We start from the raw sequence: 54,927 nt of genomic DNA on the forward strand, positions 1-54,927 counted from the left end.
CCTGATCGTGGTCTCGGCGCTGGTCTTCCTCTTCACCGTCGTACGGGAACGCAACGAACGGCGGCTCTCCCGGAGCCGCTCGGTGGCCGGCGTGGCGCAACAGGTCCTGCTCCGGCCGCTGCCGGCGCGCAGCGGCGACCTGGAGATCGCCTCGCTCTACCTCCCGGCCGAGGAGGAGGCGGAGATGGGCGGCGACCTGTTCGCCGCGGCCCGCACCTCCGCGAGCACCCGGTTGATCATCGGCGACGTCCGCGGCAAGGGCCTCCCGGCGTACAGTCACGCGGCCCTGATCCTCGGTGCGTTCCGCGCGGCCGCACACCGTCAGGCCACCCTGCCCCGCCTCGCCCGCCACCTCGACGGCGCGGTGCGCTGGGACAGCAGCCAGTGGCGAACTGCCGCTACCGCGTTGGGCGATGCCGATGTTGACTCTGGTGCTGGTGCTGGTGCTGGTGCTGGTGCTGGTGCTGGTGCTGGTGCCGGAGTTGGTGTCGATGTCAGTGAGGCGGGTCGGGATGGGGGTGTCGGGGGTGTCTCTGACGGGTCTCCCGTCACGCCCTACCCGGACGCTGGGCCCGACGTGGACCCCGCCTCCGATGTCAGCTTCGTCGACGAGACCTTCGCCACCGTCGCACTCATCGACATTCCCGACCGGCGCCCCGAACTGAACCTCGTCAGCTGTGGCCACCCGCCGGCCCTCCTGCTGCGCGACGGTCGGGCCCACGTCCTTGATCCCCGGTGCTCCGCGCTCCCCATCGGCCTCGGGCCCCTCGCCGGGCCGCCGGACTACGAGGTCGAGACCTTTCCCCTCCACCCCGGTGACCTGCTGCTCCTCTACACGGACGGGGTCACCGAGGCGCGGAACGCCGACGGCGACTTCTATCCGTTGGCCGAGCGCGCCGGCGCCTGGTGCCGGAGTAGCCCCCAACATGTCCTCCGACGACTGCGCGAGGAGTTGTTCGCGCACACCGGCGGTCGGTTGGCCGACGATGCGGCGGCGGTCGCGGTTCGTCGCCTGCCGAGCGGTTCGGGGCGTGCTCTCCGTCGGCGTCATCGTTCGGGCGCGGGGGGCGGGGGCGCTTAGCCGGGGGAGTGGGGAAGGGGGAAGAGGGGAGGGCCGGGGGTGAGGAGCTTCCGGGGGAGTGGGGGTGTGTTCTGCTGCTCGTCGGTGCGGTCGGTGCGGTCGGTGCGGTCGGTGCGGTCGGTGCGGTCGGCTCGGCCTGGCGGGCGGGGCCGGGGTCGGGTGGCTGGGGCGACCGGGGTGGCGATCGCCGCGCGGCCACTCCGGGCGCAGCGCGCGGACCTGTCTCTGAGCATGAAGTCCGTCACGCCCGAGGGTGCTGGTGTGCCGCTCCGCCCCGATATACCGGGCCTCCGGCGCCTCCTCGGAGCGATAAGCGGAGGCATCATCCGGCTGACGCTTCCTCAAGCCCGTCCCCCTTGCTAAATACGTCCGATCGGGGTTACTCGCCCGAATCGTCCGCAAGTGATACAGGAAGCGCAGCAATGACCGACTCCATCAGCCCCACCGGCTCCGGAGCCGACATATCCCGCGTCACCGGGATCTCGGCCGACGGCACCAGCGGAACCTTCGAGTTCGACCTCGCCGGCCACGAGGCCCGGCGACGGGCCGAGGTCTTGGCCGCCCTCGGGGACACCTGGGATCCCGCCGCGGCGCTGGCCGACGAGACGGCGGCCCAGCGGCTCCTCTACTCCGGCCTCGACGCCGACCAACAGGCCACCTACGACATGCTCGTCGCCGCCGGAGTGCTGCCGGCCGCCGGCCGGGACTGAGCATGCTTCCGCTCGACCCCACCGCCGACATCGGCCGCCGCGCCTGGGTCCCCTGTCCCCGCTGCCAGGACCACCAGGGCTGCCGGACCTGTGACGACAGGCGCACCTGCGGCGATCACTGGCGCTACCTGCTGTCCAACAAGGGCGGCCTGCTGCACCTCCAGTGCCCCAACTGCGCCCACCTCTGGGCCTGGGACTCCGGCTTCGGCGCCGGTACCCGCACCTGACGCGTATTCCTGACCAGGGGATCGCCGCTGATCAGGACGCCGGACCTCCCCTGAACTGGTCGGCGCCCCGCCGTGCCGCCTCGTGCGCCGCCTCCAATGCCCGCTCCGCCGGAACGGCGCGATCCGGTCGTACTCCCACCCCCTCCCAGTTGGTCCCCGTCACCGCGCTCACCGTCCGCGCGGTCGGCACCGTGACCGTGATGTGCTCGGTCACCGGATGCCGATCGGTCGGGTGCGCGCCGCCCCGGGTGGTCTCCCCGACGACCACCGCCCGCCCGTGCACCTGAAGGGTGTACGCCACGTCCTCGCCACCGGAGAACGTCCTCGCACTGGTCAGCGCGTACACCGGGCGGTCGAGGTAGCGGGGCGCCGGCAGATGTGACGCCGTCCAGTACTGCCGGGTGGAGTCGGTGGCCCGCGAGTAGATGTCGTTCAGGCGCACCTGGTCGTCGGGGAAGAAGTAGCTGCACCACAGGGCCGCGCCCTCGGGTGAGCCCCCGCGGCACTCCCGCAGGTCGAGCAGGAGCGCGCGGGTGTGGGCGACCAGCTCCATCGCCGCGCCGATCGCCCGGCCACCCTCGCCGGCATCCGCGATCCGCCGGATGTCTATCCGCCCTACGTTCCCGTCGAGTTGCTCCACGGCACGGATGCCCTGGTTCTCGGCCCGCAGCAACGCGAGGAAGGCGGCCCGCCCCGCGTCGTCGTCCTCCGGCGCCACGGACTGCGGTTCGTCCCGGCACAGCAGTCTGAGGTGCCGGTCCGGGCAGACCTCCTGGAGGTGCGCCGTCACCGCCGCACACAACCCCGGCCCGTGCAACGTGTCGTACGCGCCCGCCGCCAGCCGATCCCGTATGGCCACCTCGATCGTCGCCGCCCGCTTCGGGAACACATACTTGGCCACTATCCGGTCGAGCGCCGCCCCGACGATCTGCGCATTCCGCCGAGCGCCCAGGGCCCTGGGGCCCTGCGCCCCCATCGGCCCCTTCTTCCTCCGTCCTTCCACCTGCCCCTCCTCCTTTTTCCTCCTCCCCTTCTCCTCCGTCACCTTCGCATCCGCCCCCGCGTCTCGTCGCACGGTCGTCGACCCGTTCCCCTCTCCGCTCGCCCCGCGGCGAGCCGGACCCGGCCGGTGAGCCGAGGCGCCGGCCGCGCCGCGCACTGCTCTACGTCCCACGCCTTGCCCGTTGCCCACCTTTCCCTGCGGCCCTGCCCGTACGGCGCTAGCGTGCACACCGGATACGCGGCAGGCGCGAAACGCACGACACACGCGACGCTCGCATGAGGAACGAACAGCCCCGACGACGCTCAATCGCTGTCTGTGTTCCGCCTTTTGACTACGGGTCAGGGCCGCTCGCGTCCCTGACCCCGCCCGCACCGCACTCGCCCACCCCTCCCTCGTCTCTCACCTCGTTCCCGCCTCCCCTCCCGAGGAGTTGAGCCGTCCATGGAACCGTGCACCGCACAGCACGCACGATCGCTCTGGCTGGCGACCGAACCGCTGCACGCGGTCTGCTACTTCGACGACGACTGCCGTGCGCTGGGCAGGGACCTCGGCCTCAGGGGCTTCTGGATGGGCTACTTCGCCACCCGTACCGCCCCCCTCGGGACCATCGGCCCCGAGGTCGCCACTTCCGTGCTCGGCGTGTTCGCCCCCGGCATGGTGGCCCGTGCGCTGCCTGCCGCCTGGAGCATCGTCAGCCCCGACCGCGTCCTCGGTGAACGCGGCACCCGCGCCGCCCGCGCGCTCCGCGTCATCAACCCGGGGCCTGGACCGGTCCGCCACCGCGCTCCTGCCCCGTCTCCAGGCGCTCGTTGACGACGCCCCCGACACCGCCCGCCCGCTCTTCGCCGCCAACCGCGCGCTACGCGACCAGGCCGACCCCGTGGAAGGGCTGTGGCAACTGGCCACCACACTGCGGGAGTTCCGGGGCGATGCCCACCTGGCCGTGCTCGCCGACCGGGAACTGGACGCCTGTGAGGCGCTGGTGCTCGCCGCCGCCACCGGGCGCGTGCCACGGGACACGATGCGGGTGGACCGCGGCTGGACCGAAGAGGACTGGGCCGCCGCCACGGACCGCCTGCGCGCCCGGAACCTCGTCGACGCCCACGGTGATGCCACCGCCCTCGGCCACAGCGCACGCACCCGCATCGAGGAGGACACCGACCGCCTGGCCGCCCGCTTGCTCCGACCCCTCCCGCCGGCGGAGAGCGATCACCTCCTGGAGCTGCTGACCCCCCTCGCCCGCCGCGTCCTCGCCGCGGACCTGCTGCCGTTCCCCAACCCCATCGGCCTGCCGCGCCCGGACGCGCCGTAGCGCCGCCCCGCCCCGCGTCACCGCCGCGCACTGCTGCTCGACACCGGAACATCCGGTACCCCCTTCCGCCCGTCGGTACGACCGCTTCGAGCCGCCGACCTCGCACGATCCGACTGGTTCCGAAGGTAACTCCCCGCACTGACAATCGACTTCCGGCGCCGCCGCGCCCCCTGCCGGACGACGAGGTGATTGTCGGCTCGGCTACGACGTGATTGTCATCTATTGGTTCGATGGGTGCTTTGGGGTGCTTTGCAGCGACAGATCGGATCACCTCCGACGGAAGCGGCGTTGTCTGAGTATGGATCCGAGAGAATTGTGGGACCGCAACGCCGTACTGGCAGAAGCGTTCTGTCTTGGAGACGAACGTGTCCGGGAAGCGCAGGCCAGACTTGACGAGGCGCAGGCCGACCGCTCTCGCGTACTGGCGGCATTCGCGGTCACGGTGGGCAGCACGGGCGCGGTCGCCGGGCTGTTCGGGCTCAACGAACGGGAAGTCCGGGTCGCCCGGCGGACGGTGAGCAAGGACGACGCCCGGGCCGTCGCCGAGGAACTGCTGTCCACCGCCCGTACGCCGCCCAAGGAACCGGACGAGCCCGCCCCGGCGCCCGACTACACCGCCGACTACGCGGCCGCGGCCTCCGCCCAGCAGTCGTACGCCGCAACGGCACATCCGGCCGGCACCCGCCAGGCCACTGCGCCCCCCGGTTTCGCGACGGACCAGAACTGGTCACCCGCCATGGACGCGGTCCTGATCGGTAGTTGGCAGACCGGAGTGGACCTGCGTGAACTGGCCGCCGAATTCGGCCTGGACCTGTCCCGCCTGATGGCGCGCGCCCAGCAACTCTCCGCCCAGGGCCGGTTCTACCCCGGGCCCACCGAGACCCACGCGGGGCGTCACCGCCGTGGCCCCGGCGAGGCGCAGGACGGCGAATACACCATCCCCGCCCAGCAGACGACGTCCTGGAACACGGCGTCCGCCGCCCACCACATGACGTCCGCCGCCTGGCAGACGGGTGCGATGCCCTACGCCGACCCCGTCACCGATGTCACCGCCCTCGCCTCCGAATGGGACAGCGCCCTCGCCCCCTGGGGGACACTTGCGCCCGCCGCCCACGAGGAGCCCGCGCCCGCGTACCAGCCCTGGGCCCAATACCACCTCAGCTCCTAGTGCGCGAACGCGGAATCAGTTGCTGAATGACCTGCCGATGACGAATTTCGTTAGATATCTAGCCTGAATATTGTGAAGTCGTTACTCTGACGGGCAGTCCCGCTGGGCTGCCCGGTCGTGCGCGCAGCCCCGAGCAGACCGGCAGAGAGCGCAGACCGCCATGACCTCGTCCGTACCCGCCCCGGGCCGCACCCTGACCCAAACCGAGCGCACCCGGCACCGCCGGCTCCGCGAGCAGGGCAGCCTCGACCGCGCCGAACTCGACGCCATCCTGGCCGCCGGCTTCGTCTGCCACCTCGGGGTGAGCATCGACGGCAGCGTGCGGGTGGTCCCCACCGTCTACGGCTCGGACGGCACCACCCTCTACTTCCACGGTTCGGTCGCCAGCCGCAGCCTGGTGGCCTCCCCAGGGGCAGAGGTCTGTGTGACCGTCACCCACGTCGACGGCCTGGTGCTGGCCCGTTCGGTCTTCGAGCACAGCGTCAACTACCGCAGCGCGATGATCTACGGACCGCCCCGGCTGGTCACCGACGACGAGGAGAAGCTGGCCGGCCTGCGCTGCCTCACCGAGCAGTCGGCGCCCGGCCAGTGGCAGTACGCCCGCCGTCCCCACCGCAAGGAACTCGCCGCCACGGCCCTGCTCGCCCTCCCGCTCGACGAGGCATCGGTCAAGATCCGGACCGGCGCCCCCGACGACGGCGACGGCCCCGACGCCCAACTGGGCCTGTGGGCAGGCGTCCTCCCGCTCCGCACCACCTGGGAAGCACCCCAACCGGATCCCGCCCTGGGGCCGGGGATTGCCGTGCCCCCGCACATCGCCGTACGGGCGGGGACGGCTGCGCCGTAGGGGCGGTGGTGCGGCGTGACGGCTGCCTACGGGGCCGCCTCCCGGCGGTCGGCCGCTACCGGTGAGGGCGGCACGGCGTGCGAGGGTGCAACCGCCCGCGCCCGCCGGTCAGTTCTGCCGCAGCGCCTTGCGCTTGTACCAGGCGACGATGAGCGCGGCCAGGCCGCTGACCGCGAGGAAGCCCATGGCCAGGAGGAACGCCGGCGACGTCGGCGTCGACGCCCGGGCACCCGCGACCGCGTAGGCCGCCGTATTGGGGACGCTGCCCACCGCCGTGGCCAGGAGGTACGGACCCCAGCGCATCCGGGAGACGGCCGCCGAGTAGTTCATGGCCGCGAACGGCAGCCCGGGCATGAGCCGGATCGCCAGGATCGATCGGAAGGCGTGCTCGCTCAACTGCCGGTCGGCGGCGGTCAGCCAGCGGTGTCGTAGCAGCGGCCGCAGCGCCTCCTGCCCGAGCAGCCGCCCGAGCCCGAACGCCAGCCCGGCGCCCAGCACCGTACCGGCCAACGCGGTCACCAGCCCCGCTTGGCTACCGAAGAGCGCCCCCGCGGCCAGGTTGAGGACCGGCCGTGGGACGAACGCGGTGGTGCACACCCCATAGGCCAGCGTGAAGACCACCAGGGCCGCCGGGCCCGACAGTTGCGCCGACCAACCGCCGGCCAAGAGGCGCTGCGGATGCAACAGCAGCATCGTGGACGCGGCGGTGGCCAGCAGGGCCAGCAGCAGGGCCAGGCGTGACCAGGGGGAGAGCAGCACGCGCGTGCAGCGCGCGGCGAGCCCGTCGGGCGGTGCGGCGGGGGCAGGCATCCCGGGAGCGTAACCGACGAGAGTGACGCGGGGCCGGATTCCGGGCCGCAGGACCGTGAACTGGGCGATCCGGCCCCGGGGTGGGGAAGAGGGAATCAGGGACAGGGCCCGGCGCCCCGTGTCTCGTTCCCCTGGGCGCGGGACGTGTCCGGTACCGGGGGCTCAGATCCGCGCGCACCGTAAATCGTTCGACGCCGCTCCCGAGCCCCGGCACCATGGACGCATGCTCCGGCACGCCTTCCTCCCGATGTCGTCCGCGGTGGCCGTCGCCGCCACGGACGCGCCGAAGGCTGCCCACGGACTCCTCGCCGCGGTCCCGGCGATCGACGGCACCGCACCCACCGCCGTCGTCACCGGCACGGCAGCCGTCGCGCTCGCCGCCGCAACCGTCCCCGCACCCGCGCCCGTTCCCGCCGCCGCAGCCCTGCCCGCTGCCGCCGCGGCACACGGCACGCGAAGCTGACCCTCTCCGGATCGTCCGGCGGACCCCGCAAGGGGAGGGTCGGAGCGGGCCAGGGGTTCCCACGGCGCCAAGTCGCCGTCAACACCGCACCCTTGCGAGGACATCCCATGCCCAAGACGGCATACATCCGGACCAAGCCGCACCTCAACATCGGCACCATGGGCCACGTCGACCACGGCAAGACCACGCTCACCGCCGCCATCACCAAGGTCCTCAGCGACCGGGGCACCGGCACGTTCGTACCGTTCGACCGCATCGACCGGGCCCCGGAGGAGGCCGCCCGCGGCATCACCATCAACATCTCGCACGTCGAGTACGAGACCGACACCCGGCACTACGCCCACGTCGACATGCCCGGCCACGCCGACTTCATCAAGAACATGGTCACCGGCGCGACCCAACTGGACGGCGCCATTCTCGTCGTCTCCGCGCTCGACGGGATCATGCCGCAGACCGCCGAACACGTCCTGCTCGCCAAGCAAGTCGGCGTACGGCACCTCGTCGTCGCGCTCAACAAGGCAGACGCCGGCGACCCCGAACTCACCGACCTGGTGGAGTTGGAGGCGCGCGAACTCCTCACCGCGCACGGCTACGACGGCGAACACCTCCCCGTCGTCCGGGTCTCCGGCCTCCGCGCCCTGGTGGGCGACCCGCGCTGGACGGACGCCATCGGCGCCCTACTGGACGCCGTAGACACCTACGTCCCGGTGCCCGACCGCTACGTGGACGCCCCGTTCCTCCTCTCCGTGGAGAACGTGCTCACCATCACCGGGCGCGGCACCGTCGTCACCGGGGCCGTCGAGCGCGGCACGGTGCGCTGCGGCGACCAGGTCGCCGTCCTGGGCGGCGAGACGGTGCACACCGTCGTCACCGGGGTGGAGACCTTCGGCAAGTTCATGGAGTCCGCCCAGGCCGGGGACAACGTCGCGCTGCTGCTGCGCGGGCTGCACCGTGCGCAGGTGCGCCGCGGGAACGTGGTCGCCGCCCCGGGCAGCGTCACCCCTCGACGCCGTTTCACGGCCGAGGTGTACATCCTCTCCACCGAGGAGGGCGGCCGCCGCACCCCGCTGTCCACCGGCTACCGGCCGCAGTTCTACCTCCGCACCGCGGACCTGCCCGGCGTCGTCGACCTCGGCGAACGGGCCGTCGCCCGCCCCGGCGAGACGGTGACCGCAACGATCGAACTCGGCCGCGCCGTCCCCCTGGAGCCCGGTCTCGGCTTCGCCATCCGGGAGGGCGGCCACACCATCGGGGCGGGCACGGTGCGCACGGTCGAGGAGTAAGCGCGCGGCTCCACCAGGGTCTGCCCGGAACGGGCCTGCTCGGCCAACCGGGCCGGGCAGGCCCTCTGTTCACGTCGAGGGCGCGCGTCTACGATCCCGCCGGTGTGCACGTCCACGGTGCGCGCCTCTGCGCTCCAGCCGGGCGCTGCCCGCGAGTGGCACACCGCAAGTGGCACCAAGTGGCACAAAGAAGCTGCACATCAGCGGACGTTGCACACAGACCCTGCACGACGGCGAAAGCCGCACAAAGACCCCGCACTACGGCGGAAGGGCAACGTATGTCGCGGCGAACGGCGCTGGTCCTCGGCGGCGGAGGGCTCACCGGCATCGGTTGGGAGGTCGGCATGTTGGCCGGGCTCGCCGAAGCGGGGGCCGACCTGTCCGACGCCGACGTCGTCATCGGCACCTCCGCCGGGTCGATCGTCGGGGCGCAACTCACCTCCGGCCGCTACCCGTTGGAGGAGCTGTACCGGCGCCAACTGACCCCTCCCAACGGGCGGTCGGTCGCCGCCCGTATGGGCCCGACGATGTTCGCGCGCTTCGCGGCCATCGCGCTGCGGTCCCGCGACGCGGTCTCGTTCGGCGCCCGGATGGGGCGGCTCGCGCTGGCGGCGCGCACCGTCCCCGAGGCGGACCACCGCGCGGCCATCGCCCGCACCCTCGGCGTGGACGGCTGGCCCGACGGACGGCTGCGGGTCACGGCGGTGGACTCGTCGACGGGGGAGCGGGCCGCGTTCGACGGTACGGGCGGGGTCCCGCTCCTCGACGCGGTGAGCGCAAGCTGCGCGGTGCCGGGCGTCTACCCGCCGGTCACGATCGACGGGAGGCGGTGGGTGGACGGCGGCGTGCACTCCAGCGCCAACGCGGACCTGGCCGCGGGCTACGACCGGGTCGTGGTCATCGCCCCGGTCGCCGTCGGCGGCGGACCGGTCGCCGCGCCGCGCACCCAGGGCTCCCGGTTGGCCGGACGTGGCGCCCGGGTCTGCGTGATCACCCCGGACCGCACCTCCAGAACGGCCTTCGGACGCAACGTCCTGGACCCGGCCAAACGCCCCGACGCCGCCCGCGCGGGCCGCCGCCAGTCGACCCTCCACATCGAGCAGGTCCGCGCCCTCTGGACCACCACGTGATGCGTTGTCGTCCCGCGCCCCTCTTCTGACCCCTGGTTCCCTTTGATCCCCGGTTCCACCTGATCCACGGCTCCCTCTGGCGCCACCCGCGCTCTACTGCGCCTCCCTTCCCCACCGTTGCCTCCCACCTCACTGCCCTCACCTGCCTCACCCACCCTGATCCACTCCACCGATGGACATCGGGCGCGTCAGCGGCCGTCCCCTCCCGCCCCTCCTGCTGCGACCGTGCTCAGGTGCCCCGGCCGTCCGGCCCCACCCGCCCGTCACAATGGCAGGGTGCACAACGAACCAACGGCCACTGACGCGCCCGATGTCCAGGAGTCCGGCATCCCGGAAGCGCACCAGGCCGCCCCGGGATCGGAAGTCGCCTCGACGCTCTCGGCATCCTCGACCGCTCCATCCCCCGCGATCGCATCGGCCGAGGACCCGATCCCCGTCACCCGCGCCGTCGACCACGGCACCGCCAAACTCCTCCCCGACGTCGACCGCCCCCGCGCTTGGCTGCTCACGGTGGACGGCGCACCGCAGTCGTACGTGGACCTCGACGCACCCACCCACCTGGAGTTCGAGTACGTCCGTAGGCTCGCGCACGTCCTGGACGAGGCCGCGCCTCCGGGCGAGCCGCTGGACGTGCTGCACCTGGGCGGCGGCGCGTTGACGCTGCCCCGCTACCTCGCCGTGGCCCGCCCGCACTCCCGGCAGGACGTGGTCGACGCGGACCGCGGCCTGCTCGCCCTGGTGGCGGAGCACCTTCCGCTGCCGGACGACTCCGGGATCCAACTGCACGCGCAGGACGCCCGAGAGGCACTGGAGGCGGCGCCGGAGGGTGGCGTCGACGTGATCGTCGGGGACGTCTTCAGCGGTTCCCGCGTGCCCGCCCAGTTGACCTCCGTCGAGTACGCGGAGGCCGCCGCCCGCGCCCTGCGCCCCCACGGTTGCTACGCCGCGAACCTCGCCGACAGTGCGCCGTTCGACTTCCTGCGTCGCCAACTCGCCAACTTCGCGGCGGTGTTCGCGCACCTCGCGCTCATCGCCGAGCCGTCGGTGCTGCGCGGTCGTCGCTTCGGCAACGCCGTACTGCTCGCCTCCCAGGCCGAGTTGCCTGTCGCGGGGTTGGCTCGACGGGCGGCGGCCGACGCCTTTCCCGCCCGGGTTGAGCACGGGGCGGCGCTGCGGCGCTTGATCGCCGGTGCCCGCACGGTGCCTGATACCGAAGCGCTGCCGTCCCCTGTACCGCCGGAGGGCACGTTCAGTGTCGGCTGAGTGGTGGGCAGTTGGCGGCGGCTGCCCGGTGCCGCCCTGCGGAGATCCCGTCCCGCGGAGCTTCCGTCGCGCACCGACCTGGTCGGTCGCCCCGCCGCTGTCGTTCCTGATCGTCCGTTCTCGGCTGTCGTTCTCGCCTACCGACCTCGTTCCCGCCTACCGATTCACCTCCGTGGTCTTGCCTTGCCGCCGTGGTGCCTCCCTTGCCTCCCTTCCTCTTTCTCGGCAACGATTACGGAGAGTGATTAGTTCCCCGCTTTGCGTTGAGGTGTTCCCGGGCCTTGCGCGGGGGTGTTGCTCGTGCGGTGGTGGGGGTTTTCGGGCTGGGGTGGGGTGTTGGGAGGGGTGGGGGCTTTGGGGGTGAGGGTTGGGCGGAGGGTGAGGTGGCGGACGTCGGGGAGGAAGAGGACGGCGGCCGTGAGGAGGGCGATCAGGGTGGCGCAGGACCACAGGGCGGCGGGGCGGCCGATCAGGTCCTGGGTCGGGCCGGCCAGCGCGGTGGCGACCGGGACCATCGCCAGGGAGCCGAGCCAGTCGTACGAGGAGACGCGGGAGAACTTCTCCTCGGGGATCTCCTGGTGGAGGGCCATCATCCAGGTCACCGCGAAGACCTCGATCGAGATCCCGGTGCAGAACAGGATCGGGGGGAGCCAGCCGGCCGGCACCGGGACGGCGAGCGCGGCGGCCGGCAGGGCGGACGGGAAGACGCCGAGCGTGCCGGCCAGGAGGATGCGGCGCGGTCTGAGGCGCGTCATCAGGAGGGCGCCGGCGGCGGTGCCGGCGCCGAAGGCGGCCAGTGCCAGGCCCCAGGGGCCGGCGCCGCCCAGGTGTTCCTCGGCGACCAGCGGCCCGTAGACCGACTGCACCGTGATCATCATGGCGTTGACGACGGAGAACTGCACCACGATCGCCCAGAGCCATGGCCGGGACACGACCTCCCGCCAGCCGTCCCGCAGGTCGTCGAGCATTCCGCCGCTCGCGGTCCGCTGCGGGACGCCGCTGACGTCGAGGAACGCGCGCAGCGCCCCGGCGACGGCGAAGGCGGCGGAGTCCACCGCCAGCACCCACCCCGGGCCGACGGTGGCCGCCAGGGCGCCGCCGAGTGCGGAACCGCCGATGGCCGCGCCGTTCACGCCGATCCGGAACACCGCGAAGGCGCGGCCGGCCTGTTCGCCGGAGACGCTGGCGAGCACCATGCCCTCGGAGGCCGGCGCGAAGAACGCCTGCCCGGTGCCGCCGAGCGCCGCCAGCAGCACCATCTCCCACAGGCGTGCCGTCCCGGAGAGGACGACCAGCGCGAACGCGCCCTGGGAGACGCAGTTGACGCTGTTCGCCGCGACCATCACGCGGTGTCGGGGGAGCCGGTCGGCGACCGCACCCCCGATCAGCAGGAACAGGATGAGCGGGACCGTGCGGGCGGCGGCGACCAGTCCGACGTCGGCCGCGGAGCCGCCCGCGTCGAGGACGGCGAACGAGGTGGCGATCGTCGCGCCGTTGTTGCCGAGGCCGGCGATCACGGTGGCGGCGCTCAGCAGGACGAAGTTGCGCCCTGCCCACGGGGGTCGGGCCGCCGCCATCAGGGGCGGACCTTTCGGGTCGGCGCCCGGTGGGAGGGGTTCGTCCTCGGGGGCGGGAGAGCGGGGACATGTGGGGTGGGTCGGGTGTGGCGCGCCGCTCGGTGTGGTCGGTGGGTGTGGTCGGCGGGCCCCCGTTGTGTCATGGACGTTGAGGATATGGGGAGTTGGGGAGGGGGGACACGCGGTTTTCGGCAGGAGAGTGGGGGTGGGGAGGGGACTGGTGGGCGTGGTGATGTGGGGCTTCCCAGCTAAGCTACCGCTAGGTAACATGGCGCCATGTCCTCAGACTCCCTGCCGTCGATCGGCGACATGATGGCGGCATCCGTGCCGATGGTCCGCACCCTGAACCTGGAGTTCACGGAGACCACCGCCGAGCGCGCCGTGGTCCGCATGCCCGACCAGCCCGACTTCCACAACCATGTCCAGGGGCCGCACGCCGGCGCGATGTTCACCCTCGCCGAGTCGGCGAGCGGCGCGATCGTCATGACGGCCTTCGGCGATCAGCTCGGCCGTGCCGTCCCGTTGGCCGTCGGCGCGGAGATCGGCTACAAGAAGCTGGCCATGGGGGCGATCACCGCCACCGCTCGGCTGGGGCGCCCGATCGCCGAGGTGATCGCCGAGCTGGACGCCGGCGAGCGCCCGGAGTTCCCGGTGCGGGTCGAGATCACCCGTGACAAGGACGGTGCGGTCACAGGCGAGATGACGATCGTGTGGACGCTGCGTCCCAACGACCCCGGCAAGTGAGCGGGAGCGGTTCGCACGCCTCCGCCGAGTGAAGCGCATCGGCCCCTGCCAAGTGCGCGGTGAGCGGCCTCGGTTCCGCTGGTGACCTGCGGTTTCGTGGGGAGCCCGGGGCCCGCACCGGCCCGTTCTCACCGCGTGCCTCCGGAATGCACCCGCGTGCGATCGGAATCGTGGTCCGGGTGGTTCGATCGAGTACGCTTCCCGGACGCGCTGGTACGGCGCGTCAGGGGAAACGACCGATCGGTGCCCGCGGCACCGACACCGGCCCACGGGGGCCCTCGATCAGCGGAGGAATCGGCCTTGCACATCCAGGAGTGGCTGGCGACGGTACCCGCCGTGAGCGTCTACCTCCTCGTGGGGTTGGTGATCGGGCTGGAGAGCCTGGGCATTCCGCTCCCGGGCGAGATCGTCCTCGTCAGCGCGTCGATCCTGGCTGCGACCCAGGACCACATCAACCCGTACGTGCTGGGCGCCTGCGCCACGGTGGGCGCGATCGTCGGTGACTCCATCGGTTACCTGATCGGGCGCAAGGGCGGCCAGCCGCTGCTGGACTGGGCCGGCCGGAAGTTCCCCAAGCACTTCGGGCCGGACCATGTCGCCATGGCCGAGGAGAAGTTCGACCGGTGGGGCATGTGGGCGGTCTTCTTCGGCCGCTTCATCGCGCTGCTGCGGATCTTCGCCGGGCCGCTGGCGGGCGTGCTGAAGATGCCGTACTGGAAGTTCCTGATCGCCAACGTCCTCGGCGGCATCATCTGGGCCGGTGGTACCACCGCGCTGATCTACACCGTCGGCCTCGTCGCCGAGCCCTGGCTCAAGCGATTCTCGGTGTGGGGCCTGGTCGCCGCGGTGCTCTTCGGCATCGGGTCGTTCCTGCTGATGAAGTACCGGGCGAAGAAGGCCGCGGCGAAGCGTGAGGCGGCGCAGGCGACGAAGTCGCCGGTGGCCGCGTCCCCGGTCGACTGAGTCCACGGCCACGGCCGACGACGAACGCAACGGTCCGGACGTCCTGTGTGAACGGGAGGTCCGGACCGTTGCGTTGTGCGGTCGTGCAGTCGTGCCGTGAGGGCGTCAGGGCATCAGCCAGGTGTCCGGTCCGCCGGCGCGCCACTCGATGAGGCCGGTGTCGTCCCAGCCGAAGCGGGTGGTGGGGAAGCCGGCCCGGCGCAGGATCGCGGCCACGTCGCCGGGGCGCAGGGCGCGGCCGAGGTCCTGTCCGTGCAGCGTGACGCGGCGGCCGCCGGTGGACGGCGGATGCACGATCACGGGGGCGCGCTTCATTACTCCAGGATGCGACGGGCCCGGGGGCCGTGCATCCCGACCGGAGTCGTCGCGTCACGTACGGTGCGAGGGGGCCCGAGCCCGTGCGCCCCGCAGGTCTTCACGGGCCCGTGCGCAGGCGGGAGAAGAACGGTTGGCGGTGAGGGCCGGCGGTGCCGCGGCGCCACCAGCGGGGCTCGGTGGTGCCGGGCGGGCGGTGCGGGGCGCCGGTGCGGAGCCCTTGGCGCAGGCCGGCGAGCAGGGTACGGGCGCCCGTGATGAACAGCGGGTCGCCGATCAACTTCTTGGCCACCAGGGCCCTGCGGCAGGCCCGGAGGGCGGTGGCCGGGTCGCCGTGGGCGCGTTCGATCAGCGCGTGGGCGTAGAGGATCGTGGAGTGGAGCCAGAAGTCGCTGTCGGCGTGGCGGGTCTCCCAGGCGTGGCGGGTCGCGGCTCTGGCCCGGGTGGCGTCGAGCGGGGCGAGCGCGATGGCGAGCAGGGCCCAGCTGTGGGCGGGGCCGGGGCCGAACCACGGGTCGTGGGAGGCGTGTTGGGCGGCCTCCTCCAGGCAGGCCACGGCGGTGGCGCTGTCCTCGCGGTAGAGGGCCAGCACCCCGTGGGCGTGCGCGATCCGGGCCAGGCCGTCGGCGTCGGCGTGCAGCACGGCCGCCGTCCAGGCCCGGGCGAGCAGGGGTTCGGCGGCGTCGGGGGCGTTCTCCTGGGCAGCGAGGTAGCCGGCGAGCCAGAGGGCGCGGGCCCGTAGTGCGGTGTCCTCCGGGGTGAGCAGGAGGAGGCGGTCCAGGTGGGCGCGGCCCTCGTGGCGGTAGCCGCAGGCGGCCCAGTGGAACCACAGGGAAACCGCGATCTCCAGGGCGCCGAGGGCGTCTTCGGCGTCCAACGGGGGGCGGGTCAGCGCCGCGTCGAAGTGGTGCCGTTCGTCCTCGACGAGGCGGACCGCGAGGCGCTGGCCGGTGCCCTGCCAGGTGATCTGGGCCTCGGCCGCGAGGGCCGCGCACGCCTGGCGGAACCGGCGCAGCGCGCCGGCCTCGTCGCCCGCCTCGCGCAGTCGGGCCCGGCCGAACTCCCGGGCGCCGCGCGGCAGTCGGTAGCGGGGCGGCCGGGCGGCCCCGGTGTCGAGGGCGGTTCTGGCGTCCCGTACGCGTTCGAGGACGGAGGCGGTGCACAGGCGCTCCAGGGCGCCGTCGACGGCAGCCGAAGGAACGTCACTGCTGGTGCAGACGCACCCCGCCAACCAGGGGTCGAAGTCCCCGGGGAGCACCGAGAGTCGGGCCCAGACGCGGCGGTCCAGAGGGGAGCACAGGGCGTAGCCGGCGGCGTGCGCGGCGTGGAGGGAGGTGTGGCGGAGGATGCGGGAGGGGCCCGAGTAGTGCAGGGGGCCCTCCGTCTTGAGACGGGCGGCCAGTTGGGGCAGCGTCATGCGGTTCAGTTGGTGGGCGGCCAGTCCGATCGCGAGCGGACAGCCCTCCAGGGCCCGGCAGACCGCGACCAGCAGCGCCGGGGCGGCCGGGCCGGTGTGGGAAGCCAGGAGTTCGACGGCCGGTCCGGCGCTGCCCTCGCCCAGCGTCACCGGGAGCGGGGCGAGCGCGATGACGCGTTCCGAGGACAGCCCTAGGGGGCGGCGGGCCGTCGCCACGATGCGCGGCGCCGGCGCGGCCCGCAGCAGCCGCCGGACCAGGGCCGCGCAGGCGTCCACCAGCGGGTCGCAGTCGTCGAGGAGGACGATCGCCCGATGGGTGTGGCAGTGGGCGGCGAGCCGTTCGGGGGTGGACCGGGGCGGGAGGCCGGCCGCGTCGAGCAGGGCGCCGAGGAGGCCGTCCGCCGCCAACCCCTCCCAGCAGGCGATCCGGACGACGGCGTCCGGGCGGTCGGCGGTGCGTTCTTCGAGGACGGCCCGGGCCAGCAGGCTCTTGCCGACGCCGGCCGGTCCGGTGAGCGTGATCGGCGCGGCCCCGTCGAGCAGCCCGGCCAACTGCTCGTGCTCGGCCGCCCGGCCCACGACGTCGGGCAGCGGCCCGTGTTCGGCCCACGCGGTCATCGGTCATCCCCAACCACGGCACAGCGCCGCGCACTTCCCTAGGAGCGACCCACGATGCCAGAACCGACCGCCGGGCAGACAGCGGATGTGCTTCACCGTTAGGGGGAAACGCGGGCGGTGCGTTTGACGGGGCGGGTTCGTCTTCACGGTGACACGGAACGGTAAACCCCAGGTCACGAAGGACGGGGTCGGCGTCCGGCGGCGGACCCGGCGCTCTTACAGTGGTGCCTTTCGACCGGATGCGCGGTGCCGCCGCGGTGCTCGGCCGGCCCCAAGTGCCTTGAGGAGAACGACCCGATGAAGTCCCTGCGCGTCAGAGCTGCGGTGAGTGTGGTGGCCCTGGGGCTGCTGGCCGGATGCGGCGGGCCGAGCCAGGACGTCGTCGACGCGTCGAACGTCCCGAAGCTGCGGGCGCGCACCGCGGACACCCGCAACGGCAAGCCGCGGACGATGTTCCCGCAGGGCCCCCGCTCGGTGTTCACCACCTACCGCACGACCGGTGACGACGGGACCCGGGTGACGCACACCAAGTGGCACGGCCGCGCCTCCGGTTACACCGGCGACATCTGGACCTGGGTGCCGCCGCAGTACAACCAGCCCAAGTACGCCCGGAGCGGCTTCCCGGTGCTGATCGCGCTGCCCGGGGCCTGGGGGTTCCCGTCCAACTACTGGGCGGACGCGCCGTTCGCACTGGAGGAGCGGCTCGCGCAGTGGGCGGACCAGGGCAAGACGCTGCCGTTCATCCTGGTGATGCCGGTGCTCAACCCGCGCAAGACGTACTACGACGGCAGTGACATCCCCGGCCAGCCGAGGATGGGGAGCTGGCTGACCCGGGACGTGCCGGACTTCGCCCGGGCCAACTTCCGTACGTACGCGTCGCGGGACGGCTGGGCCTTCATGGGGTCCTCGTCGGGCGGGTTCGCGGCGCTGAAGGCGGTGCTCAAGGAGCCGCAGCGGTTCAAGGCGGCGATCGTCAACGGCCCCGACACCGCGCCGGATTCGCCGCTGTGGAAGGGGTACCCGGCCGAGAAGCTGGCCAACGACCCGCGGCACCTGGCACGCCAACTGGCCGCGCGCGGCGGGCCGCAGGTCTACCTCGCCTTCGAACTCGGCAGCAAGGAGGACGCGGTGCCCGACGTGAAGCGCTTCGTCCGCGGCTTCACCGACGGGGCCCGCGGGCCGATCCACTCCACGCTCTTCGAGATACCGGACGGCGTGCACAGCGGTCACACCTACATCCAGCGAATGCCCGAATCGCTGCACTGGATCAGCGAGCAGCTGCAGGGGCCGGTGGCGGCGCCTTCGGTGTGACGGGCGACGTGACGACGGGGCGAGGGGTGCTACCGGTCGCCCCCTGACGGCGGACGCCGACGCCGACTCCCCGCGGATCGCGGTCAGTTGGGCCGTCGCCGACCCCGGCGAGCGGCCCGTTGACCGTTCCCGGATACCGGCACCGGTCGCCCGCCCCAAGCTCGGGTACCCGACGCCCGCGCGTCATCGAGGGCGCGCGGGCGCGCTGCATCGCGGGTACGTCGCACCGGCGCGACAGGCCGCCTCCTCGCCTCCCCTCCCCCGACTCCTGCTCCCCCCGATCCCGCCCGCGGATTCGCGGGTGCATTGTGTCCGTTACTTTCTGGTCCCTATGCGCTAACGGACCGTCAGGAAGAGATACGAACGGTTGCGTACGAGGCGGACGTCAAGAGCCAATAGCCCCAAAGGTGCGACGTGTTGAATCTCCGTCAGGTTGCAGAAGGTTGCAGTTCACTGTTGGACCGTGGCCTATGCCGTGATGCTAAGATCATCGCACTTGCCAACCGGGTAGTCACCTGCTATGGCAAATGGGAATTCCGCGCATCGGCCTGAGATAAACGCCACCCCGGGGAGAGCTATGTCATCAGCCGGGCCCTCAGAGGCATTCTGGCAGGCGACCGTGCGCGGCCGATCGTCTATTGTCTGGTGGCCGCGCGTGAACATCCGTACGGCAGCCGGACATTCGGCACCTGGTGGCTTCGTCGTCCGAAGAGAGACTTATGACGCAATACTTCCAGGACCCAGCGCTGTGGGCTTTGGTCGCTGGTACACCTGTCGCCGCAACCGCGATCATTCGTGGTCGGAAGAAGATTTCGGAGCTGAGGAAAGAAAAACTTGAGCTGAAGCAGCACTACGCGCAGCTGGAGGAGCACTACTCGGAGGCCGTGGAGGAGGCCAAGGAGCGTGCCGAGGAAGCCACCAAGAACACCCTGAAGACCGCCATGCGGACCCTCCAGGGCCTGGCGAGCGAACAGCAGTTGACGATCTCCAAAATCCAGGAGACGTACGGCGAGCATAAGATCCTGCAGGACCTGCTGGATATCGACCACATGAACTCGCAGTTCGCGCGTCGGGCCCAGTCCATCGCCGTGCTCTGCGACGGTTGGCTCGGCCGTAGGCGAAACGATGCTTCACTCTACGACGTGGTCCGCAGCGCCAAGGGTCGTATTCGTCATTTCACCCGGGTCGAGATCCGGTCGCAGAGCAATTTCGCCATCGTCAGCCGCGCCGTGGAACCGGTCGCGCTGGTCCTCGCCGAACTGCTGGACAACGCCACCAGTTATTCGGCGCCGGAGACGGCGATCGAGATCAATATCCGCCCGGTACCCAAGGGCGTCTGCATCATCGTCGACGACGCCGGTGTCGGCATGAACGAGGAGGAAAAGGCCCGGGCCGGCCAGCTCCTTTCCGGCGGCACTTCGGCCAGCGTTTCCAGTCTCGGTAATCCGCCGCAGTTCGGATTCACCGTCATCGGTGTGCTCGCCGCGCGCTACGGCTTCACGGTGTCGGTCGACTCCACCTCGCCGTACGGCGGTGTGCGCGCGGTCGTCCTGCTCCCCGACGAGCTGCTCACGTCCCTGCACGAACCTGAGGAGGGTCCCGCCGTGGCCGCGTCCATCCCGTTGCCGCCCGAGAATCCCCCTGGTCAACAGGGCGCCGCGGCCCCGGGACGGCACCGGGCGGTGGCCGAGAGCGGCCTCCCGGACGAGGACGCCGGCCGCCCGGCCGTAGCCGAGACGACCGCCGGCGGTCTGCCCAAGCGCCGTCGCCGCGGCGCGATATCGATCGTGCCGTCGGAGGACGAGAGCACTCCTACCCCGGCTCGCGACAGTGCCCGAACGGCGTCCGCGATGGGCGCATTCCAGCGCGGTACGCAGTCGGGCCGTCGTTCCACCCAAGCAAGCAATGAAGGGCATGAGGTTCCGTGAACTACGATCTGTCGTGGATGCTTGACAGTGCTCTGGAGTTGCCCGAAGCGCAGCATGCCATTCTCGTTTCCGCCGACGGGCTGTTGATGGCCCGTTCGAAGGGGGTCGGCCGGGACCACGCGGATACCGTGGCCGCCGCCATGAGCGGAATGCAGTCGCTGAGCCGCACGGTCGCCGACTTCTGCAACGGTGGCGGGTCCAACGGGCGGCCGCAATGGCGGCAGACGCTGGTGGAGTTCGACCACGGCTGGGTCTTCCTCATCTCGGCCGGTGAGGGTGCCTATCTTGCGGTCTCGGCGTCGCCCGACGTCGACATGGCGGAAATCTCCTTCCGGATGCAGCAGTTGGTCGGTCAGCTCGGCAAGGCGCTGACCAGCCCGCCGCGGGAGAGGGCCGATATCCAACCATGAGCACCGATGACGAGCCGGAACTGGTACACGAAGCAGCGGAATTGGTACGGCCGTACGTCATCACCAACGGCCGGGACCTCGTCGACGACAACGCCTTCTCGTTGCTGACGCTGGTCACCATCGCTCAGGAGCCGCCCCGGACCACGCCGCTCGACCCGGAGAAGCAGCGGCTGTTGGAGCTGTGTGCCGGGGGTTTCCTGTCGATCGCCGAGATAGCCGGGCACACCGGTCTGCCGGTGGGCGTCGTCAAAATTCTGGTGTTCGATCTCACGGAGGAGGGCCATCTCTATGTGCGCGCGCCCATCCCCAGCGCTCAGCTTGTCGAACGGCAAATCCTTGAGGAGGTGCTGAATGGGCTCCAGGCTCGCTTCGGCTGACGGCGTGTATCTGCGGAATTCCGTGCAGACCGCCGCGAAGATCCTGGTCGTCGGGCACTTCGCGGTGGGCAAGACCACGTTCATCGGCACCATGTCGGAGATTCCGCCGCTGCGCACCGAAGAGGTCATGACGCAGGCCAGCGCGGGAATTGACGATCTTCGCGCGGTGCCGGAGAAGACCACCACGACGGTCGCGATGGATTTCGGCCGCTTGACGCTGAGCGAGCGGCTGGTCCTGTACCTGTTCGGAACCCCCGGCCAGCAGCGCTTCGTTCAGGTGTGGGAGGACATGACGCGCGGGGCGCTCGGGGCGCTGATCCTGGTCGACCCGCAGCGTCTTCAGGAGTCCTTCCCTGTCATGGACCTGGTGGAGCAGTACGGCATCCCGTACGCCATCGCCGTGAACCGCTTCGACGGCACTCCGGACCATGCGCTCGACGAGATCCGTGAGGCGCTCGACCTGCTCCCGGAGACGCCGGTGGTCAATTGCGATGCGCGTGACCAGAAATCGTCGGCGGATTGCCTGATCACGCTGGTCCGCTATCTCCAGTCCCGTCTCAACTAGGAGCTGATCCATGCAATCACGTTCGGAATTCGAGACTCCGCCGCCGGGTTGCCCGGCACATGCCGACGGCAAGGGAACGTCCCTGCACGGTCCGGAATTCGCCGCTGCTCCGCACACGGTCTACGAAAAGCTGCGGCAACACGGCCCGACCGCCCCGGTCGAACTGGCCCCCGGCGTCGAGGCGGAGCTCGTCACCGACTACGGGACGGCGCTGCAGATCCTCCAGAACCCGGACGCCTTCGCCCGCGACCCGCGTCGCTGGCGGGCGCTCAACGAGGGCCGGGTGCCCCTGGACAGCCCCGTGCTTCCGATGATGATGTACCGGCCGAACAGCATGTTCTCCGACGGGGCCGACCACTTGAGGCTGCGGCAGGCGGTGACCGACAGCCTCGGTCGGCTGGACATGCACCGTGTGGGGCGGCACGTCGACCGGGTCGCCAAGTACCTGATCGAGCAGTTCAGCGGACACGGCAAGGCCGACTTGGTCGCCGACTATGCCCGATGGCTGCCGCTGTTGGTCTTCAACGACCTCTTCGGCTGCCCGCCCGAGATCGGTGACCGGCTGGTGTTCGGCTTCTCCGGCATCTTCGACGGCATCGACGCGGAGAAGGCCAACGAGACTCTGACCGAGTCGCTGTTGGAGCTGGTCGCCCTCAAGCGCGCCAACCCGGCCGATGACGTCACCTCGTGGCTGATGCAGCACTCCTCGCAGCTCTCCGACGAGGAGATGATCCACCAGTTGGTGATGCTGATCGGCGCCGGCGCGGAGCCGATGCAGAACCTCATATCCAGCGCGCTGCGGCTGATGCTGTGCGACGAGCGGTACGCGGGCGGTCAGCACTCGGCCGGCCTGCCGGTCGACGATGCCGTCCACGACGTGCTGTGGAACAGCCCGCCGATCGCCAACTACGCCACGCACTACCCCGTTCAGGACATCGAGGTGGCCGGCAGCAAGCTGCCCGCCGGCAGCCCCGTGCTCATCAGCTTCGCCTCTGCCAACACCGACCCGGGCCTCTCGGTCGGCCGGCAGACGCTGAGCAAACGGGCGCATCTGGCCTGGGGTGCCGGCCCGCACGCCTGTCCGGCGAAGGATCCGGCGCTGCTGATCTCGGTGCTGGCCATCGAGAAGCTGCTCAACACGCTGCCCGATATCGAACTCGGGGTGCCTGACGAGAGTCTGATCTGGCGGCCGGGCCCCTTTCACCGGGCGCTGAACGCGCTGCCGGCGCGCTTCACGCCCGTACGGGTTGAGGGGCGTCAAGCCGGGCCGATGCCGGCTCCGGCGGGGGCCGGTGCCATTGCCAAGCAGGAGCAGACTTCCGGCAAATCTCGAAAGAGTAGCTGGTGGAGCGGGTTTCTGTCGTGGTGGAAGATGTGACGTTCACAACGAAGTCGATCATGCGTGCATCGTATGAATGTTCAATGGTAGGGGTAGATAGGGGTGTTGCGTCCTACATGATCTTCTGAAAGGGAGTTGCCGTGGAGCCCGCCCTGGCCTCTCGGACCGTTGACCGGCGTGCGGTGGTTTCGCTCTTCTCGCGTTTGCGGAAGGCGAGCGGACAGTCAAATCCATTGCCCATCTACTCCGAACTCAGGGCAATGGGTGATGTCGTGCCAGCCCCCTGGGGCGGGTACCTGATCAACTCCTACGACCTCTGTGACCGCATCCTCCGGGACCGGGCGTGGCGGGTTCCGGACAGTGCCTGGCGGGCACGTCAGGGGGGTGGCACCCGCTGGGATTCGCCCTCGTCCAGCGAGATGGGGCGTACTCTGCCGGCGCTCAACCCGCCCCATCACACCCGGATGCGGCGGTCCTTGGGGAATATGTTCGACCGGAAATGTGTGGCTAGCATTACGCATTCCATCGAGGCACATGCCGAGCGCCTTCTCGATCGGCTCACCGACGAACTGCGGGACGGCCCGGTGGATTTCAGCTCGCTGGTGAGTGAGGAGCTCCCGATGCGCTCCATCGGGGAATGGCTGCAATTGCCGCCGAGCGACTACCCGTTGCTCCTGGCACTGGCCCACGACCAGGTATTCACACAGGAATTGCTGCCCTCTGCGAGTCAACTCGCACTTTCGGATACCGCCACAGTGCAATTGGAGTTCTACTTCCGGGCATTGGTGCAGGAGCGTCGGAAGTTCCCCGGTGACGACCCGGTCTCGAAGTGGTTGCGCACCTGGGACGAGCTCGAAGCGGACCGGGAGGCGGTCGACGAGACCGTGTACCTGCTGGCGCTCCTGGTGTTCCTGGCCGCCCCGGAGACCACGGCGACCCTGTTGTCCAGCATGGTGTGGCTGCTGTCGGAGCACCCCCGCCAACTCGGTTGGTTGCGCGTCCATGAGGAGTGCATACCCGACGCGGTGGAGGAGGTCCTGCGGTACGACTCCCCGAACCACATCATCAGCCGGATCGCCCCCGACGACCTCACCATCGGTGGTACGCGCATCGAGAAGGACCGGATGGTCCACCTTATGGTCGGCGTCGCCAACCACGACCCGGCGCACTTCGTCGACCCGGAGGTCTTCGACGTCCGGCGCAAGGCGAGCCACCTCAGCTTCAGCGGCGGCATCCACTACTGCCTCGGCGCGCCCCTGGCCCGGCTGGAGGCCAGCACGTTGCTGTCCGCACTGCTGCGTCGGTTGCCCGGCCTACAGGTCGCTGCCCCACCGGTGTACGCGCCGCGGGTGGGGTTCCGACGGATCGTGGAGCTGCGCGTCGTCGGAACGTGATGAAAAAATGTCGGGCCGCCGCAGGCGGGTGGGAAACGAGGAAGACAGCACACCGTGATGGAAGACTTCAAGGCCCTCAGAGTGCTCACCGAGGGGTCGGTGGTGAGAGTGGAGTTGAACGATCCGGGGGCAGGGAACGCGGTTTCCGGACTGCTCCTGGACGAACTCTTGGCCGTACTGGGCACGTTGCACGACGACCCCCACATACGCGTGATGGTGCTCTCCGGCGCCGGGAACGACTTCTGTCTGGGGGGCGACCGGCGGGAGTTCGGTGAACTGCTGACCGCCGACCCGGGCGGCGCGGAGCTGCGTACGCTCGCGGGCAAGGCGCGCCGGGTCTGTGACGCCCTCGCCACCGTCCCCACGGTCACCATCGCCCGGCTGCACGGCGGGGTCATCGGGGCGGGGCTGGCGCTGGCACTCTTCTGCGACCTGCGGGCCGGGGCGGACACCTGCCGCTTCCGGATGCCGGAGCTGGCGCTCGGCATGCCGCCGGCCTGGGGCGGTTCCCTGCCCCGACTGCTGCACGAGGCCGGCGCAGCCAAAGTGCGTGAACTGATGCTCACCGGGGCCGATTTCGACGCTGAGAGGGCCGCGGAGCTGTCGATCCTGCACACCGTCGTCCCCGAGGACGCGTTGGACGCCGCTGTGACCCGCTGGACCAAGCCGCTGGTCCGCCGGTCGCCCACGGCGCTGCGCACCGCCAAGCTGATGATGAACGCCTACGGGAACGCCAACCGCCTGGCGGACGCCACGCTCTTCGACGCGGAGCTGCTCTCGTCCGCGCTGAGCGCCGCCCAGCAGGCCCGGCGGGGCTGAACCCCCGCCCGTAGCAGGGGGACAGCGGACTCCGTCGGTGCGGCCCTGACCAGGCCGCACCGCCGCACGACCGGGACCGTCAGTCCCCGGCCCCGCCGCCCCGACCGGCATCCTCGCCGCCCTCGGTGACCGGGACCGCCGCACGGTGCCGGGCGACCAGTTCCAGGTACATCGCGGAGTTGAGCTTGATGGACTCCCGCTCCTCCGCGGTCAGTTCGCGCTTGACCTTGGCCGGCACGCCGGCGACCAGCGAGCCCGGCGGCACCCGCATCCCCTGCGGCACCAGCGCCTGGGCCGCGATCAGCGAACCCGCCCCGATGTGCGCGCCGTTCAGCACCGTGGCGCCCATGCCGACCAGTACGTCGTCCTCCACGGTGCAGCCGTGCAGCACCGCGTTGTGGCCGACCGAGACCCGCTCGCCGACCGTCACCGGGAAGCCCGGGTCCACGTGCACCGTGCAGTTGTCCTGGATGTTGCTGTCGGCGCCGAGCACGATGGGGCCGCAGTCGGCGCGCAGCACGGCGTGGTACCAGACGCTCGCACCGGCGGCCAACGTCACGTCGCCGACGACGACGGAGGTGGGCGCGGTGTACGCCCCGGGGTCGATGCTCGGCGCCTCGCCGCCCACCGCCGCGATCACTGCCCGCTCTGCCATCTGCGCTTCTCCTCGCCTCTCGGGTGCCGCGCCACCAGCACCGTAGACGACCAGGTGGCCCGGTGGCGGGGGCGGTTGCCGGTGGGGCGAAGATCACAGCCCGGTGCGCGGTCGGCGGCCGGGCGCGCTGAGTACCGTGAGCGGGTGCCGATAGACAAGAACGTGTTCTCGTCCCTGACGGCCTGGCGGCGCCGCGCGGTGTCGCGGGCCGTCCACCGCGGGGCGCACTGGGTGCGCCGGGCCGCGGCCGTCACGGTCGAGCGCCCCGGCCCGTACCGCTTCCGCCGGATCGGCACCGGCACCCGGCTGGCGTTCCCGCAGGGCACGATCTTCGGCGACCCCTGGATCGAGATGGGCGAGCACTGCGTCATCGGCCAGGACGTCACCCTCACCGCCGGCATGATGCCGGACCTGGACCTCGGCCCGGACCCGATCCTGACGCTCGGCAACGGCGTGGTGCTGGGCCGCGGCAGCCATGTGATCGCGGACGTCCGGCTGACCATCGGCGACGACTGCTTCTTCGGCCCCGGCGTCTACGTCACCACCACCAACCACAGTTACGACGACCCCGAGACGCCGGTCGGGAAGCAGTGGCCGCGCAGCGCGCCGGTCGCCATCGGGCCGGGCGGTTGGATCGGGACCGGCGCGGTGATCCTCCCCGGCGCCCGGTTGGGGCGGAACGTGGTGGTGGCGGCCGGGTCGGTGGTCCGCGGGGAGGTCCCGGACCACGCGGTGGTGGCGGGGGCGCCCGCCCGGATCGTCCGCCGCTGGGAGCCCGGCGAGGGCTGGCGGCCGCCGCTGCGGACGCCGGCGCCGGTGCCCATCCCGGAAGGCGTCACCCCCGAGCAACTGCTGGCCCTGGGGGAGTGGGAGAAGGCGCAGGGGTAGCGCCGCGGCCGCTCGCTCCGGCGGCCCACCGGCCGGGCGGCGACTGCTAACTTGGCGGCATGCCCGTGCCGATGGATGCCTTCGACGTGGTCCGGCCCGCCACCGAGTGCCTGGACCTGCTGCCCGAACCGGTCGCCGCCGCGCTGCGCGCCTGGCGCGGTTCCGTCCCCGTCGAGGAGTTCCGCTTCGTCGACACCGACCCGGCCATCGCGGACACCGAACGCCTCGTCGCCCACTACGGCCAGTGGCTGCTTCAACAGTCCGCGAACTGCGTCGTGGTGGCCGGCAAGCGCGGCGGCGAGGTCACGCTCGCCGGCTGCGTGGTGCTCTCCACCACCCGCGTCGACGTCAACGGCGTGGTCCGTCGCCATCTGGGCGCCCGCAAGGCGTCGTTCGCGCCGATGGACACCGCGGTCGGCGGGAGCGGCATGGAGTACGGCGGCATCACCCCGGTCGGCCTGCCCGCGGACTGGCCGCTGTTGGTGGACGCCGCGGTCGCCGACGCCCCCTACGTCCTGATCGGCAGCGGCAGCCGCCGCGGCAAGCTCATCGTGCCCGGCAAGGCGCTGACCGAACTGCCCGGCGCCACGGTCCTGGAGGGACTGGGCGCCGGCTGACCTCCCCGCCGGCCGGTCAGCCGGCCCGCGCCTCGCGCCACCGCCGCAGGTCCAACGAGAGCGGCGTGGCGTGCTCGGTGAACCCCAGGCTGCGGTAGAGCCCCTCGGCGTCGTCCGTGGCGTGCAGATCGACCCGGCCGATGCCCTGCTCCGCGAACCACCCCAGCAGCGCCTCGGTGGTCGCCCGGGCGTAACCCCGGCCGCGGTAGCGGGGATCGGTGCAGACGTTGAAGACGAAGCCGCGCCGGCCCGTGGGGTGCACCGGCGACGGCAGCCGCTCGTCGATCGAGCCGAGCGCGCACGCCGCCAGCCGCGGCCCGGCCGCCCCGGTGGTGTCCCCGACCCCGTCCGCCTCCACCACGAAGCCGACCATCCGGCCGTCCGGCCCGGCCAGTTGCCGGCGGGCCACCGCCTCCGCGGCCCGCTCCCAACTCCCGGGCTCGTCCCGCCCGTTCATCGCCAGGTACATCAGCCGGCGCAGCCGGACCAGCTCGACGGCGTCCCCAGGGCCCGCGGCACGTGGTGTGATCATGACCGGCACGCTAGCGCACCCGGCGCTCACCCCAAACGGGGAATCTCGATGGCCGGACAGCGGTCCATCACCATGTCGAGACCGGCGGCCCGGGTGCGCCGGTACGCCTCGTCGTCGGTGACGCCGAGCTGGAACCAGACGGCCCGGGCACCGATCGTCACCGCCCGGGCGGCGACGTCCCCGGCCAGCTCGCTGCGGACGAACACGTCGACGACGTCGACCGGGAACGGCACGTCGGCCAGGGACGGGTAGCCCTCCGCGCCGTGCACCGTCTCGGCCTTGGGGTGCACCGGCACGATCCGCTTGCCGTAGCCCTGGAGCACCTCCGCGACGTGGTACGCGTCGCGCTGCCGGTTCGCGGACAGTCCCACGATCGCCCAGGTGTCCCCGAGTTCGGTGAGGATCCTGCGGATGGTTGCCTGGTCGCCGTGCATGGGCCTCCTGCCGTCGGTGGTGGGGGCAGCGTACGCCCGGCGGGCGGCGGCTACCGCCCGGCCTCCTCGGCGGGCGCGCTCTCGGCGGGACTGGCCATGTCCAGCAGCACCATCGCGTCGTGGTCCGGGGTGCCCGGCGATGCCTGGTACGTGACCAGGCGCTGGCCGTCGGTGCGGAAGATCTCCATCACCTCGAAGCTCAGGCACATCGATCCGACCTCCGGGTGGTGGAAGTGCTTCTGCCCGCCGCCGCGCAACCGCACCTCGTACCGCTCCCACAGGCGGGCGAACTCCGGGCTCCCGACGACGAGTTCGCCGACGAGCTGGGCCAGTTCCGGCCTGTCCGGGTCGGCGCCGGCCATCGCCCGCAGATGGGCCACGCTGTGCCCGGCCATCTCCTCCCAGTCACGGTAGAGCCGGCGGCCCATGGGGTGCAGGAACATGTAGCGGGTGAGGTTGCGGCGCTCCGGCGGCCAGTCCGTGATGCCGGGGAAGAGCCGCAGGCCGGGGCGGTTGGCGGCCAGCAGGTCGTTGGCGCGGCCCACGACGCACGCCGGGTGCGGGCGCAGCGACTCCAACAGGGCGCGCACCGACGCGCGGACCGCGCGCGACCCACCCGGGTCCGACGGTGGCGGGGGTGCCTGGCCCGCGGCGAGCGCGGCCAGCTCGTGCAGGCGGTGGAGCGCCTCGGGCGAGAGGCGGAGTGCCCGGCCGAGCGCGGCGATCACGGCGGGCGAGGGGCGGGTCTCCCGGCCGCGCTCCAACCGCGTGTAGTAGTCGACGCTGACGCCGGCCAGCGTCGCCAACTCCTCGCGGCGCAGCCCCGGCGTGCGGCGGATGCCCGTACCGGCGGGCAGCCCCACGTCCCGCGGGCGGATCAGCCCGCGGCGGGCCCGCAGGAAGCGGCCCAACTCCGTGCCTTGGCTCATCCGGCCATTGTCGCAAGGCGGGGCGCGCGGTGGGGGGCCGTATCAGGGCCAGGCACGGCGCTCCCCCGCACCGCCCGGTCTGCCGGACACCGGACCGGGCGCGCAGGCTGCTGTCCGGATCCGGCGTGTGAAGGCGCCGTGCGCGGGCAGGGCCACCGCACGGCGGGACGAGGGGCCGGCGGAACGGTGAGGAGCGGCGCACGATGAGTGGGATACGAGCCTTTGCGGGCACCGGAGTTGAGGGGGAGGCGGGGACCCCGGGAGGGCCGGGCTCGGTCGTCGCGGCCCTGGTCGCCGGCGTGCTCGGCTTCTTCGTCATCACCGTCGACGTCTCCGGCGTCAACGTCGCGCTGCCCGCCGTGGGGCGGGAGTTGGGCGGTTCGCTGGCCGGACTGCAATGGGTCGCCGACGCCTACACGTTGATGTTCGCCGCGCTGATGCTCTCCGCCGGCGCGCTCTCGGACGCGGTGGGCGCGCGGCGCGCGTACGGCTGGGGGCTGGCCGGCTTCACCCTCGCCTCGCTGGCCTGCGGGGTGGCGCCGACGCTCGGGGCGCTGACCGCGGCGCGCGTCGTGCAGGGCAGCGCGGCGGCGGTGATGGTGCCCGCCTCGCTGGCGCTGATCCGGCAGGCGTTCCCCGACCCGGGCGCGCGGGCGCGCGGGGTCGCGCTGTGGACGCTCGGTGGCGCGGTGGCCATCGCCGCCGGGCCCGTCCTGGGCGGGCTGCTCACCACGACCTGGACCTGGCGGGCGGTGTTCGCCCTCAACGCGCCGGTAGGGGTGGCCACGTGGCTGATCCTGCTGCGGACGGCGCCCTCCCCGCGGTACCGCGCGGCGTTCGACCTGCCCGGGCAGGCGACGGCGGTGCTTGCGCTGGCCGGGCTGACCTTCGCGGTGATCGAGGGCGGGCACCGCGGGCCCACCGGCACCGTGCTGGTCGCGGCCGGCGTCGCGGTGGTCTCCGCGGCCGGTTTCGCGGCCGTCGAGGCGCGGCGGCGCGCGCCGATGCTGCCGCTGGGGCTGTTCCGGCTGCGCGGCGTCGCCGTGCCGGTCGTCGCGGGCTTCGCCACCAACGCCGCCTTCTACGGCGGGGTGTTCGTGCTCAGTCTCTTCTTCCAACAGCAGCGGGGCCAGTCGGCGCTGTCGGCCGGGCTGATGTTCGTGCCGATGGCGGCGGCCACCGCCATGCTCAACTACCTCTCGCCGCGGACGGTTTCCCGCTTCGGCCCGCGCGCGGTCATCATGGTGGGGCTGCTGATCGTCGCGGCGGGCTCCGGCGCGCTGTGCGCCGTCGGCGTCTTGGCGGCGGTGGCGCTGGCCGCGGGGGCGCTGCTGCCGCGCCGGTGAGTTTCCGGGGCGGGACCGGGACACCGCGCCCCACCCGGTAGGTTTCGGGCGGGGAGACGGTAACCCGCCGCCCGGCAGACCACACCGACGCACGGCAGGGAAGGCGCAGCGGAGCATAGACGCACGGTCGTTGCCCGGCCTCGCCGCCCTGCGCTCCCTGGAGGCCGCGGCGCGGCTGCGCAGCTACACCCTGGCCGCCCGCGAACTGCACCTCACCCACAGCGCCGTCAGCCACCAGCTCCGCCAGCTCGAAGCGCAGCTCGGGGTGCCCCTCTTCACGCGGTCCGGTACGCAGATGCTGCCGACCCCGGCCTGCGCGCGCCTCGCGGACCGGTTGCGGCGGAGCCTCGGCGACCTCGTCGACGCCCTGACCGAGGCCGCCGGGACGGGCGTTGCGGCGCCGGCACCCCTGGAGCTGAGCGTGATGGCCGACTTCGCCACCGTGTGGCTCATCCCGCGCCTCGACGACCTGGCCCGCGCGCACCCGGAGATCGAGCTGTCGCTGCGGCTGCACACCGGCCTGGCCCCACCCGATCCGCGCTCGGTCGACCTGGGCATCTGGCACCGCCGGATCGAGGCCCACGACCACCGCTCGGTGCGCCTGCTGGAGGACCGCGTCATCGCCGTGTGCAGCCCCGAACTGTACGCCCGCCACCCGGGGTTGAGCATCGAGACGCTGCCGCGGGCGCCGCTGCTGCGCTTCGCGCCGCGCTCCTGGCAGGAGTTCTTCGCCGCGGCCGGTCTCGACGCGGACGAACCCGCCCGCGGGGTGCGCTACGCCGACGCGGAGGCCCTGCTGCGCGCGGCGCTGGCCGGGCAGGGCGTGGCCATGGTGCGCCGTCAGATGGCCGACGCCTACCTGGGCCGCGGCGAGCTGGTGCGGATCGGCGACGTCGAGATCCCCGCCGACCTCGACTACTTCCTCAGTTGGCGCGAGGACCATCCCCGGGCGGCCGCGATCGAGGCGTTCCACCACTGGCTCCGGACGCAGCTCGCCGCGGCATCCTGAGCCGCTCAGCGTGGCCGACGGTGGTCGTAGAAGGTGACGTCCTCGCCGTCCCGCAGATCGAGCACCTCGCAGCCGGAGTCGGTGACGGCCACCACGTGCTCCCAGTAGACGGCCAGCGACGAGTCCGCGGTGACCGCCGAGCGCGTCGCGTTGGACAGCCGCATCCCCGCACCGCTGCCCGCGCAGAGGAACGGCTCGACGGTGAGGACCATGCCCTTCTCCAGGACGCGGCCCTCGTTGCGCGGGTCCTCGTAGTACGGGATCAGCCAGCCGTCGGCGTGGACCCGACCGATCGAGTGCCCGGTGGCGCTGTCCACCCGCAGCATCGAGAAGCCGAACGACTCGACGTACGCCTGGACCTGACGGGCGATGTCCTGGAGCCGGGCGCCCGGGCGGACCAGGCTGATGCCCAGGCACATCGCCTGGTAGCCGACGGCGGTCAGCAGCCGGGCCTCGGCGGTGCTCTCCTCGCCCACGATCCACATCCGCTGCGTATCGCCGCACCAGCCGTTCTTCCTGAGGCTCACATCGACCCCGAAGAGATCCCCCTTCTTCAACGGAATTCCGCTCGGCTCGCCGCTGAACGCGACCTCGTTATGAGCGATCGAAATGGCCGCGTAGGCACTGGAGTCATATCCGGACAGGTCCTCGCGGTCGATCTCCGCGCCGTACTTCTCGACGATGAGGTCATGGGCGATGTCATTGATCCGCTGGGAGCTGACACCGGGCTTGACGTAGGGCGTGAGGTCCTGCAACACCTGGGCCGCGAGGGCGCCGGCGGTCCGCAACAGGGCTATCTCGGCGGGCGTCTTGACGGAAATGGCGTCGTAGTCGACGGGGTGGTTCACGGGTGCTCCAGACTCATCGATCCCGCATTGCGGGGAGGAACGTGACCTCGTGGAACCGAGTATTCCGAGCACCCAGGAGAAAGGCGAACGAGGAGTTTTCGACGGGGAGTTGAGAAAAATTCGACGGGCGGTCCGGCTACTGGTTCCGCAGGAACTCCCGGGCGCCGCGCAGCCTGGTCCGCAACCGCCGCCGGGTGGCGCGGCTGTCCAGCCGGACGTCGAGGGCACCGGGCAGGGCGGAGTCGGCGCGCCGACCGGCGGCCAGCTGGTCCGGGTCGAGGCCGTCGCGCCGGGCGATCAGCACGCCGAGCTCGTGCCGGCTGAGGGCGTCCGCCCCGCCCAGGTGGCAGACCCCGGCCCGCTCGGACGCGGCCAGTTCCCACAGGGCCGCGGCCAGGTCCCGGACGTGCACCGGGCAGCGGACCTCGTCGGTGAACAGCACGCCGCCGCGCTCCCCGGCGGCCACCGTGTGCACCAGCCGCTCGTGGACGGACCCGCCGTCCCCGATGATCAACGAGGTGCGGGCCACCACGGCGTCCGGCACCAGCAGCCGAACGGCGCTCTCCGCGGCCGCCTTCGCCGCGCCGTAGGGCGTGACCGGATCCGGCCGGCACCCCTCGTCGTAGTGGACCCGGGCGCCGGAGAACACGGCGTCGCTGGAGACGTGGACCAACCGGCAACCGCGCCGCGCCGCCGCCAGCGCCACGCGGATCGCACCGTCGGCGGTGACCGCCCAATCGCCCTGCCCGCTCGTCGCGTTGACGACGACCCGCGGGGCGACCGCGGCCAGCGCCTCGTCGATGTCCCCGGGGGCGCGCAGGTCCAGCCGGCGCCAGGAGACCCCGGGCAGGCGGCCGGGTCGGGAACAGAACGTCGCGACCGTCTCCCGGCCCGCCGCCGTTGCCTGGCGCACCAGTTCCGTCCCCAGGAACCCGCTGCCGCCGATCACCAAGACCGTCATGCCGGCACGGTAGGGCAGCCCGGCCCCGGGGCGAACGGGCAGAACCGGACGTCGTTCCGCGTTCCGCCCCGGCCCACGGCAGCAAGGCGCCCCGCCCGAAGGGGAAGACGGGCGGGGCGGGTTCAGGGGGGCGGCGGTCAGCCGGAGCGGCTGGCGCCCACGACGCGGGTGCTCGCCGAGCGGGCCGGCTTGCCGATCGCCCGACCGCTGCCCACCGGCTCGGGCGCCCCGGCGCCGGTCCCCGGGCGCAGCGCCGTGACGCCCGCCTTACGGGAGCGCCGCCCCACACCGGCGCCCTCGGCGATAGCCAGCGCCGCGCGCAACGGCTCCGGCTCCACGATCATGCTCACCGCGCCGGCCGGATTGAGGTACAGGGCGTGGCCCGGCGGCAGTTCGTCGAGCAGTTCGGCGGCCGGCCGCTGGTCGTAGAGCAGCCGGCCCGCCGACTCCAGTTGGGCCTCGCAGGTGTAGACGGGGAGCACCGGGGCGCCCTCGGGGGAGGCGGCGGCGAGCGGCGTGCCGGCGGCGGTGACCAGGACGGAGACCTCCGCCCGCGCCAGCTCCGCGCAGACCGCCTGGTCCGGGCCGTAGCCGGTGGCGGCCAACTGCACCGCGCGGTCCACCGGGTCGGTGGGGTCCGCCCAGTCCAGCATCTGCGGCGACGGCCGGTACTCCGGGTTGTCCCGCCACTCCACGATGTCGCCGTCCGCCCCGGACCGCCACTGGCCGATCACCGCCCACAGCGGCGGGTCGCCGTCGCCCGCCCAGGTCAGATCCACCATGGCCAGCCAGTGGTCCGGTGCCTCGCGGGCCGCCTCGACGACCTCCGGCGGCGGCGTGGGCATCTCCTCGCCGGTCACCGGAGGGCCGGCCGTCATCGCCGCCTGTGTGCTGTCGTCCATCGAGCCCTCCGCCGAGCCGCCGTTCCGTCCCGCGGGCCCCCGACCGCCGTGTTGGCGCGGGGCCCACCCGCGGCCAACAGTGCCCACGGGCCCCGCGGACGTCTCCCCGACGCACCGTGCGGACGGCCCGGGTACGCCCCCCGGAGTGCCCCCTGCGCCCGTACGGCGGACAGCGCCGGGCGGTACGGAAGACCGGGGGCCCGGACCGCCCGGCCCGGTGGCCGCATAGGCTGGGCGGATGCAGGAGCAGTACCGGACGCTGGCCCGCGAGGGCGTCCACGAGATCGAGATCAACAAGTCCCGCTTCATCTGTGCGCTCGCGCCGGTCGCGACGGAACAGGAGGCCCAGGACTTCATCGCGCGCATCCGCAAGGAGCACCCGACGGCCCGGCACAACTGCTTCGCGTACGTCCTCGGGGCCGACGGCGGCGTCCAGAAGGCCAGCGACGACGGCGAACCGGGCGGCACGGCCGGGGTGCCGATGCTCCAGATGCTGGTGCGGCGCGAGATGCGTTACGTGGTCGCCGTGGTCACGCGGTACTTCGGCGGGATCAAGCTGGGCGCCGGCGGGCTGATCCGGGCCTACGGGGGCGTGGTCGGCGAGGCGCTGGACGCGCTGGGGACGGTCACCCGGCAGCGGTTCCGGCTGGCCACCGTCACCGTGGACCACCAGCGCGCGGGCCGGCTGGAGAACGACCTGCGGACCACCGGGCGGGCGGTGCGCGAGGTGACCTACGGGGCCGAAGTGCGCATCGAGGTGGGGCTGCCGGAGGCGGACCTGGAGGGCTTCCGGGTCTGGCTGGCGGACGTCACGGCGGGCGCGGCCCACCTGGAGCTCGGCGGCGAGGCGTACGGGGAGGCGTAGTCGGTAGGCGCCTACGGGGGTCGGGGCGGGGCGAGTTCGGTCCGCACCGGTGCGCGGGGGCGCGCGGCGTGTCAGCCTGACCGGCGGAACGGGCCGCGACCGGCGCGCCCGCCGGCACGGGAAGGGACTCCGCGCATGCCGGACCTCCAGGGGGAACGGGTGGGATTCGCCCGCCGGATCGGACTGTTCCAGGCCACCGCCATCAACATGAGCCAGATGTGCGGCATCGGCCCGTTCGTGACCATCCCGTTGATGGTGACGACGTTCGGCGGCCCACAGGCCGTCATCGGCTTCGTCGCCGGCGCGGTGCTGGCGCTCGCGGACGGCCTGGTGTGGGCGGAGTTGGGTGCCTCACTGCCCGGCGCCGGCGGCAGCTACGTGTATCTGCGGGAGGCGTTCCAGTACCGCACCGGGAAACTGATGCCGTTTCTCTTCGTCTGGACGGCCATGTTGTTCATCCCGTTGGGGATGTCCACCGGCGTCATCGGCTTCGTGCAGTACCTGGGGTATCTGTGGCCCGGGATGAGCCCGGGGCAGGGGGACGTGGTCGGGTTGGTCGTCACGGTGGGGATCGTGGCGCTGCTGTGGGGCCGGGTGGAGCGGATCGCGCGGCTCGCCGTCGTGCTGTGGACGGTGATGATCGCCGCCGTCGGCCTGGTCATCGTCGCGGCGTTCACCCACTTCAGCCCGGAGCGGGCCTTCACCTACCCCGCCCACGCGGTGGACTTGACGGCCAGTCACTTCTGGATCGGGTTCGCCGGCGGCCTCACCATCGGCCTCTACGACTACCTCGGCTACAACACCACCGCCTACATGGGCGCCGAGATCAAACAGCCCGGCCGCACCCTGCCGCGCGCCATCCTCTTCTCCATCGCCGGCATCATGGTGATCTACCTGCTGCTCCAGATCGGCACCCTCGGCGTCGTCGACTGGCGCGAGATGCTCGACCCGCACAGCACCGCCGGCTCCTCGGTCGCCTCCGCCGTCCTGGAACGCACCTGGGGGCGGACCGCCGCCGACGCCGTCACCGTGCTCATCCTGATCACCGCCGTCACCTCCGTGATGACCGGACTGCTCGGCGGCTCCCGGGTCCCGCACGACGCCGCCCGCGACCGGGTCTTCTTCCGCCCCTACGGGACGCTGCACCCGCGCCACCGCTTCCCCGTCCTGGGCCTGTTGACCATGGGCGGCATCATGGCCGCCGGCTTCCTCCTCGGCCGGCACACCGATCTGGCCACCGTGATCCAGTTGTTGACGACGGTGATGGTGCTGGTGCAGTCGCTGGCCCAGGTCGCCGCGGTCACCGTGCTGCGCCGCCGCCAACCGACCCTGCACCGCCCCTACCGGATGTGGCTCTACCCGCTGCCCAGCCTCGTCGCCCTGGTCGGCTGGCTGCTGATCTACGGCTACGCGGACCGCAACGCGCCCGGCCGGCACCCCATCGAATGGTCGCTGGCCTGGGTCGCCGCGGGCGCCGTGGCGTTCCTGGCGTGGGCCCGCTACGAGCGGGAGTGGCCGTTCGGTCCGAAGCGGATCAGCGAGGAGTATCTGCGGGGCGGGGAGCCGGACGGGGTGGCGGAGGGGGCGGGCGCGCCCGTGCCGTGAGTCCTGAGTTGTGTGCTGGCGTGGCGTCAATGACCGCCACGCGCAAGGCAGTTCAGTCATCCGGAAGGTCGAAGTGGCGCGTCGTGCCCGGGGCCACGGTGTAGGGGCGGCCGCGCAGGCGGACGCGGATCGCCGCCTGTTCCGATTCCGGGACGGTGATCCCGACCCGGTGGGTGCGGATCCGCAGGTCGATGTCCCGGTGCCGGCGGTAGCGGATCCGCACGCCGAACTTGGACAGTTGGGGGAGCGGCGCCGGGTCCAACCACAGGGCGCGGGCCCGGGTCTCCAGTCCGGTCATCCCGCGCTGCACGAAGTCCAGGGTGCCGGCCATCGCCCCCAGGTGGATGCCCTCCGCCGTGGTGCCGCCCTGGACGTCCGCGATGTCTCCGGTCAGCGCCTCCGCGCAGTAGTCCCAGGCATCGTCCCGACGGACCCGCGCCAGCACCCAGGCATGGACCACGGCGCTGAGCGTCGAGCCGTGACTGGTGCGCTCCAGGTAGTGGTCGACGGTCGCCCGCCAGACCTCGTCGTCCAGGCGGTAGCCCAACTGCTCGAAGAGGGCGGCCAGTTCGGCGGGGGAGAAGAGGTAGCCGAGCATCAGCACGTCGGCCTGTTTGGACGCCTGGTAGCGGTTGACGGTGTCGCCCTCCGCCTCCAGGATGCGGTCCAGCCGCCGGATGTCGCCGTAACGGGCGCGGTAGCCCGCCCAGTCGAGCTCGGCGAGCCGCTCGTAGCCGGCGAACTGGCTGATCACGCCCCGGTGGTGCGGGACGTACAGCCGGTGCGCGAGGTCGTCCCAGTGCTGCCGCTCGTCGTGCGAGAGCTCCAGCCGTTCGAACAGCGGTCGCCGGCGCGCCTCCGGCAGCGTCCGGCACAGCTCCGACGCCCGGGACAGCACCCAGGCGGCGGTGACGTTGGTGTAGGCGTTGTCGTCCAGGCCCGGCCGGTCCGCCCCCGGATAGCCGTCGTGGTACTCGTCGGGGCCCACCACCCCGCGGATCCGGTAGCGGCCCAGCCCCGGGTCCCAGTCCGCGCTCGACGCCCAGAAGCGGGCGATCTCCAGCAGCATCTCCGCGCCCTTGGTGTGCAGGAACCCGGTGTCGCCGGTCGCCTGCCAGAACTGCCACACGTTGTAGGCGATCGCCGAGCCGACGTGGTGCTGGAGGTGCGAGTGGTCCGGCAGCCAGCGGCCCGAGCGCGGATTGAGGTGCAGGCGCTGGGTCTCCTCGCGGCCGTCGCTGCCGCTCTGCCACGGGTACATCGCGCCCGCCCGGCCCGCCTCCAGCGCCGCCCGACGGGCCGCCGGCAGCCGCCGGTGGCGGTAGGACAGCAGCGCCCGAGACACCTCGGGGAAGTGCAGGTTCAAGAACGGCAGCACGAACAGCTCGTCCCAGAAGACGTGCCCCCGGTACGCCTCGCCGTGCAGCCCGCGCGCCGGCACCCCCACGTCCAGCCGCGCGGTGTGCGGGGAGAGGGTCTGCAACACGTGGAAGACGTGCAGCCGCAGGATCCGGCCCGCCTCGCCGGGGACGTCCCACCGCACCCGGTGCCACAGGTGTTGCCACGCGCGGTGGTGCGAGGCCAGCAGTCGGGGCACCGCCGGTGCCCGACGGATCGCCGCCAGCGCGCCGGGCACCGGCGCGGTGCGGGCCAGGTCCTGGGAGGTGTGCAGCGCCACCGTCTTGTCGACGGTGGCCGGGGCGCCCGGCCGCACCGGGACGGTGTGCAGCCGCCAGACCCGGCGGTCCGCGACCCGGGTGCGGGCGGTGCCGCCGCGCGGCGCGACGTGGGTGCGGGCGGCCAGCGCGACGCTGATGCCGGAGGTGAGGGTGCGGCAGCGCAGCCAGAACACCCCGTCGCCCTCGCCGCCGGTCTCCCAGTCGGTCAGATGGGCGTCGGCCAATTCGCGGTAGCGCGCCACCCCGCGGTTGTGGACGTCACCGTCCAGCCCGGCCGCGACCTCCACCTCCCCGGTCCAGCCCTCGGCGGTGAACACCGCGCGCTGCACGGCGAGATCGGGCTCCGACATGTGCACCAGCCGGCGCTCGGTCACGGTCAGCCGCCGCCCCTGTGCGTCCTCGTAGGAAGACCAGCGGGTCAGGGTGGCGCGGCGCAGGTCCAGGGTCCGGCGGTGGTCGGTCAGGTGCGGGTGGTCGGGGGAGAGCCACGGGCCGGGCGCCGGGGCGTCGTCGGGGCGGATGCGGTAGCGCAGCGGCAGCCAGTCGGGCAGGTTGACCAGGTCCTCGTTCTCCACCGCGCGGCCGGCGATGGTGGAGGTCAGCCGGTCGTAGACGCCGGCCGCGTAGGTGCCCGGGTAGTGGGCGGGGCCGCGCGGGGTCTCCGAGGCGGCGCCGCGGGTGGCGAACCTGCCGTTGCCGAGCGTGCACAGTGCCTCCCGCAACCGCTCGTCCTCGGAGTCGTACCCCTCGTACGTCCACGTCCAGGCCCGCGCCGTCATCGGGGCGCCCCGGGCACCAGCAGCTCGGCGAGGTCGGCGACCACCACGTCGGCGCCGCGGCGGTGCAGCTCCGCCGCGTGCCCGCCGGTGCCGCTCCGGTCGACGCCGACGACCAGGCCGAAGCCGCCGCGCCGGCCCGCCGCCACGCCGGCCAGCGCGTCCTCCACCACCGCCGCGTCCCCGGGCGGCACGCCCAGCCGCCGGGCCGCCTCGACGAACAGCGCCGGGTCCGGCTTGCCCGGCAGCCCCAGCCGCGCCGCCTCGTTGCCGTCCACCACCGCGCCCAACAGGCCACGCAGGCCCGCCCGTTGGAGCAGCTCGGCGGCGTGCCGGGACGCCGACACCGCGGCGCACGCCACACCCTCGTCGCGCAGCGCGTGCAACAGCCGGGCGCTGCCCGGCCAGACCTCCGCCCCTCGCTCCCGCAGCAGCGCGGTGAAGACCTCCTCCTTACGGGCCGCGACCGCCGCCACGCTGCCGGTGCCCGGTGCGTCGTCCGGGGAACCGGGCGGCAGCTGCACCCCTCGGGAGGCGAGGAACGCGGCCGCGCCGTCCAGTCGGGACCGGCCGTCGACGTGCCGGAGGTAGTCGTCCACCGGGTCGAAGGGCCGCTGCCCGCCCACCGCCGCCAGACAGGCGTCGAACGCCTCCCGCCAGGCCGCGGCGTGCAGCCGCGCGGAGTCGAGGAGCACGCCGTCGGTGTCGAGGACCACGGCCCGCACCGGGCGGAGACACGCGGCCAGCGGCGACGCCTCGGCCATCACGGATCCCTTCGGCATTCCCCGATCCGACTCGTCCCTCCATGGCACCACGACATCCCGGGCGGGGCCGCTCGTGACCGCCCCGGCCCTGGCGTGCCCCGGGGGACCGGGCACACGATGGAAGGGAGCCGAGGCGCATCCGGTCGCCGCGGCCGACGCCCCGCCCCGCCGGCCGCGCCCGCCGCGGCGCCCGCCCCGCCCCGGCCCGGCCAGGAACCGAGCGGCGGAAGGCGGTGGGGACGATGGAACTCCCCCTGGTCGTAGGCGTGGATGGATCGGACGCCGGGCTGCGCGCCCTGGACTGGGCGGTGGACGAGGCGGCGCGCCACGGACTGCCGCTGCGCCTGGTCCACGCCTCCCAATGGGAGCGCTACGAAGGCGTCGCCCCACCCGAACATCCCCCCGCCGAGCAGGCCATCGCCGACCGCGTCGTCGGCAACGCCGCGGACCGGGCCGCCCGCCGCAACCCCGAGGTCGAGATCTCCGTCCAGGTGCTGGCCGACGACCCGGTCACCGCGCTGCTGCGCGAGGCGCCCTATGCCACCGCCGTGGTCCTCGGCTCCAAGGGCCGCGGGGAGTTCGCCGATCTGCTGCTGGGCTCGGTCAGCCTGTCGGTGGCCGCCCGCGCCGCGCACCCCGTGGTCGTCGTCCGCGGCGACAAGGCCGGCCTGGAGAGCGGCCACGACCGGGTGCTGCTCGGCGTCGGGGACACCGCGCAGGGCTCCCCGGCCGTCCGCTTCGCCTTCCGGGAGGCCGAGGCCCGCGGCTGCGTCCTGGAGGCCATCCGCGCCTGGCGCTGCCCCGCCTACGAGACCGCCGACCGTGCCGAGCGCGCCGCCGGGCCCGAGCACCACTACGAGCAGCAGGCGTCGGCGCTGGTCGACGCGGCGGTGGCGGAGGAGGCCGAGGAACACCCGACGGTGCACGTCCGCCGCACCACCGTCGAGGGGCCCGCGCACAAGGTGTTGATCCGCCGGTCCGCCGCCGCGGACCTGCTGGTCCTCGGCGCCCGCCACCGGCACGGCCACTTCGGGCTGCAACTCGGCCGGGTCGGGCACGCCGCGCTGCACCACGCCGCCTGCCCGGTCGTGGTGGTCCCGCGCCGCTGAGCCGGGCCGGCCCTCACGCAGGGTGCCCGTACGGCGCCAGCACCGCCCGCTCGATCCGCCGCCGCACGTCCGCCGCCAGCGCGGCCAGCGGCGCGGAGACCGAGGCCGTCACCGGCACCGGTGAGCGGATCGCGCGGGCCGCCGCCGGCAGCTCCGCGAGGTCCGCCGTCAGCCGCGCCCGGGCCTCCGCCAGCGGCGTCCGCGGCGCGCACCGCACCCCCTCGCGCAGCAACGTCTCCAGCAACGGCACGCTGCCCGCCGGCACCGGCTCCTCGGCCAGCCCGATCACGTCTTGGCACCCCCGGTGCCGGAACACCTGCTTCCGGCCCGGCGCGGTGACCTTCGCCGACGACAGCTTCATCACCGGCCGCCCGTCGTAGGCGACCAGCTTGTACGCCGAGTCCAGGTACGGTGCATCGGCGCTCACCCCGACCCGGGTGCCCACCGCGAACACGTCGATCGGCGCCCCGGACCGCACCAGGTCGTCCACCGCGAACTCGTCCAGCCCGCCGCTGACCACGATCCGCACCCCCGGCAGCTCGGCCCGGTCCAACATGGCCCGCGCCCGGACCGCCAGCGCCCCCAGGTCGCCGCTGTCCAGCCGGATCGCGGAGCCCTCGGCGCGGTCCAGGGCGTGCAGCACCCGGGCCGCGGCCGCCACCCCGGAATCGACGTCGTAGGTGTCCACCAGGAACGTCACCGGCCCCGGATGGGCCCGCGCGAAGGCGGTGAACGCGGTCTCCTCGTCCTCGAACGCCTCGACGTAGGAGTGCGCCATCGTGCCGACCGCCGGCAGGCGTTCGGCGTGCGCCGCCGCCACGTTGCTGGTCCCCGCGAAGCCCGCCATCGCCGCCAGCCGTGCCGTCCGCAGCCCCGCCTCCGTCCCGTGCGTCCGCCGCAGCGAGAAGTCCACCACCGGCCGGCCGCGGGCCGCCAGCACGCACCGGGCGCACTTGGACGCCACCGCCGTCTGGTGACTGAGCTGGTTCAGCACGAAGGTCTCCACCAACTGCGCCTGCGGCAGCGGCGCGGTGACCTCCAACAACGGCTCACCGGCCAGCACCACCCGCCCCTCCGGCACCGCCCGCACCTCCCCGGCGAACCGCATCCCCAACAGCGGCGCCAGCTCGGCGGTGGGCCGGCGGAGGGCCTGCGCGAACACCTCGACGTCCTGCGGCCCGATCCGGAAACGGCACAGGAAGTCGAGGACCGACTCCACCCCGGCGGCGACCAGGAACCCGCGCTCGGCGGGGAGTTCCCGGACGAAGCAACTGAAGGTGGCCGGCCCGGTCATCCCCTCGCGCAGATACGACAGGGCCATGGTCACTTCGTACAGGTCGGTCGTGGTCGGACCGGCCGTCGTCGGCTCCGGCATCGCCGGCTCCTTCCCGGGCCCCTCGCGCCGGCGGATGCCTCCGCACGGCCCGCGGCCGGCCCGTGGGCGGACGTCAGGCCAGCTCGTCCGTCCAGCCGTAGAGGGTGTGCCGCTCGTGCCCAGGGGGCGCGGCGCCGACGCCCGCCAGGTCGCGGTCGGCCAGCTTGATCAACTGCCCGGCGAGGTCCTTCATCGCCCGGCCGGCCGCCAACTCGTCGCCGATCACCGGGACGTCCGGGTCGGCGGGGTTGCAGCGGGCCCGGCCGTGCCCGGTCAGCGTCCGGGTCCCGGTGTCCAGCTCCGCGCGCGCCCGGGTCGTCCCGTCCTCCTCGGTGAGGACCAGCCGGACCGGCCACTCGGTGGTCTTCGCCATGGCTCACCTCCACGGTGTCCGCCGGGGCGCCCCGTCTCCTCGCCCCTGCACCCATTGTTGGGAGAAACGGGGCGGGGCGCCTGTCCGTGGGGCCGGACCGCAGAGCGGGGGACCGGCGCCGCGGAACGGGACGGCCCACTCACTCGTGCGGCACGATCACCACCGGGCACGGCGCGTGATGCACCGCCGCGTGCACGACATGCCCGATCCGCGGCGCAGGGAAGTGCAGCTTGTGCCGGCGCCCGACGACCAGCAGCGCGGCGTCCGTGGCGTCCCGCAGCAGCGCCCGCGCCGGGCCCTCCAGCTCCACCCGGGGGTTCACGGACACCTCCGGGAACGTCTCCCGCCAGGGCCGCAGCGCCGCCACCAGCTCCTCCCGGGCGTCCGCTGCCGTCTGCTTCGCCACGATCGGCTCGACGCCGCCGCCCCGGTTGTACGCGAACGACGGCAGGTGCCGGCCGTGCACGACGCGCAGCGGGGCGCCCCGCCGGGCCGCGCTCTCGAACGCGAACTCCAGCAGCGCCGCACAGGGCTCGTGCAGGCTCAGCCCGACCGTCACCGGGGCGTGCGGCTCCGGCGCCGCCGCGCCCGGCCGGGACCGCACCAGCACCGTGGGGGTGCGGGTGTGCGCCACCACCTTGAGGCCGATCTCGCCCAGCACGTACCGCGCCATCGCGCCCAGGTCCCGCGAGCCCAGCACCAGCAGGCTCGACTGGTCCGCCGCCTCCTCCAGGGCGAGCTGCGGGTCCTTGCTCACCAGGGACTCGTCCACCGGCAGGTCCGGGTGGCGGTCCCGGACGGCATCGTGGACGTCGCCGAGGATCCGGTGCGGCCAGTAGTTCTGCTCGTCCTCCCCACCCGCCCCGTCCTCCGGTTCCGGTGCCAGCAGCACCCAGGCGTGCAGCAGTCGCAGCCGGGCCCGCCGCAGCCGCGCCTCGTCCGCCGCCCAGAGCGCGGCCGCCGTCGCCTCGGGCGTTCCGTCGACGCCCACGGTGATCACGTCCTGCATGACCTCACCTCGTTCCCGGTCCGCCCACCGCCGACGGACGCCGTGGCGCTCCCCACCACGGCCCGCGGTGCGCCGCACCTCCAGTCTCCGCCGAACCGGGCCCGCCCGCCGCGCCTGCCCCGACCGCGGTGCGTGCGCCCCGGGTGACAGGCGGTGGCGCCCGCCGGGCGGAAACCCCTGCCGGGTGCGGCCCCCGTGGCCCGAGAATGGCCCGCAGGCCGCGCCAACCCGCCACGGCCCGCCGGCCGTTGAGGCCCGCACCCACCACGCCCCCAGGGGGCCACCACCGATGAACCCCGCATACGCCACCACCGACCACGTCTTCACCGTCCCCCTGGACCACGCCGCCCCCGACGGCGCCACCCTCCGGGTCTTCGCCCGCGAGTGCGTCGACCCCGCCCGCGCCGGCGAGGAGCTGCCCTGGCTGCTGTTCCTCCAGGGCGGCCCGGGCGGCAAGTCGCCCCGCCCGACCGGCACTTCGCCCGGCTGGCTGGCGCACGCCCTGAAGACGCACCGGGTCCTCCTCCTCGACCAGCGCGGCACCGGCCGCTCCACGCCGCTCACCGCCCGCGCCGCCGCCCGCTTCCGCGATCCGGCCCAACTGGCCGCCCACCTCGGCCACTTCCGGGCGGACTCGATCGTCGCGGACGCCGAGCTGATCCGCCGCGCGCTGAGCCCCGACCGCCCCTGGGAGACCCTCGGCCAGAGCTACGGCGGCTTCCTCACCCTCACCTACCTCTCCCGCGCCCCCGAAGGGCTCCGGGCGTGCTACGTCGCCGGCGGCCTGCCGGGCCTGGCCGCGACCGCCGACGAGGTCTACGCCCGCACCTTCCCCCGGGTCCACGACCGGGTCCACGCCTTCTACGCCCGCTACCCCGACGACGCTGGGCGCCTGCGCCGCATCGCCGACCTCCTCGCCGCCCGGGACGTCCCTCTCCCCGACGGCGACCGGCTCACCGTCCGCCGCCTGCGCACCCTCGGCCTCGTCCTCGGCATGGGCGACGGCTTCGAGCGCCTGCACTGGCTCCTCGACGAAGCGCTGGACGACGACGGCGAGTTGACCGACACCTTCCGCTACCAGGCGATGGCCCTGACCGGCTTCACCGACAACCCCCTCTACGGCGTCCTCCAGGAGGCCGCCTACGGCCAGGGCGCCGGCCCCACCGCCTGGGCCGCCGACCGCGCCCACGCCGCCCTGCCCGCCTTCGCCGAGGACGCCGACCCGCTGCTGCTCACCGGCGAGATGATCTACCCCTGGATGTTCCGGGACGTCCGCGGCCTGCGGCCGTTCGCCGAGGCCGCGGAGCTCCTCGCCCGGCGCGCCGACTGGCCGCCGCTGTACGACCCGGCGCGCCTGGCCGCCAACACCGTCCCGGTCGCCGCGGTCGTCTACCACGACGACATGTACGTGGACGCCGGCCTGTCCCTGGACACCGCCCGTACCCTCGGCGCCGCCCGGGTCTGGGTCACCAACGAGTGGGAACACGACGGCCTCGCCGCCTCCGGCGACCGCGTCCTCGCCCGCCTGATGGACCTGGCCGCGGGGCGCGCCTGAACCCGTCGGGCGGGGAGGGGAACCGGACCGTCCCGCGTCAGCGAAGGCGCCGGAGCGCGTCGGGCGTGAGGTCGGCCAGGTTCGGGTAGCCGTCGACGGCCATGAGGAGATCGGCCTCGGCGAGCAGTGAGCGCAGGACGTGCACGATGCCGTCGGCGCCGTCCAGGGCCAGGCCGTAGGCGTACGGGCGGCCGACGCCGACGGCGGACGCGCCCAGGGCGAGCGCCTTGACGACGTCCGTGCCGGAGCGGACGCCGGAGTCGAACAGGACGGGCAGCCCGCCCGCCGCCTCGACCACGCCGGGCAGGCAGTGCAGCGCCGGCAGACCGCCGTTGGCCTGCCGGCCGCCGTGGTTGGAGCAGTAGATGCCGTCGACGCCCCCGTCCCTGGCCCGGCGGGCGTCGTCGGGGTGGCAGACGCCCTTGAGGATCAGCGGCAGATCGGTCATCGACCGCAGCCAGGGCAGGTCGTCCCAGGTGAGGGGGTTGCCGAAGAGCTGCGCCCAGCGCAGCACCGCGGCCCCCGGATCGTCCTCGGGGGACTCGGCCAGGCGGGAGCGGAAGACCGGGTCGCTGGTGTAGTTGGCCAGGCAGTGGCCGCGCAACTGGGGGAAGTTGCTGACGGCCAGGTCCCGGGGGCGCCAGCCGGTGACCCAGGTGTCGAGGGTGACCACGATGCCCTGGAAGCCGGCCGCCTCGGCCCGGCGGACCAGGCTCTCCGCCAACTCCCGGTCGGTGGGCGTGTAGAGCTGGAAGAAGCCCGGAGTGGCGCCGAACTCGGCGGCCACCTCCTCCATCGGATCGACGGTCAGCGTGGAGGCGACCATCGGCACGCCGGTCCGGGCGGCGGCCCGCGCCGCGGCGAGGTCCCCGTGGCCGTCCTGCGCGCACAGCCCGAGCACGCCGACCGGGGCCATGAACAGCGGTGAGGGCAGCCGCAGGCCGAACAGCTCGACCGACAGGTCCCGTTCGCTCGCGCCCACCAGCATGCGCGGCACCAGGCCCCACTCCCCGAAGGCGGTGACGTTGGCCCGCTGGGTCTGCTCGTCCCCGGCGCCCCCGGCGACGTAGGACCGCACCGACGGGGGCAGCGCCGCCTGCGCCAGCGGCTCCAACTCGGCGTAGCTCATGGGCAGCCGCGGTACCACCCCGCGTAGCCCGTCGAAGTAGATCTCGTTCTGGTAATCGGCGAACGCCACGATCCGCTCCTCCTGGTCCCGGCCTGCTGACTTGCGCGGCCCACCCGCCCCATGCGAGCGGGCCCGTCGCTCCCTACAGTGCGAGACTGGTCATCGGGATGCGGGAAATCGCCGGAATCTCGCCAACGGGCGGCCACGAATGCAGGAAGCTGTCACAGACACAGACACAGACACAGACACAGACGCCACACCACTCAGCGAGGACGACCTCGCGCTGATCCACGCGCTCCAACTCCGGCCGAGGGCCTCGTGGACCGAGCTCGGCCGCGCCCTCGCCGTCGACCCGGTCACCGTCGCCCGCCGCTTCCACCGCCTCACCGAGCGCGGCACGGCCTGGGTCGGACTCTCGCCGGGCCCGCGGATGTTGGACCGGATGTGCGTCTGCTTCGCCCAGATCGACTGCGCCCCGGGCGCCACCGCCGCCGTCGCCCGGGCCCTCGCCGACCACCCCCACATGCTCACCATCGAGCGCTCCGCCGGCGCCCACGACATCCTCGCCACCGTCGCCACCCGCGACCTGCCCGCCCTCTCCCACTACACCCTCGACCTGCTCCCGCACGTCCCCGGCATCACCGCCGTCGACGCCCGGATCGTCACCCACCTGTTCACCGAGGGCGGCCGCTGGCGCATCGCCGCCCTCGCCCCCGACCAACGCGCCCAACTCGCCGCACCGCCCCCGGCCCCCACGCCCCGGCGCGGCCCCGGTGACCTCACCACCGCCGACCGTGCCCTCCTCACCTGCCTGGCCCGCGACGGCCGCGCCTCCTACCAGGCACTGGCCACCGCCCTGGGCGTCAGCCTTTCCACCGTCAAGCGCCGCATCGAGCAGCTCACCCGACTCGATGTGCTGCGATTCCGCTGCGACTTCGCCCGCCCCCTCGGCGGCTGGCCGGTGGCCCTCACCTTCTGGGCCAAGGTCCCGCCCGCCGACCTGCCGGCCGTCGGCCACGCCCTGATCCGGTTGCCCGAGACCCGCAACTGCGCCGCCGTCAGCGGCCCCCACAACCTCCTCGTGCAGGCCAGCCTCCACTCCGTCACCGACGCCCTGCGCCTGGAGACCCAACTCGCCACCGCCCACCCCACCCTGGACATCGTCGACCGCGTCGTCACCCTCCGCCACGACAAGCTCCTCGGCCGCCTGCTCGATCCCCACGGCCGCTCGATCGGGGTCGTGCCACCTGACGTCTGGGCCGAGCCGCGGAGATGACGCGGCGTCCATATGCCCGTGGTCACCGCGGCGCGACCGCGGCCCCGCTCCCGCGCGCGGGACGCCCGAACGGGGCCGCGGGCAGGGCCGGTTCACCACCCACGGCGGGTCCCCGGCGTCGGGGGCGGAGCCGGGGGTGCCGGACATGGCCACCACGCGTCGCACGCCGAGCAGGCCCGGCACGCCGTCCGGGCCGCGGTCGAACGCCTCGACGAGCGCCGCACCGAGCGCCGGGAGATCGTCCTCCCGCCGCGGCCGATCGTCCGTGGCACCACCGCCGGGGCGCCCTGACCGGCCGCCGTGGGCGGGTGGTTCGCCGGGCGGGTACCGGTCGGCGAGCCGGCGTTGCGCTGTCTGCCGCGCCGGGGTAGCGGCCCGCGCCCGGGTGGGGCCGGATGGGGTGGTGATCGGTCGTGTGCGCGCTCGGTGGGCGGCGCTGCCGCCCGGTGCCGGTGCCGCGGTGATGGCCACCGGCGTCCTCTCCGTGGGCCTGCACCTCATCGGCCAGGAACCGCTCTCCCGGGTCGCGCTGGGTCTGGCGGCCGCGCTCTGGCTGCTGCTCGCCGCCGGCTTCGCCGCCCGGCTGGCGGGCGACCGGGCCCGCTGGCGCGCCGAGGCCGACACCCCGCCCGCTCTGACCGCCGTCGCCGCCACCACCGTGCTGGGCACCCGGCTGTGTCTGCTGGGGTGGCGGGTGCCGGCCGCGGCGCTGCTCGTGGTGGCCGTCGCCCTGTGGCCGGGACTGCTGCTCTCGGTCGTACGGCACTGGCGGTGGCGGATGCCCGGGTCGGTCTTCCTGGTCTGCGTGGCCACCCAGGGGCTGGCGGTGCTGACGGCCGCGCTCTCGCTGGCGGGCGCCGGCGACTGGCTCGGCGCGGCCGGTTGGGTGCCGTTCTGGCTCGGACTGCTGCTGTACGTACCGGCGTTGGCGCGCTTCGACCTGCGGCAGGTGGGCACCGGCGCCGGGGACCAGTGGGTCGCCGGCGGTGCCCTGGCGATCTCGGCGCTGGCCGCCGCCATGCTCGCCGCCGCCCCACCGTGGACGGGCGCCGCGCACCACGTGCTGCGCACAGCCGCCCTGGTACTGCTGGCGCTCAGCCTCGCCTGGTACGTGGTGCTCACCGCCGCGGAGCTGATCCGGCCGCGCCTGCGCTACGACGTGCGGCGCTGGTCCACCGTCTTCCCGTTGGGCATGACCGCGGTGGCCGCGCTCGCCACCGCCACCGTCATCGCCGCGCCCGCGCTGCACACCCTGGGGCGGGTGCTGCTGTGGATCGGGGTCGGGGCGTGGCTGCTCACCGCCGCGGGACTGCTCGCGGGGCACGGCCGGGGGCGGGGCGACTGAAGTCGTCGGTGTGGTGGGGGAGTTGAGGTTCCCGGTGGTGCGGCACACCCCGGGCGTGCCGCACCGGGTCGCGGATCGGGGCCGTCACGGCATCCCGTCGGCGCCGTCCCCGTCCCCGTAGTCGCCCTCGCCGCGTCGGGTGTTGGCCGTGCGGCGCAGCCGTTGCAGGCGCGGGTGTTGGGGCCGGCTGTGCTCGGTGACCGCCTCGCCGACCATGGCCGTCACCGCGTCCCGCAGTCCGTGCAGGGCGTGCCGCGGGGCGCCGGCGCCCGGGTCCTCGCGCAGTTCGGCCAGCAGCGCCCAGCACAGCGCCAGCATCACCAGGACGAACGGCAGCGCCACCAGGATCGTCGCCGTCTGGAGCGAGCTGAGACCGCCCGCGATCAGCAACACGGCCGCGACCGCGGCCATCAGCACGCCCCACAGGACGACCAACCAGGTCCGCGGGTGCAGCGCGCCCCGGCTGGTCAGCGAGCCCATGACGAGCGAGGCGGAGTCGGCGCTGGTCACGAAGTACGTCATCACCAGCACCATCGCCACCCACGAGGTGAGCGTGCCCAGCGGGAGGCTGTCCAGCAGCCCGAACAGGGACGCCTCGGCGCCCTTGGCGACCGTCGACGCCAGCTCGGCCCGGCCGTTGGCGTCCAGGCGGATCGCGCTGCCGCCCATGACGGAGAACCAGACCATGGTCGCGCCGCTGGGGACCAGCAGCACCCCGATGAGGAACTCGCGGATGGTCCTGCCGTGCGAGATGCGGGCCAGGAACGTGCCGACGAACGGCGCCCAGGACAGCCACCACGCCCAGTAGAAGATCGTCCACTGGCCCAGCCAGGCGGGGTCGGTGAAGGCGCCGGTCCGCGAGGCCATCGGCAGCAGTTCGCTGAGGTAACCGCCCAGGCTCGCCGGGATGGTGTTCAGCACGTACACGGTCGGGCCGGCCACGAAGACGAAGACCATCAGCAGTGCCGCCAGCGCGATGTTGAGGGTGCTCAGCCACTTCACCCCGCGGTGCAGCCCGGAGAAGGCGGAGGCGACGAAGGCCGCCGACAGCGCGGCGACGATGATCAGCTCCAGGGTCCGGGAACTGGGCGCGCCCGCCGTCAGGTTGAGGCCCTCGGCGACCTGGAGGGTGCCCAGGCCCAGGCTGGTCGCGGTGCCGAAGACGGTGGCGAAGACGGCCAGCAGATCGATCACCTTGCCCGGTCCGCCGTTGGCCCGCCGCTCGCCGATCAGCGGGACGAAGGCCGAACTCAGCCGGTTGCCGCGGCCCTTGCGGAAGCCCGCGTAGGCCAGCGCGAGTCCGGCGATGCCATAGATCGCCCAAGGGGTGAGCGTCCAGTGGAAGAAGGAGTACTCCAGGGCCGTGCGGGCCGCGCCCGGCGTCTTGGCGTGCACGCCGGAACCGGGCGGCGGCGACACGTAGTGCTGGAGCGGTTCGCCCACGCCGTAGAACATCAGGCCGATGCCCATGCCGGCGCTGAACATCATCGCGATCCAGGCGAGGTTGGTGAATTCCGGCTCCGCGTCGTCCCGGCCGAGCCGGATCGCGCCGAACCGGCTGAACGCGATGACGACACACAACACCAGGAAGAAGTCGGCGCCCACCACGAACAGCCAGCCGAAGTTGGCGAGCACCCAGTGCAGCGCGGTGTCCGAGACGGCGGCGAAGTTGGCCTTCCCGATGGACGCCCACCCCACCACGAGCAGGACCGCCACCACGCCGATGGTCACGATCGTGGGGTCCGGGGGCTGTTGTGGGGGCTTCTGGTCGGGGGCGACGGGATACGAGGGCTCCGTGCTCATGGCGCCCCACTATGGTGTGGAATGCGGTGATTCGTGGGGCTGGCGCGCCGTTCGGGCCGGTGCGCATCCCATCTGGCCCGTGGGCGGGGCGGGCCGCCCCGTCGACTCCCCGCAGGCGTGCGGTTCAGGGGCGGCGGGCCGCCCAGGCGATCCGGCTGCCCCGGACGATCAGGTCGTCGCGGTGCAGCACGGACTCGGGGGCGTCCGCCGCCAGCAGCCGGTCGAGGGTGTCGAGGTCGTCGGCGGCCAGATGGTCGGCGAGGCCGTGGCGCAGGGTGCTCAGCACGCCGTGCGCATAGCGGTGGGCGGCGGGCGGCGCGGGATGGAGGTCGAAGGTGAAGGTGCGTTCCGTCACCTCCGCGAATCCGGCCCGCTCCAGATGGGGGCGCCAGTTCGGGTACGCGTTCCAGCGCGCCCGCGCCATGGCCTCCTTGCCGCGCGCCTCCAGGCCGGGGCGGCCGATGCCGAGGTCGTCGGGGAGGAAGTGCGGCATGCCGTCCATCTCGACGACCACCAGCAGACCGCCGGGGCGCAGCGCGCCGTGGAGGTCGCGGAGCAGCCGGTCCGGGTCCTGGGCGTGGTGCAGCGACGAGGCCAACCACGCGAGGTCGACGGCGCCGATCTCGGGCCAGGCGACGTCCAGGTCGGCCGGGATCACGCGCAGTCGTTCCGCCAGCCCCTGGGCGCGCGCGGTCGCCGCGACGCGGTCGAGCATGACCGGCGACCGGTCGACCGCCACCAGCCGCGCCTCGGGGAAGCGACGGGCCAGCGCCGCCGTGCCGGTGCCGGTTCCGGCGCCCACGTCGACGATCGCCCGCGGGGTGGCCGTCGTCCGCCCGCGGACCCAGTCGGTGACCTCGTCGAGGAGCGGGCCGAGCACCTCCGCGTCGAGGTCCAGCCGGTCCGCCAGACCGGCCTCGTGGTCGTGGCGGTCGGCTTGATGATCGTGGTGCTTCTGGTGCTTCTTGGGCTGCTTGTGGTGGTGGGGATGCTGGTCGTTCCGGTGCTGCGTCATACCTTCACGCTAAGCGCGCCGTGCGGGGAATGCATACACTCTTGCCTATGGAGCAAGAATTGGATCTGGACGCCGTGATCCGCCGGCGGATCCGCGGGCTGCGGCGGGCCCGCGGCTGGACGCTGGACGCGCTCGCCGCCCGGTGCAACCTCAGCCCGTCCAACCTCAGCCGTATCGAGACCGGGCGCCGCAGGATCGCCCTCGACCAGCTGGTCCCGATCGCCCGGGCCCTGGACACCACGCTGGACCAGCTCGTGGAGTCCGACGAGGACGAGGACGTGGTGATCCGGCCGCAGCCCTGCCGCACGCCGGGGATGACCAGTTGGCTGCTGTCCCGCGAGCGTTCGGTGCACGGGGTGACGGTGGCGAAGATGCGGATCACCCCCGAGCGGCCGACCGGCCCGGAACACCTGGCGGTGCACCCCGGCCGGGAGTGGTTCACGGTGCTGTCCGGCACCGCCCGCCTCCAACTGGGCGAGCGCGTCCTGCTCATCCAGGAGGGCAACGCCGCGGAGTTCTCCACCATGACCCCGCACTCCGTCGGCGCCCACGAAGGCCCGGTGGAGATCCTCACCCTCCTCGACCACAACGGCGAACGCACCCACCTCCACGGCGCCGACGAGGCGTGAGGGGACGGGGGCGACGCGCGCGCGGCTCTCGCCGCGGAATCTGCCTAAGCTGCCGCCGTGAACGACGACACCACACGAGGGATAAGGATCAGGCCCGGCGAACTGTCCGACGCGCCGGCCGTCTTGGGGATGCTCGACGCCGCGGTGGCCTGGATGAACGCGCGCGGCAACACCGAGCAGTGGGGCACGACCCCGTATTCGCGCAAGCCCGGCGGGGTGGCGCGGGTGGAGCGGTACCTGGCCGAGAACGAGCCGCACATCGCGGAGTGGGACGGGGTGCCCGTCGGCGCCCTGGTGCTGGACACCGGCCCCAACCCGCAGGTGCCGATCCCGCCGGCGGGCGAAGCCGAGCGGTTCGTCCGGCTGTTGGTCTCCGACCGGCGGCACGCCGGCCGGGGCGTCGGGGCGGCGCTGCTGGCGCACGCCGTCGCGGAGGCCCGACGGGCCGGTGTGGCGCTGCTGCGGGTCGACTGCTGGGCGGGTGGCGGGGGCGAGCTGGTCGCGTACTACGAGCGCAACGGGTTCACGCCCACCGCCCCGTTCCTGGCCGGCAGTTGGCCGGGGCAGGTGCTCGCGATGCGGGTCGACTGACGGCGCGGGTGCGGGTGTCGGCGGTGCGGGTGCGCTGACGGCGCGGGCGATCACGAGCCGAGGAGGGGGTGTCGCGGGGCGTCGCCGACGCAAGTATCTTGATTTCGAGAGATGTTGGGAGAGGTCGAGAAGCTTGGCGAAGGAGACCCCGATGCCCATCGACTTCCACAGCACCGCCAACCGCCTCACCTACACCCGGCGCACCGCCGGCGACGACTGGGGACGCGCGGTCCGCGCGCTCGTCGAGCCGCGCGGTGCGCGGGTGGCCGACATCGGCTGCGGCGGCGGGGTCTACAGCGCGGCCTGGCTCGACCTGGGCGCCGCCTCGGTCGTCGGCGTCGACTTCTCGTCGGCCATGCTCGCCGGCGCCCGCGAGCGCTGCGGCCCGCGCCCGGGTCTCTCCTTCCGGCAGGGCGACGCGGCGGCCACCGGCCTGCCCGACGCGGGCGTCGACATCGTCTTCGCACGGGCCCTGATCCACCACCTCGACGACCTGCGGGCCTGCTGCGCGGAGGCGTACCGGATCCTCGCGCCCGGCGGCCGGCTCATCGTGCAGGACCGCACCATCGAGGACGTGAGCCGGCCGGGCTCGGCGGAGCATCTGCGCGGCTTCTTCTTCGAGGGGTTCCCCGCGCTGTTGGAGGTCGAGCGGGCCCGGCGCCCGTCGTCGGAGGGGGTGACGGCGGCGCTGCGGGCCGCCGGATTCGACGCGGTGCGGGCCCGTCCGCTGGTCGAGGTGCGCCGCACCTACGCGGACCGGGCCGAGGTGCGGAGCGATCTGCTGGCGCGCACCGGCCGGTCGATCCTGCACGAGCTGGACGAGGCGCAACTCGCCGCGCTCGCCGACCACATCGAGGCGCGACTGCCGAACGGCGCCGCCATCCGGGAGAGCGACCACTGGACGGTGTGGACGGGGGTCCGCTGAACCGGGCGGTGTCGGGCGCCCGTTGCCGTCCGGTGCGTCACGTGCCGCCCGGCGCCGCCCGTAGGGGGCGTCAGGGGCGCACCCGGCGGGCGCGGGATTCCAGGTAGCGCTGCTCGGCGAGGCTGGCGGTGGTCTTCGCGGCGCGCCGGTAGTTCTCGTGCGCCCCGGCCGGGTCGCCGGACTGCTCCAGCAGGTGCGCCCGTACGGACAGCAGCCGGTGGTGGCCGGCCATCCGCGGGTCGTCGTCCAACGTGGCGAGCAGAGCCAGCCCGGCCCGCGGACCCTCGGTCTCGGCGAGCGCGATCGCGCGGTTGAGGGTGACCATCGGGTTGGGCGCGATCCGCTCCAGGATCAGGTAAAGGGCGTGCACCTGGGGCCAGTTGGTCTCCTCGGCGGTGGGCGCGGCGGCGTGCGTGGCGGCGATCGCGGCCTGGAGCCGGTACGGGCCCAGCGCCGGGCCGGCCAGCGCGCCCTTGACCAGTTCGGTGCCCTCGTCGACCAGCGCCCGGTCCCACCGCGTGCGGTCCTGCTCGTCCAGCGGCACCAGGTCGCCGGCCGGGGTCGTCCGGGCCGCCCGGCGGGCGTGGGTGAGCAGCATCAGCGCCAGCAGCCCGGTCACCTCGCCGTCCTCCGGGAGCTGCGCGCGGACCATCCTGGTCAGCCGGATCGCCTCGTGGGCGAGGTCGGGTCGGTGCAGGGCGCGGCCGGAGGAGGCCGTGTAGCCCTCGTTGAAGACCAGGTAGAGCACGTGCAGCACGACCCGCAGCCGCTCCTCTCGCGCCGCGCCCGTCGGCAGCGCGAACGCGCTGCCGGCGGCCCTGATGCGCTGCTTGGCCCGGCTGATCCTGGCCGCCATGGTGGCCTCCGGCACCAGGAACGCCCGGGCGATCTCGGCGGTGGTCAGGCCGC

Annotated in this window: 55 protein-coding genes (2 of these 55 running past the window's edge); 34 read left to right on the top strand and 21 right to left on the bottom strand. The window is 73.2% G+C overall.

Annotated elements, in window-relative coordinates; all coding sequences use genetic code 11:
- The 3 genes from ACIQU6_RS09165 to ACIQU6_RS09175 form a co-directional block, all read left to right on the top strand.
- Positions 1–1,081, top strand: partial view of a PP2C family protein-serine/threonine phosphatase gene (locus ACIQU6_RS09165; RefSeq protein ID WP_403480993.1) — the 3' portion only. It extends 284 nt beyond the left edge of the window; the window shows 1,081 of its 1,365 coding nt (coding positions 285–1,365); its start codon lies beyond the left edge, outside the window; the stop codon is at positions 1,079–1,081.
- 422 nt (positions 1,082–1,503) lie between these two features.
- Positions 1,504–1,791, top strand: coding sequence for a DUF6400 family protein (locus ACIQU6_RS09170; protein WP_403480994.1), 288 nt, complete (start codon positions 1,504–1,506; stop codon positions 1,789–1,791).
- A gap of 2 nt (positions 1,792–1,793) precedes the next feature.
- Complete coding sequence (locus ACIQU6_RS09175) at positions 1,794–2,018, top strand: hypothetical protein (protein ID WP_403480995.1); 225 nt, start codon at positions 1,794–1,796, stop codon at positions 2,016–2,018.
- Between the two features lie 31 nt (positions 2,019–2,049).
- On the opposite strand, the gene ACIQU6_RS09180 is transcribed toward ACIQU6_RS09175, so the two are convergent.
- Positions 2,050–3,021: a S41 family peptidase gene (locus ACIQU6_RS09180; protein WP_403480996.1), complete on the bottom strand. Its 972-nt coding sequence runs from the start codon at positions 3,019–3,021 to the stop codon at positions 2,050–2,052.
- Positions 3,022–3,462: 441 nt separating this feature from the next.
- Here ACIQU6_RS09180 and ACIQU6_RS09185 point away from each other — a divergent pair, with 441 nt between their 5' ends.
- The 4 genes from ACIQU6_RS09185 to ACIQU6_RS09200 all read left to right on the top strand — a co-directional run bounded on the left by ACIQU6_RS09185 (position 3,463) and on the right by ACIQU6_RS09200 (position 6,348).
- Positions 3,463–3,834, top strand: coding sequence for a hypothetical protein (locus ACIQU6_RS09185; protein WP_403480997.1), 372 nt, complete (start codon positions 3,463–3,465; stop codon positions 3,832–3,834).
- The gene (locus tag ACIQU6_RS09190; protein ID WP_403480998.1) at positions 3,734–4,333 is read left to right on the top strand and encodes a hypothetical protein; all 600 of its coding nucleotides are present in this window, start codon (positions 3,734–3,736) and stop codon (positions 4,331–4,333) included. The genes ACIQU6_RS09185 and ACIQU6_RS09190 overlap by 101 nt, the downstream gene beginning before the upstream one ends.
- A 298-nt stretch (positions 4,334–4,631) precedes the next feature.
- Positions 4,632–5,501, top strand: a complete 870-nt coding sequence (locus ACIQU6_RS09195; RefSeq protein WP_403480999.1) for a hypothetical protein — start codon at positions 4,632–4,634, stop codon at positions 5,499–5,501.
- Positions 5,502–5,661: 160 nt separating this feature from the next.
- Positions 5,662–6,348, top strand: coding sequence for a pyridoxamine 5'-phosphate oxidase family protein (locus ACIQU6_RS09200; RefSeq protein ID WP_403481000.1), 687 nt, complete (start codon positions 5,662–5,664; stop codon positions 6,346–6,348).
- A gap of 108 nt (positions 6,349–6,456) precedes the next feature.
- Here the strand turns inward: ACIQU6_RS09200 and ACIQU6_RS09205 are convergent, their stop codons facing one another.
- Positions 6,457–7,158, bottom strand: a complete 702-nt coding sequence (locus tag ACIQU6_RS09205; protein ID WP_403481001.1) for a TVP38/TMEM64 family protein — start codon at positions 7,156–7,158, stop codon at positions 6,457–6,459.
- A gap of 223 nt (positions 7,159–7,381) precedes the next feature.
- Between ACIQU6_RS09205 and ACIQU6_RS09210 the strand changes: the two genes are divergently transcribed.
- The 4 genes from ACIQU6_RS09210 to ACIQU6_RS09225 all read left to right on the top strand — a co-directional run bounded on the left by ACIQU6_RS09210 (position 7,382) and on the right by ACIQU6_RS09225 (position 11,297).
- Entirely contained in the window at positions 7,382–7,621 is a 240-nt protein-coding gene (locus tag ACIQU6_RS09210) for a hypothetical protein (RefSeq protein ID WP_403481002.1), read from the top strand.
- A gap of 107 nt (positions 7,622–7,728) precedes the next feature.
- Positions 7,729–8,904 carry an elongation factor Tu gene (gene tuf / locus ACIQU6_RS09215; RefSeq protein WP_403481003.1) on the top strand — a complete coding sequence of 392 codons (1,176 nt, stop codon included), beginning with the start codon at positions 7,729–7,731 and terminating at the stop codon, positions 8,902–8,904.
- 278 nt (positions 8,905–9,182) lie between these two features.
- Complete coding sequence (locus tag ACIQU6_RS09220) at positions 9,183–10,034, top strand: patatin-like phospholipase family protein (RefSeq protein ID WP_403481004.1); 852 nt, start codon at positions 9,183–9,185, stop codon at positions 10,032–10,034.
- Positions 10,035–10,442: 408 nt separating this feature from the next.
- Positions 10,443–11,297 (top strand): spermidine synthase, encoded by an 855-nt coding sequence (locus tag ACIQU6_RS09225; RefSeq protein ID WP_403481098.1) that lies wholly within the window; start codon positions 10,443–10,445, stop codon positions 11,295–11,297.
- Between the two features lie 245 nt (positions 11,298–11,542).
- Here ACIQU6_RS09225 and ACIQU6_RS09230 read toward each other — a convergent pair whose 3' ends face one another.
- The gene (locus ACIQU6_RS09230) at positions 11,543–12,874 is read right to left on the bottom strand and encodes an MFS transporter (RefSeq protein WP_403481005.1); all 1,332 of its coding nucleotides are present in this window, start codon (positions 12,872–12,874) and stop codon (positions 11,543–11,545) included.
- A gap of 276 nt (positions 12,875–13,150) precedes the next feature.
- Between ACIQU6_RS09230 and ACIQU6_RS09235 the strand changes: the two genes are divergently transcribed.
- Together ACIQU6_RS09235 and ACIQU6_RS09240 are read left to right on the top strand one after the other, a co-directional pair.
- Complete coding sequence (locus ACIQU6_RS09235; RefSeq protein ID WP_274911972.1) at positions 13,151–13,618, top strand: DUF4442 domain-containing protein; 468 nt, start codon at positions 13,151–13,153, stop codon at positions 13,616–13,618.
- Positions 13,619–13,918: 300 nt separating this feature from the next.
- Positions 13,919–14,581 carry a DedA family protein gene (locus ACIQU6_RS09240; RefSeq protein WP_403481006.1) on the top strand — a complete coding sequence of 221 codons (663 nt, stop codon included), beginning with the start codon at positions 13,919–13,921 and terminating at the stop codon, positions 14,579–14,581.
- A 105-nt stretch (positions 14,582–14,686) separates the two neighbouring features.
- Here ACIQU6_RS09240 and ACIQU6_RS09245 read toward each other — a convergent pair whose 3' ends face one another.
- Positions 14,687–14,896 carry a hypothetical protein gene (locus tag ACIQU6_RS09245; RefSeq protein WP_274911970.1) on the bottom strand — a complete coding sequence of 70 codons (210 nt, stop codon included), beginning with the start codon at positions 14,894–14,896 and terminating at the stop codon, positions 14,687–14,689.
- Positions 14,897–14,996: 100 nt separating this feature from the next.
- Positions 14,997–16,931 carry an ATP-binding protein gene (locus ACIQU6_RS09250; protein ID WP_403481007.1) on the bottom strand — a complete coding sequence of 645 codons (1,935 nt, stop codon included), beginning with the start codon at positions 16,929–16,931 and terminating at the stop codon, positions 14,997–14,999.
- A 297-nt stretch (positions 16,932–17,228) separates the two neighbouring features.
- On the opposite strand from ACIQU6_RS09250, the gene ACIQU6_RS09255 reads away from it, so the two are divergent.
- The 8 genes from ACIQU6_RS09255 to ACIQU6_RS09290 all read left to right on the top strand — a co-directional run bounded on the left by ACIQU6_RS09255 (position 17,229) and on the right by ACIQU6_RS09290 (position 25,074).
- The gene (locus ACIQU6_RS09255) at positions 17,229–18,242 is read left to right on the top strand and encodes an alpha/beta hydrolase (RefSeq protein WP_403481008.1); all 1,014 of its coding nucleotides are present in this window, start codon (positions 17,229–17,231) and stop codon (positions 18,240–18,242) included.
- A 719-nt stretch (positions 18,243–18,961) separates the two neighbouring features.
- Entirely contained in the window at positions 18,962–20,170 is a 1,209-nt protein-coding gene (locus tag ACIQU6_RS09260; RefSeq protein WP_403481009.1) for an ATP-binding protein, read from the top strand.
- Positions 20,167–20,580, top strand: a complete 414-nt coding sequence (locus tag ACIQU6_RS09265) for a roadblock/LC7 domain-containing protein (protein WP_403481010.1) — start codon at positions 20,167–20,169, stop codon at positions 20,578–20,580. Before ACIQU6_RS09260 ends, ACIQU6_RS09265 begins: the two co-directional genes overlap by 4 nt.
- Complete coding sequence (locus tag ACIQU6_RS09270; RefSeq protein WP_403481011.1) at positions 20,577–20,957, top strand: DUF742 domain-containing protein; 381 nt, start codon at positions 20,577–20,579, stop codon at positions 20,955–20,957. The genes ACIQU6_RS09265 and ACIQU6_RS09270 overlap by 4 nt, the downstream gene beginning before the upstream one ends.
- Complete coding sequence (locus ACIQU6_RS09275; protein WP_274911964.1) at positions 20,932–21,522, top strand: ATP/GTP-binding protein; 591 nt, start codon at positions 20,932–20,934, stop codon at positions 21,520–21,522. The genes ACIQU6_RS09270 and ACIQU6_RS09275 overlap by 26 nt, the downstream gene beginning before the upstream one ends.
- 10 nt (positions 21,523–21,532) lie before the next feature.
- Positions 21,533–22,900 (top strand): cytochrome P450, encoded by a 1,368-nt coding sequence (locus ACIQU6_RS09280; protein WP_403481012.1) that lies wholly within the window; start codon positions 21,533–21,535, stop codon positions 22,898–22,900.
- Positions 22,901–23,364: 464 nt separating this feature from the next.
- Positions 23,365–24,255: a cytochrome P450 gene (locus ACIQU6_RS09285; protein ID WP_403481013.1), complete on the top strand. Its 891-nt coding sequence runs from the start codon at positions 23,365–23,367 to the stop codon at positions 24,253–24,255.
- Between the two features lie 54 nt (positions 24,256–24,309).
- A complete protein-coding gene (locus ACIQU6_RS09290) occupies positions 24,310–25,074 on the top strand; it encodes an enoyl-CoA hydratase/isomerase family protein (RefSeq protein ID WP_403481014.1) in 765 nt (254 codons plus the stop codon).
- Between the two features lie 79 nt (positions 25,075–25,153).
- Here ACIQU6_RS09290 and ACIQU6_RS09295 read toward each other — a convergent pair whose 3' ends face one another.
- Positions 25,154–25,729, bottom strand: coding sequence for a gamma carbonic anhydrase family protein (locus ACIQU6_RS09295; protein ID WP_403481015.1), 576 nt, complete (start codon positions 25,727–25,729; stop codon positions 25,154–25,156).
- A gap of 144 nt (positions 25,730–25,873) precedes the next feature.
- On the opposite strand from ACIQU6_RS09295, the gene ACIQU6_RS09300 reads away from it, so the two are divergent.
- Together ACIQU6_RS09300 and ACIQU6_RS09305 are read left to right on the top strand one after the other, a co-directional pair.
- Positions 25,874–26,617 carry an acyltransferase gene (locus ACIQU6_RS09300; RefSeq protein WP_403481016.1) on the top strand — a complete coding sequence of 248 codons (744 nt, stop codon included), beginning with the start codon at positions 25,874–25,876 and terminating at the stop codon, positions 26,615–26,617.
- Positions 26,618–26,676: 59 nt separating this feature from the next.
- Complete coding sequence (locus tag ACIQU6_RS09305) at positions 26,677–27,234, top strand: YbaK/EbsC family protein (RefSeq protein ID WP_403481017.1); 558 nt, start codon at positions 26,677–26,679, stop codon at positions 27,232–27,234.
- A 16-nt stretch (positions 27,235–27,250) separates the two neighbouring features.
- Here ACIQU6_RS09305 and ACIQU6_RS09310 read toward each other — a convergent pair whose 3' ends face one another.
- The 3 genes from ACIQU6_RS09310 to ACIQU6_RS09320 are packed head-to-tail and all read right to left on the bottom strand — an operon-like array spanning position 27,251 to position 29,129.
- Positions 27,251–27,766, bottom strand: coding sequence for a GNAT family N-acetyltransferase (locus tag ACIQU6_RS09310; protein ID WP_403481018.1), 516 nt, complete (start codon positions 27,764–27,766; stop codon positions 27,251–27,253).
- Between the two features lie 26 nt (positions 27,767–27,792).
- A complete protein-coding gene (locus ACIQU6_RS09315; RefSeq protein ID WP_403481019.1) occupies positions 27,793–28,200 on the bottom strand; it encodes a CoA-binding protein in 408 nt (135 codons plus the stop codon).
- Positions 28,201–28,250: 50 nt separating this feature from the next.
- Positions 28,251–29,129 carry a helix-turn-helix domain-containing protein gene (locus ACIQU6_RS09320; protein ID WP_403481020.1) on the bottom strand — a complete coding sequence of 293 codons (879 nt, stop codon included), beginning with the start codon at positions 29,127–29,129 and terminating at the stop codon, positions 28,251–28,253.
- 203 nt (positions 29,130–29,332) lie between these two features.
- Between ACIQU6_RS09320 and ACIQU6_RS09325 the strand changes: the two genes are divergently transcribed.
- Together ACIQU6_RS09325 and ACIQU6_RS09330 are read left to right on the top strand one after the other, a co-directional pair.
- Positions 29,333–30,475 (top strand): MFS transporter, encoded by a 1,143-nt coding sequence (locus ACIQU6_RS09325; RefSeq protein WP_403481021.1) that lies wholly within the window; start codon positions 29,333–29,335, stop codon positions 30,473–30,475.
- Positions 30,476–30,605: 130 nt separating this feature from the next.
- Entirely contained in the window at positions 30,606–31,484 is an 879-nt protein-coding gene (locus tag ACIQU6_RS09330) for a LysR substrate-binding domain-containing protein (RefSeq protein WP_403481022.1), read from the top strand.
- 5 nt (positions 31,485–31,489) lie between these two features.
- Here ACIQU6_RS09330 and ACIQU6_RS09335 read toward each other — a convergent pair whose 3' ends face one another.
- The 3 genes from ACIQU6_RS09335 to ACIQU6_RS09345 form a co-directional block, all read right to left on the bottom strand.
- Positions 31,490–32,332, bottom strand: a complete 843-nt coding sequence (locus tag ACIQU6_RS09335; protein ID WP_403481023.1) for a M24 family metallopeptidase — start codon at positions 32,330–32,332, stop codon at positions 31,490–31,492.
- A gap of 136 nt (positions 32,333–32,468) precedes the next feature.
- The gene (locus ACIQU6_RS09340) at positions 32,469–33,293 is read right to left on the bottom strand and encodes an SDR family oxidoreductase (protein ID WP_403481024.1); all 825 of its coding nucleotides are present in this window, start codon (positions 33,291–33,293) and stop codon (positions 32,469–32,471) included.
- A 137-nt stretch (positions 33,294–33,430) separates the two neighbouring features.
- On the bottom strand, positions 33,431–34,195 hold the full coding sequence (locus ACIQU6_RS09345; RefSeq protein WP_403481025.1) for a type VII secretion system-associated protein: 765 nt from the start codon (positions 34,193–34,195) through the stop codon (positions 33,431–33,433).
- Positions 34,196–34,433: 238 nt separating this feature from the next.
- On the opposite strand from ACIQU6_RS09345, the gene ACIQU6_RS09350 reads away from it, so the two are divergent.
- On the top strand, positions 34,434–35,060 hold the full coding sequence (locus ACIQU6_RS09350; RefSeq protein WP_403481026.1) for a YigZ family protein: 627 nt from the start codon (positions 34,434–34,436) through the stop codon (positions 35,058–35,060).
- A 135-nt stretch (positions 35,061–35,195) separates the two neighbouring features.
- Complete coding sequence (locus tag ACIQU6_RS09355; protein ID WP_403481027.1) at positions 35,196–36,665, top strand: APC family permease; 1,470 nt, start codon at positions 35,196–35,198, stop codon at positions 36,663–36,665.
- 52 nt (positions 36,666–36,717) lie between these two features.
- Here ACIQU6_RS09355 and ACIQU6_RS09360 read toward each other — a convergent pair whose 3' ends face one another.
- Together ACIQU6_RS09360 and ACIQU6_RS09365 are read right to left on the bottom strand one after the other, a co-directional pair.
- Positions 36,718–39,123, bottom strand: a complete 2,406-nt coding sequence (locus tag ACIQU6_RS09360) for a glycoside hydrolase family 65 protein (protein WP_403481028.1) — start codon at positions 39,121–39,123, stop codon at positions 36,718–36,720.
- Entirely contained in the window at positions 39,120–39,884 is a 765-nt protein-coding gene (locus tag ACIQU6_RS09365; RefSeq protein ID WP_403481099.1) for an HAD family hydrolase, read from the bottom strand. The genes ACIQU6_RS09360 and ACIQU6_RS09365 overlap by 4 nt, the downstream gene beginning before the upstream one ends.
- A 242-nt stretch (positions 39,885–40,126) precedes the next feature.
- Between ACIQU6_RS09365 and ACIQU6_RS09370 the strand changes: the two genes are divergently transcribed.
- Positions 40,127–40,993, top strand: coding sequence for a universal stress protein (locus ACIQU6_RS09370; protein WP_403481029.1), 867 nt, complete (start codon positions 40,127–40,129; stop codon positions 40,991–40,993).
- Between the two features lie 13 nt (positions 40,994–41,006).
- Here the strand turns inward: ACIQU6_RS09370 and ACIQU6_RS09375 are convergent, their stop codons facing one another.
- The 3 genes from ACIQU6_RS09375 to ACIQU6_RS09385 all read right to left on the bottom strand — a co-directional run bounded on the left by ACIQU6_RS09375 (position 41,007) and on the right by ACIQU6_RS09385 (position 43,750).
- Positions 41,007–42,368, bottom strand: a complete 1,362-nt coding sequence (locus tag ACIQU6_RS09375; RefSeq protein ID WP_403481030.1) for a nicotinate phosphoribosyltransferase — start codon at positions 42,366–42,368, stop codon at positions 41,007–41,009.
- Positions 42,369–42,441: 73 nt separating this feature from the next.
- Positions 42,442–42,741, bottom strand: a complete 300-nt coding sequence (locus ACIQU6_RS09380; protein WP_274911945.1) for a DUF1876 domain-containing protein — start codon at positions 42,739–42,741, stop codon at positions 42,442–42,444.
- Positions 42,742–42,880: 139 nt separating this feature from the next.
- Positions 42,881–43,750 carry a universal stress protein gene (locus ACIQU6_RS09385; protein ID WP_403481031.1) on the bottom strand — a complete coding sequence of 290 codons (870 nt, stop codon included), beginning with the start codon at positions 43,748–43,750 and terminating at the stop codon, positions 42,881–42,883.
- A gap of 289 nt (positions 43,751–44,039) precedes the next feature.
- On the opposite strand from ACIQU6_RS09385, the gene ACIQU6_RS09390 reads away from it, so the two are divergent.
- Positions 44,040–45,305 carry an alpha/beta fold hydrolase gene (locus ACIQU6_RS09390; protein WP_403481032.1) on the top strand — a complete coding sequence of 422 codons (1,266 nt, stop codon included), beginning with the start codon at positions 44,040–44,042 and terminating at the stop codon, positions 45,303–45,305.
- 37 nt (positions 45,306–45,342) lie between these two features.
- On the opposite strand, the gene ACIQU6_RS09395 is transcribed toward ACIQU6_RS09390, so the two are convergent.
- Entirely contained in the window at positions 45,343–46,503 is a 1,161-nt protein-coding gene (locus ACIQU6_RS09395) for an alpha-hydroxy-acid oxidizing protein (protein ID WP_403481033.1), read from the bottom strand.
- A gap of 139 nt (positions 46,504–46,642) precedes the next feature.
- Between ACIQU6_RS09395 and ACIQU6_RS09400 the strand changes: the two genes are divergently transcribed.
- Both ACIQU6_RS09400 and ACIQU6_RS09405 read left to right on the top strand, forming a co-directional pair.
- A complete protein-coding gene (locus tag ACIQU6_RS09400) occupies positions 46,643–47,710 on the top strand; it encodes an Lrp/AsnC family transcriptional regulator (protein WP_403481034.1) in 1,068 nt (355 codons plus the stop codon).
- Positions 47,711–48,125: 415 nt separating this feature from the next.
- Positions 48,126–49,055: a hypothetical protein gene (locus ACIQU6_RS09405; protein ID WP_403481035.1), complete on the top strand. Its 930-nt coding sequence runs from the start codon at positions 48,126–48,128 to the stop codon at positions 49,053–49,055.
- Positions 49,056–49,139: 84 nt separating this feature from the next.
- On the opposite strand, the gene ACIQU6_RS09410 is transcribed toward ACIQU6_RS09405, so the two are convergent.
- Positions 49,140–50,858: a BCCT family transporter gene (locus ACIQU6_RS09410; protein ID WP_403481036.1), complete on the bottom strand. Its 1,719-nt coding sequence runs from the start codon at positions 50,856–50,858 to the stop codon at positions 49,140–49,142.
- 124 nt (positions 50,859–50,982) lie between these two features.
- Positions 50,983–51,873, bottom strand: coding sequence for a class I SAM-dependent methyltransferase (locus tag ACIQU6_RS09415; protein WP_403481037.1), 891 nt, complete (start codon positions 51,871–51,873; stop codon positions 50,983–50,985).
- A gap of 47 nt (positions 51,874–51,920) precedes the next feature.
- On the opposite strand from ACIQU6_RS09415, the gene ACIQU6_RS09420 reads away from it, so the two are divergent.
- The 3 genes from ACIQU6_RS09420 (at position 51,921) to ACIQU6_RS09430 (ending at position 54,018) form a co-directional block, all read left to right on the top strand.
- Positions 51,921–52,502 (top strand): helix-turn-helix domain-containing protein, encoded by a 582-nt coding sequence (locus ACIQU6_RS09420; RefSeq protein ID WP_403481038.1) that lies wholly within the window; start codon positions 51,921–51,923, stop codon positions 52,500–52,502.
- 57 nt (positions 52,503–52,559) lie between these two features.
- Entirely contained in the window at positions 52,560–53,093 is a 534-nt protein-coding gene (locus ACIQU6_RS09425; protein ID WP_403481039.1) for a GNAT family N-acetyltransferase, read from the top strand.
- A gap of 151 nt (positions 53,094–53,244) precedes the next feature.
- A complete protein-coding gene (locus tag ACIQU6_RS09430) occupies positions 53,245–54,018 on the top strand; it encodes a class I SAM-dependent methyltransferase (RefSeq protein ID WP_403481040.1) in 774 nt (257 codons plus the stop codon).
- 70 nt (positions 54,019–54,088) lie between these two features.
- Here the strand turns inward: ACIQU6_RS09430 and ACIQU6_RS09435 are convergent, their stop codons facing one another.
- Positions 54,089–54,927, bottom strand: partial view of an RNA polymerase sigma factor gene (locus ACIQU6_RS09435; protein ID WP_403481041.1) — the 3' portion only. 373 nt of this gene lie beyond the right edge of the window; only the last 839 of its 1,212 coding nucleotides appear in the window; the start codon falls outside the window, past its right edge; the stop codon is at positions 54,089–54,091.

It is taken from the genome of Streptomyces sp. NPDC090442 (assembly GCF_044769405.1).
GTDB lineage: Bacteria > Actinomycetota > Actinomycetes > Streptomycetales > Streptomycetaceae > Streptomyces.

Bases quoted from the DNA above. Each gene is read 5' to 3' on its own strand.
- ACIQU6_RS09170 (WP_403480994.1), top strand. From the start codon at position 1,504: ATGACCGACTCCATCAGCCCCACCGGCTCCGGAGCCGACATATCCCGC.
- ACIQU6_RS09175 (WP_403480995.1), top strand. From the start codon at position 1,794: ATGCTTCCGCTCGACCCCACCGCCGACATCGGCCGCCGCGCCTGGGTC.
- ACIQU6_RS09185 (WP_403480997.1), top strand. From the start codon at position 3,463: ATGGAACCGTGCACCGCACAGCACGCACGATCGCTCTGGCTGGCGACC.
- ACIQU6_RS09195 (WP_403480999.1), top strand. From the start codon at position 4,632: ATGGATCCGAGAGAATTGTGGGACCGCAACGCCGTACTGGCAGAAGCG.
- ACIQU6_RS09200 (WP_403481000.1), top strand. From the start codon at position 5,662: ATGACCTCGTCCGTACCCGCCCCGGGCCGCACCCTGACCCAAACCGAG.
- ACIQU6_RS09205 (WP_403481001.1), bottom strand. From the start codon at position 7,158: ATGCCTGCCCCCGCCGCACCGCCCGACGGGCTCGCCGCGCGCTGCACG.
- ACIQU6_RS09210 (WP_403481002.1), top strand. From the start codon at position 7,382: ATGCTCCGGCACGCCTTCCTCCCGATGTCGTCCGCGGTGGCCGTCGCC.
- tuf (WP_403481003.1), top strand. From the start codon at position 7,729: ATGCCCAAGACGGCATACATCCGGACCAAGCCGCACCTCAACATCGGC.
- ACIQU6_RS09220 (WP_403481004.1), top strand. From the start codon at position 9,183: ATGTCGCGGCGAACGGCGCTGGTCCTCGGCGGCGGAGGGCTCACCGGC.
- ACIQU6_RS09230 (WP_403481005.1), bottom strand. From the start codon at position 12,874: ATGGCGGCGGCCCGACCCCCGTGGGCAGGGCGCAACTTCGTCCTGCTG.
- ACIQU6_RS09235 (WP_274911972.1), top strand. From the start codon at position 13,151: ATGTCCTCAGACTCCCTGCCGTCGATCGGCGACATGATGGCGGCATCC.
- ACIQU6_RS09245 (WP_274911970.1), bottom strand. From the start codon at position 14,896: ATGAAGCGCGCCCCCGTGATCGTGCATCCGCCGTCCACCGGCGGCCGC.
- ACIQU6_RS09250 (WP_403481007.1), bottom strand. From the start codon at position 16,931: ATGACCGCGTGGGCCGAACACGGGCCGCTGCCCGACGTCGTGGGCCGG.
- ACIQU6_RS09255 (WP_403481008.1), top strand. From the start codon at position 17,229: ATGAAGTCCCTGCGCGTCAGAGCTGCGGTGAGTGTGGTGGCCCTGGGG.
- ACIQU6_RS09260 (WP_403481009.1), top strand. From the start codon at position 18,962: ATGACGCAATACTTCCAGGACCCAGCGCTGTGGGCTTTGGTCGCTGGT.
- ACIQU6_RS09270 (WP_403481011.1), top strand. From the start codon at position 20,577: ATGAGCACCGATGACGAGCCGGAACTGGTACACGAAGCAGCGGAATTG.
- ACIQU6_RS09275 (WP_274911964.1), top strand. From the start codon at position 20,932: ATGGGCTCCAGGCTCGCTTCGGCTGACGGCGTGTATCTGCGGAATTCC.
- ACIQU6_RS09280 (WP_403481012.1), top strand. From the start codon at position 21,533: ATGCAATCACGTTCGGAATTCGAGACTCCGCCGCCGGGTTGCCCGGCA.
- ACIQU6_RS09295 (WP_403481015.1), bottom strand. From the start codon at position 25,729: ATGGCAGAGCGGGCAGTGATCGCGGCGGTGGGCGGCGAGGCGCCGAGC.
- ACIQU6_RS09305 (WP_403481017.1), top strand. From the start codon at position 26,677: ATGCCCGTGCCGATGGATGCCTTCGACGTGGTCCGGCCCGCCACCGAG.
- ACIQU6_RS09310 (WP_403481018.1), bottom strand. From the start codon at position 27,766: ATGATCACACCACGTGCCGCGGGCCCTGGGGACGCCGTCGAGCTGGTC.
- ACIQU6_RS09315 (WP_403481019.1), bottom strand. From the start codon at position 28,200: ATGCACGGCGACCAGGCAACCATCCGCAGGATCCTCACCGAACTCGGG.
- ACIQU6_RS09320 (WP_403481020.1), bottom strand. From the start codon at position 29,129: ATGAGCCAAGGCACGGAGTTGGGCCGCTTCCTGCGGGCCCGCCGCGGG.
- ACIQU6_RS09325 (WP_403481021.1), top strand. From the start codon at position 29,333: ATGAGTGGGATACGAGCCTTTGCGGGCACCGGAGTTGAGGGGGAGGCG.
- ACIQU6_RS09340 (WP_403481024.1), bottom strand. From the start codon at position 33,293: ATGACGGTCTTGGTGATCGGCGGCAGCGGGTTCCTGGGGACGGAACTG.
- ACIQU6_RS09345 (WP_403481025.1), bottom strand. From the start codon at position 34,195: ATGGACGACAGCACACAGGCGGCGATGACGGCCGGCCCTCCGGTGACC.
- ACIQU6_RS09350 (WP_403481026.1), top strand. From the start codon at position 34,434: ATGCAGGAGCAGTACCGGACGCTGGCCCGCGAGGGCGTCCACGAGATC.
- ACIQU6_RS09355 (WP_403481027.1), top strand. From the start codon at position 35,196: ATGCCGGACCTCCAGGGGGAACGGGTGGGATTCGCCCGCCGGATCGGA.
- ACIQU6_RS09360 (WP_403481028.1), bottom strand. From the start codon at position 39,123: ATGACGGCGCGGGCCTGGACGTGGACGTACGAGGGGTACGACTCCGAG.
- ACIQU6_RS09365 (WP_403481099.1), bottom strand. From the start codon at position 39,884: ATGGCCGAGGCGTCGCCGCTGGCCGCGTGTCTCCGCCCGGTGCGGGCC.
- ACIQU6_RS09370 (WP_403481029.1), top strand. From the start codon at position 40,127: ATGGAACTCCCCCTGGTCGTAGGCGTGGATGGATCGGACGCCGGGCTG.
- ACIQU6_RS09375 (WP_403481030.1), bottom strand. From the start codon at position 42,368: ATGCCGGAGCCGACGACGGCCGGTCCGACCACGACCGACCTGTACGAA.
- ACIQU6_RS09380 (WP_274911945.1), bottom strand. From the start codon at position 42,741: ATGGCGAAGACCACCGAGTGGCCGGTCCGGCTGGTCCTCACCGAGGAG.
- ACIQU6_RS09385 (WP_403481031.1), bottom strand. From the start codon at position 43,750: ATGCAGGACGTGATCACCGTGGGCGTCGACGGAACGCCCGAGGCGACG.
- ACIQU6_RS09390 (WP_403481032.1), top strand. From the start codon at position 44,040: ATGAACCCCGCATACGCCACCACCGACCACGTCTTCACCGTCCCCCTG.
- ACIQU6_RS09400 (WP_403481034.1), top strand. From the start codon at position 46,643: ATGCAGGAAGCTGTCACAGACACAGACACAGACACAGACACAGACGCC.
- ACIQU6_RS09410 (WP_403481036.1), bottom strand. From the start codon at position 50,858: ATGAGCACGGAGCCCTCGTATCCCGTCGCCCCCGACCAGAAGCCCCCA.
- ACIQU6_RS09415 (WP_403481037.1), bottom strand. From the start codon at position 51,873: ATGACGCAGCACCGGAACGACCAGCATCCCCACCACCACAAGCAGCCC.
- ACIQU6_RS09420 (WP_403481038.1), top strand. From the start codon at position 51,921: ATGGAGCAAGAATTGGATCTGGACGCCGTGATCCGCCGGCGGATCCGC.
- ACIQU6_RS09430 (WP_403481040.1), top strand. From the start codon at position 53,245: ATGCCCATCGACTTCCACAGCACCGCCAACCGCCTCACCTACACCCGG.